We start from the raw sequence: 41,603 nt of genomic DNA, 5'->3' as shown, positions 1-41,603 counted from the left end.
AGGTTCCGGCTCCGTTCGGCCTACGGCCTCTCTACGCCAGAACCTTAACAACCCAACCAACCCAGTAAACAACAACCCGACTAGAATCTTCTCATAACAAGTGGACCCAAAAGGGGGACTCAGCCAGCATGGCAACAAGGACAAGGAGCTGGAGGCCCCCAAGGGATATGGCGTGATTGAGTATGCCTACCACCTAATGGCCACGGCGGCCCGCGTCCAGATGAGTGAATGCCGGCTGCTGGAGGAAAATGGTCGCCGCCACTTTATCACGAAGCGCTTCGACCGCCACAACGACGAGAAGCTCCAAATGCAATCGCTCTGCGCCCTGCAGCACTACGACTTCAACAACGCGGGCGCCTATGCCTATGAGCAGGCGTTTCTCGCGATCCGCCAGTTGGGCTTGGGCACGGGAGCCGTGGAGGCGCAATACCGCCGGATGCTGTTCAATGTCGTCGCGCGCAATCAGGACGACCACGTGAAGAACATTGCCTTTCTCATGAACAAGGCGGGCCAGTGGTCGCTCTCGCCCGCCTTTGACGTGATCTACAGTTACAACCCATCCGGTGCCTGGACGAGCGCCCACCAAATGAGCATCAACGGCAAGCGCGACGACTTCACCCTGGCCGACTTCGAAGCCTGCGCAAAACCGCCGACCTCAAGCAAGGCCGCTGAAAAACCATTCTGGAAGAAGTCGTGGACGCAGTCCGGCACTGGCCGGAGTTTGCCGCCGCAGCAGGCGTCCACGAAAAGCAGATTAGGCCCATCGGCCAAGCGCATCGCGTGAGGTTCGCCCGCGCGTGACATCTCGCATCGGCAATTGACTTTGTGGGCTGGCTGAATGTCCTGTAGGGCCATGAGCGAACCACAGCCGCACCCTTTTCTCGACCCGTCCTTTCACGTTGCCTGGAGCAGCCTCGACCCTGAGCTGATTGAGGAGGACATTACGCTGGCCCTCACCAAGGCCCAGAAGAATATCGACGCCATTGCCGGGCAGGACCCCGACGCCGCGACCTACGAGTCCACCATCCTCGCGCTTGAGGACGCCGCGGAAGAGTTCTCCCGCGCCTGGGGCTACACCGACCACCTTTCCAGCGTTTGCGAAGGGCCCGAGATCCGCAAGGCCTACAACGCCATGCTGCCCAAGGTGTCCGAATTTTCGACCCGCATCTACCTCAACGAAAAGCTGTGGCAGGTCATCAAGACCGTTGCCGAAAAGCCGGAAACCAAGGCGCTTGGCGGTGTGCATGCGCGCCTCGTCGAGGACACGCTGCGCAGCTTTAAGGACCACGGCGCCGATCTCCACAACGACCGCCGCGAGGAGTTTGAAAAGCTGGCCACCGAGCTCTCCCAGCTCACGCAGAAGTATTCCGAAAACGTCCTCGACTCCACCAACGCGTGGGAGCTGATTGTGGACGACGAGGCCGAGCTGGCCGGCATCCCCGAAAGCGCCAAGGAAGCGATGAAGGAAGACGCCGCCGCCAAGGGCCATGGCGACGAAGCCACGCCGAAGTGGCGCATCACCCTGCACATGCCGTCTTACCTGCCCGTCATGCAATACTGCGAGAACGGAGCTTTGCGTCGCAAAGTATGGGAGGCCAGCAGCCAGATCGGCAAGACCGCCGAGCACGACAACACGCCGCTGATCGGCAAGATTTTAAAGCTCCGCCAGCGCAAGGCCGAGCTACTCGACCGCAAGGACTTTGCCGAGCTGACGCTGGGCCCGCGCATGGTCAAGAACGGCAAGGCCGCCCTGGGCTTTGTGGAAACTTTGCATGACAAAGTGGAGGACGCCTTCCGCGACGAGATGGCCGAGCTACGTGTCTTTAAGTCCGGCCAGACGGGCGACGCGCCCGATGCGCTCATGGAGCCGTGGGACACGACTTACTGGGCCGAGAAGCGCCGCCAGGCCGAGTTCTCTTTTGACGAAGAGGAGCTGCGCCCGTTCTTCCCGCTGCACCACGTGATCGATGGCCTCTTTGCGCTGACCGAGCGCCTCTTTGGCGTAAGCATTGTGAAGCGCAGCACCTTCTACCGCGACGCGAAGACCGGCGACGAGAAGCATGCTGACGAGCCCGGCGACAACGAGCCCGTGGAAGTCTGGCACCCGGAAGTCCGCTTCTATGACTTGCTCGACGACGACGGCACGCACCTCGGCTCGTTTTACGCCGACTGGTTCCCGCGCGAAAGCAAGCGCGCCGGCGCCTGGATGAACGCCCTGCGCACGGGCGGCCCGCGCAAGAAGGGCTTTGCCCCGCACCTCGGCCTGATGGCGGGCAACATGACCAAGCCCACCGCCGCCAAGCCCGCGCTGATGACGCACCGCGAAGTCGAAACGATTTTCCACGAGTTCGGCCACCTGCTCCACCACCTCCTGGGCACGGTGGAGATCCGCTCGCTCAACGGCACCAACGTCGCCTGGGACTTTGTGGAGCTGCCCTCGCAGATCATGGAAAACTGGTGCTGGGAGCGCAGCGCGCTGGACCTCTTTGCCCGCCACTACGTGACCGGCGAAGTCATCCCCGACGATCTGTTTAACAAGATGATGGCCGCGCGTAACTACATGCAGGGCACGGCCACGATGCGCCAGCTGTCCTTCGGCAAGCTCGACCTGGACCTGCACATCAACCACGCCAACGACGCGGCCGACCGCGACCTCGACGAGCTGATCGACGAAATCCTCGACGGCTACACCGCCGAATACGCGACCAAGCCGCCCTCGATCGTGCGCCGCTTTGGCCACCTGTTTTCCGGCCCTACCGGCTACGCCTGCGGCTACTACTCCTACAAGTGGGCCGAGGTGCTGGAGGCCGATTGCTTTACGCGCTTCCAGAAAGAAGGCGTGCTCAACCAGGAAACCGGCCGCGCCTTCCGCGAGTGCATTCTCTCCAAGGGCGACAGCGAGCCGCCGGAAAAACTCTTCCGCGACTTCATGGGCCGCGAGCCGGATTCCGACGCCCTGCTCCGCCGCGCAGGCCTGCTCGAAAAAGCTTAACGCCACTCTAAAGTGCTCAAAATCTACAACCCGAAATTGGCAAAAGGCGGAGCCCGGTGTCCCAACCGGGCTCCGCCTGTTAGAACAGACACTTGCACATGCGGCATCGCGCGAGCGCGAGCCCTACAGCACAACGCTGAATTCTTAAAACACTCTCCCAAGCCATGACTGACGCCATCTCCCACCTCCGTGAATTCATCTCCTCCCAGGGGCGCAACCTGGGCAATGGCATCCTGAAGGTCGATGCGCTGATTAACCACCAGATCCAGCCGGAAATCATGCAGGCCTTTGGGCAGATCTTTGCCGAACGCTTTGCATCGCAAAGTCCGACGCGCATCCTGACCGCCGAAGTCTCTGGCATCGCACCGGCGGTCTTCACGGCGCTGGAGCTTGGCGTGCCGGTGGTTTTCGCGCGCAAGAAAAAGCCGGTCACGATGTCGGGCCGCGTTTACATGGCTGTCGCTGAAAGCCGCACCAAGGGCGGCAACAACGAACTGGTCGTCTCGGCGGAGTTTCTCCACACCGACGACCGCGTGCTCGTGATCGACGATTTCCTGGCGCGCGGCAAGACGTCTGCCGCCCTGCTCCAGTTGATCCGTGAAGCCGGCGCCACGCCCGTCGGCTACGGCTGCCTCGTGGAAAAGCAGTTCGAAGGCGGCCGCCAGTATTTACGGGATAATGGCTTCGCCGACATCCCCATCGAGGCCCTCGCGAGCATCGTGAGCATGGACGACGTAAAGATCACGCTAGCGGATTAGGTGGGGATAAGATTTGGATGCAGCGCAAAGCGTAGCTGATTGAGCGGGCTGGAAGCCTGCGATTGTAATGCCAACGCAGCGAACTTCCAATCTGGCCCCAAGCCTCGGACCGCTCAAATCACAGGACGGTCAGCTTACTGCCCGAAAAAAAACTCAGCGTGCGCCGAAGCACACGCTGAGTCACTTTTCAACTTACCTGAGACAGGCTAATCCGTCAGAGTTGTTGCCCGACGAGTGCGCTTTGCGCCATCACCCGCACTGTTATACGCCCAAGCGCGGTAGCTATACTCCGTTCCTGGCAGTAAGCTCGTGTGCGTGAAGCTGGTCGTTGCTTCGGGCAAGTCTGCAATGAGCGAGTAGCTGCCATCTGGATTTTCCACTTCGATGCGGAAGCCGTCGACAGTTCCCAAGCTATACTCAACGTCGATGACGATCTCACTCGATGAGATGGCGACAGCAGTCATGCTCGTCAGCTTTTCCGGGACCGTATCCGGATCGGGCTCAGGCTCGGGGTCTGGATCAGGATCAGGATCGGGGTCCGGATCTGAACCACTCAGCGTGGTGGCGCGACGCGTGCGCTTGTCGCCATCCCCAGAGCCATTGTAAGCCCAGGCGCGGTAGGTGTATTCCGTTTCCGGCTGCAAGCCGGTGTGGATAAAGCTGGTCGTCGTAGCCGGCAAGTCCGCGATAAGCGTATAACTGCCGTCCGCATTTTTCACTTCGATGCGGAAGCCGTCAAAGGCACCCAACGTGTAAGCCACGTCAATCGACACTTCAGTCGATCCGGTCGCCACGACATCGAAGTCGGTGAGTTTTTCGGGCACTGGGTCCGGCTCCGTGTCCGGGTTAAGCGTATTGCCTACCAGGTTTGCCGCCAGATTGGCGTCGGAAGCATCGATTACGCCGTCCAGGTTCAGGTCGTAGAGCGCATTGCTTGCCGATAGCGCCATCCCGATCTCGGCGGTGATCTCATCCACATCTGCCTGAGAAACGGTCAGATCCCCATTAACGTCTCCTTCCAAAATACGCAGGTCAACTTGCGCCGACACCAGACTGCTGCCATCTGCCGCTACGATGTTACTCAAGCCGATTGTCAGGCTTTGGATGTCGATAACATTGCTGAGGGAAACCGTCAGATCATTACCTGAGGCAGTGGGGGGCGCGCTGATCGCGGCAACGCCTCCCATCACACTGGCGTCAGCAGAGGCAATGGGGCGGTCAAAAGCAATGACCAGGTCGACCGTATCCGAGGGCAATATGCGGCACTCAACTCCCACCGGCGTTGTCGACGGCGTATCGCCGTAGCTAACCGCAGTGGGCATTTCAAAGTCGCCAATTGAGCCATGCAGCAGAACCGAGCCGGCAATCAACGGTATTGGCGTATCCGCGCCATCGTTGGTGGAAGTCAGTTGAATGCTGTCGAAGGTTGCGGTCACCTCGTTTTTCCGATGGTTGCCAAGCGCCATGACGCCAGCAACGGACTGGGTGGCGGTATCGAGCATGATATCCGGACCAATCGATTTCCAGCGGTTGCCATTGTCCTCCGAATAGTGCCCTGACACGACAGCGCCAATTTTGGTTAAACGCAGCAACACTGGTGGTCCGGCAATCGCAGAGTTGCGCTCATTAGCAATGACCGGATCGCCCTCCACCTGGCGCGCCATGCTGCTGATGTAATACAGGCCATCATCATTTTCCTTGCGAACAGCGATCGCCAGAGAGGCGCTACTGGCGTCCAGCCCATCTCTCATCACAATGCCGGCGCTGCCTTCGTAGCTGCCCGTGTTGACGATGTCGGCAACATTGACGATCAATTGGCTATCGCCGGAAAAGGCTTGGCCGAGAACGTAGAAAATGTCGTAGCCATCATCTGACTCGTTGCTGATGTTGCCTCCCGTTGAGGTAATCGCCAGCTCGCCCGTAGCGGCGTCATAACTGAAACTGCCTTTGCTCTCCGCGAGCTGAACGAAAGCTGGAACCCACGCACTGGCCGAAGCTTGCTCGATCTTGAACTTCACCGTTCCATACTGCAGGCTATCAGAGCCATCAACGGCGATCTGATAGGTTTCACCGGCAGTTGCCGCAAGGAGCAATTGGCTTTCCAAGGTCTGCCCTGCATAGATGTCGTCGCTGTAAACGATCTTCGCCAATGAGTCCAGGGCATCGCCTTGGTAAACCGCCAAGACGGTATCAAAGCTCGATCCATCAGTGCTGATCAGGTAGCTGCCGTTCGCTGGCGCAGTCCAGCTATACCAGATGGATCGACTCGCAGCGCCATAATGCGATGGTTCGTCCGCTTCGGCGCTGGCCGCATTGTTGTAGCCAACTTCCTGAATGCTCGCACCCGAGAGAACGAGGCGATCCGCAAAATCATCGTTTGCGGGCGGCTGGCCGACTTCGAGTCTGAACGCGCCGCTCTCGCTGTTATTTGCGTCGATGGCGATGTAGTAAGTTTCGTTGGCCGACGCGATGAACGAAAGCGCGCTGGTCAGATCACTCCCACTGGCATTGTCGTTCGAGGCAACGAGCGTCAAGGCTCCCAGAGTATCGCCCACATACAGGCTGACTGTGGTGTCAATGCTGCTGCCAGCCGTATTCAAAAACGTTGCAGCCGAGGCAGGGGATTTCCAGGTATACCAAACTGAACGGCCAGAGGCTTGCCCCAAATGGGCCGGCTCATTAGCTTCCCGTGACGCGCCAGAGGTGATGCCTCTTAATGCAAATCCAGGCGTCTTCCCGATGGCGATGGCGTTTTCAAAATCATCATTGCGGGGACCCGTTTCCGTTGTGGTCAGGGCGTTGTATAAATTGAGACGGCCTTCCCGGTCGCAGTATGGAGCAAACTCAGCAACGTATTCCACACTGTTCAGCACCCGGTTCGCGGCGGTAAACGTGTCCTCATCCGGATAGTGCGCCTTTACGAGCGCGATGGCTCCCGTTACGTGAGGCGTCGCCATCGACGTGCCATTGAGGTATTCATACGCAGTCGCGCCTCCCTTGCTGGTCGAAAGGATGCTTTTCCCCGGCGCAAAAAGATCGACCGCGCTCTTCCCGTAGGACGAGAAAGACGCCTTCAAGCCATCGTTTGTGCCCGCGGCGACAGAAATGACATTGGGCAGATCGTAGGAGGCCGGATACTGTTTATTGCTCCCGCTATCGTTATTCGCATCGTCATTGCCTGCAGCCGCAACGAATACAATGCCCGCATCATTGCACTTGGCGATCGCATCGTAAAGTGCGGCGGAAGGCGCCCCGACATAACCCCAACTGGCATTGATAACATGAGCGCCCATTTCACGTGCGTAGTCGATGGCTTCGATCGCTCCGGAGATTGTGCCGCCGCCGCCCGCATTCAACATCTTGGGGGCCATGAGCTGAACTTCCCAGGCGACACCGAGGACGCCGACCCCATTGTCGCCAGAAGCGCCAATGGTGCCCGACACGTGTGATCCATGCCTATTCTCGTCCCAAGGATCGCCGCCCTTCGACGTCGCGGAGTCTTCAAAAATATCAATGCCGTGCACATCATCGATGTAGCCGTTGCCATCATCGTCTATGCCGTTGCCAGCGATCTCACCTGGATTAACCCACAAGTTATTCAGCAGATCGAGGTGGTTGTAGTTAATCCCGCTATCGGTGACTGCGACAATCACGCTGGCTGCGGAGGTCCGGATATCCCAAGCCTCGGGCGCATCAATGTCTGCATCGAGTACGCCAACACTACCTTCGATGGTCTGACCCGCATTGTGCAGCCCCCAGAGTTCGCCAGAAGCAAAAAAGGGGTCTGCAGGTGTAGCCAGACTCTGGATATAGTAATCAGGCTCAGCGTATTCAACATCCGGGTCTTCATTGAGTCGGGCGAGGCATTCACCGCGAGTCATGCCCGCCGGAATTGCCACCAACTCGATGCCCAGTCGATGCGATAGCTCTTTCGAGGCATGCGAGCCAACGCGAGTTCGAACGTTTTTGGCCTTCGTTTTGGACTCAGCCTTATATTTAACAATGACATTATGGCTACAAGCCTCAGGCTCTTCCATCTGCTGGGCGTTGACTGAGGTAACCGACAGTAAGCTTACAAGTAAGCTGCATAGACCTAATCGAGTAGGAATAGTATACTTCATGGCTTTGATGATTATTGGGGGACAGCAATCAACCTGACAATCCAGCCGCCCAACAACTGCGGACAGGGCGCCGATTGAATTTATGATATACTGGGGATTTAGGGGATTTTTTAAGAACCAGCAATGGGCTCTGCGTGTATGACACGTTGCTCTTGCCACATATATTTTGGACCGACAAACAACTAAGCGCTTAACATAAAGCGCATGACTGGCGGAATGCGCGTTCGCTGTGTCAGCTCAATCACTCCTGTATGCCAGTGGAACAATTTGGCGCACTGGTGGGTCATTTTGAAACCAATGACCCGGCTGCGCCAGCGCGCACAGCGGCGCCGAAAATCGGCCGAAGTCGCTTGCAATCAAGCCTTAGGCGGCAATGGTGCCCCTACCGAATAGCTGGAACCATCCCTGCTAATACCTTTCCAAACCAACAACACACCATGGGACTCTTTATACTTCTAATCGTACCGACCATGATCCTGGGCTTTTGGGCCCAGCACAAAGTCAGCAGCGCCTACAACCAATGGAAGCGCGTGCCAACACGCAGCCGCATATCCGGACGCGAAGCGGCGGACGCCGTCATGCGCAATGCCGGCATTTACGACGTGGAAATCGTCGAAGTCCCCGGCCACCTGACCGACCATTACGATCCGACCAACAAGCGCCTGGCCCTCTCCCGCGAAAACTATCGCGGCTACAGCCTCGCCGCCGTCGGCGTTGCCGCGCACGAAGCTGGCCACGCGATCCAGCACAAGGTCGGCTACAAGCCGCTTCAAACTCGGATGAGTCTTATCCCGATGACTATGCTGGCCTCGCAGCTTTTGCCTTTTGTCATGATCGGCGGCCTTTTCTTCGGAGCATTCGGCATGACCTTAATTAAGATCGGCGTTCTATGCTACGCGATCCTCACCGTCTTCCAGCTCGTGACGCTGCCCGTGGAATTCGACGCCAGCAAACGCGCCCGCGTGCAGCTCGGCCAGCTCGGCATAGTGGGTCAAGATGAAATGCCCGGCGTGGTCAAGACGCTCAACGCCGCTGGCCTCACCTACGTCGCCGCCTTCGTCAGCAGCCTCGCCAACCTACTTTACCTCTTCGCCCTCTCTCGCGAGTAACCAACACCGGCGTCACTGGTCAGGACTCTCTGTTGAATCGATGAAATCTGAGAAATCTGCTGGCTTCAAGTAACTGAGCTATTCAATTTATCGCCCCTCGTAGGAGCGAGAATACCACCCTTGATGATCTCCTTTCCCACCGCCCTCAGTATTCCCATCTGTATGAGCCAAGCAGACATACACGGTGGCAACTGAGTAAATCCTGGCATTCCAGACTGAATTTCAGGTGAAACTCCGCAAGCGCTCCACTTCACGCTTTTTTCCGCAGAAGCAAAAAAGTCCTTTGATTTATGGGGTTTTCGGTTAAATTAGGCGGTTTTCCAATTTTCCAGCCATGAGCAGCGAGACCGAAAGACCAGTCAACGAAGAAGAACCCGTCAACTCCGAGGAAACAACGGCCGAAGCCAGCGAGGCCGCCGAACCCACGGAAGACGACGGCGTAAGCGCCCTGCTTGTCCAAATCGAGCAACTGCAGGCCGACCTTCAGGCGCAGAAGGACAAGACCCTGCGCGCCGTGGCCGACCTCGACAACTACCGTCGCCGCGTCGCCCGCGAAAAGGACGATCTGCGCAAGAATGTCGAGTCTGGCGTCATCGAAGACCTACTGCCCGCATTGGACAATTTCCAAATTGGCCTCGACCACGCGGCCAAGGCACAGAGCGGCGCCGACGTCGCCAAGGGCTTCGAGTTCATCGTCACCCAGATCAACCAGATTCTGGAGCAGCGCGGCCTCACTCAGGTGGCGCCCAAGCCCGGCGACGAGTTTGACCACCACCAGCACGAGGCTGTGGGCCACGAGGCGAGCGACACGATTGCCGATCACCACATCATCAAAGTGATGCGCAGCGGCTATCAGCTTAACGACCGCCTGCTGCGCCCGGCGTCAGTAGTGGTGTCCTCCGGCCCAGCCGAGGCGTCCACCGAAACCCAGGAAGACGCCTAAGCAATGCCAGCCGATTATTACGAATTGCTCGGCGTCAGCCGGGATGCGGACGCCGCGGAGATCAAGAAGGCCTATCGCAAGATGGCCGTGAAGTATCACCCGGACAAAAACCCCGACAATCCCGAGGCTGAAGAAAAGTTTAAGGAGGTCTCCGAGGCCTACGAGGCGCTCAAAGACCCGGACAAGCGCGCCGCCTACGACCGTTATGGCCACGCCGCCTTTCAAGGCGCAGGAGCCGGTGGCGGCGGCGGCGGATTCCACGATCCGTTTGACGTATTCCGTGAGTTCTTTGGCCAGCAAGGCGGCGGCGGTGGCGGCGGCATCTTCGAAGAATTTTTCGGCGGTGGCGGCGGTCAGCGTGGCGGCCCCAGCCAAGGGGAGAACCTCGGCGATGACCTCGAAATCACGCTTGAGGAAGCAGCCGAAGGCTGCACCAAGGAAATTTCCTACCGACGCCACGAGACTTGTAACCCCTGCCAAGGCTCTGGCGCAGCGGCCGGCAGCCAACGCGTCAAATGCTCAACTTGCGGCGGCGTTGGCCAAGTGATCAGCTCACGCGGCTTTTTCCAAGTTCGCCAACCCTGCCCCACCTGTCATGGGGAAGGCACAACCGTCGACAAGCCTTGCGAGGAGTGCCGTGGGCACGGCGTCCAGGTCGCCACGCACAAGGTGAAGCTCAACATCCCCCCCGGCGTCGACACTGGTTCGCGCTTGCGTTCGCGCGGCAATGGCAATGCTGGCGCCCAGGGTGGGCCTTACGGCGACCTTTACGTGACCCTGCATATCAAGGAGCACGAGATTTTCGAGCGCCAGGGCGACGACTTATATTGCGTCATCCCCATCAAGTTTACGCTGGCGGCGCTGGGCGGCTCCATCGAAGTGCCCACCCTTTCCGGACGCGCCTCGCTGAAGATTCCGTCCGGCACGCAAGGGGGAACCAAGTTCCGCCTGCGCGGCAAGGGCATGCCCGCCCTACGTGGCAACCACACGGGCGACCAAATTGTCCGCGTGGAAATCGAGGTGCCCAAGAAGTTGTCCGGCGACGAAAAGGAGGCGCTCGAGAACTTTGCCGAAGTCTGCGGCGACGCCGACGAGCCAGTAGAAAAGTCCTTCTTCGACAAAGCCAAAAAGTGGTTTGAATGAACGTCAACGACCTGCCCAACCCCCGATTGCTCAGCCTAAGTGATGCGGTCTCCCGCCGCGAAACGCTGCGCGCCGAGGGCAAACGGGTCGTCCTGACCAACGGTTGCTTCGACCTGCTGCACACGGGCCATGTTTACTTCCTCAGCGAGGCCGCCAAGCTCGGCGACGCACTGTTCATTGCGATCAACTCTGACATCAGTGTGAAGGCGCTCAAGGGCGAAACCCGCCCCGTTCAAAGCGAGCTCGAGCGTGCTTACTTGCTCGGCCGCTTGGACTTTATCGACACGCTGGTCACCTTCGGCACGCCACGCCTGACTGCCGAGATCGAAGCGCTGAAACCCGACGTTTACGCCAAGGCTGGCGACTACACGTTGGAGACGCTCAATCCGGAAGAACGCGGCGCACTGGAGGCCTGCGGCGCAGACATCCAGTTCATGCCATTTCTCCAAGGCTACAGTACGACGTCTTTGATTGCCAAGATCAGCGCAGCGGCTAAGACTTTCTAGCTCTTACTTTTATTTCTTATGTATCGCGTTGCCATTTTAGGTTCTGGTCGCGGCAGTAATGCCGAGGCGATTCTACGCGCCCAGGAGGAAGGACGCCTGGGGCCGTCTCACGTGCTCGGGATCTTTTCCGACCAGCCGCATGCGCGCATCCTCAAGCTGGGGCCTCAGTTCGACACCCCCAGCATTTACCTCGACCCTGGTCCCTACAAAACGAAATTTACGCCCGAAGCCGAGGAACACTGGGCGCACGCCATCGACAGCATCTCGCCGGACCTCGTGGTCCTGGCCGGCTTCATGCGCGTGTTGAAGACACCGCTGCTCAAGGCGTTCGAAGGCCGCATTATTAACCTGCACCCCAGCCTGCTGCCCGCATTCCCCGGTTTGAACTCCATCAAACAGGCCTACGAGGCAGGCGTCAGCGAAACCGGCTGCACCGTTCATTGGGTGAACGACGAGGTCGACGGCGGCGAAATCATCCAGCAGGCCAAGGTGCCGATTTATCCGGAAGACAAACTGGCGGACGTCGAACAGCGCGTCCACCAAGCCGAACACGCGCTACTACCTGCCGTGATCCGCAAACTCTCCGAAGAAGCCGCGCTCAGCGGCCGCATTTAACTTTGTCCCGCAAAGTAACTTTCTACCGCAAAGCATTTACCCACCGCACGCCATGCACGAAGTCTCCTGTGTCGTCTCCAACGAGCTAGTCGAAGAACTAGAAGCCTACCTGTGCGAATATGTTCGCTCCAACTGGTCGCTACTGCAGATCAAAGATAATGATCCAATGAAGCTTCAGGGCTTCTTCGAAGACCGCGTCCAGGCCGAACAGGAATACACGGAAATGCGTGAAGCCTTCCCACAGCTCCCCACCGAACCCAACTGGCGAGAGTTTGACGATCAGGAGTGGCAGGACGCTTACAAGGCGTTCATCGACCCGTGGTCTTACGGCGACCTTCACTGGGTGCCCGTTTGGATGCGCGATGAATACACTGTGCCCGCCGGCGAAACCGCAGTCTTCCTCGACGCTGGCATGGCCTTTGGCACCGGCAGCCACGAGACCACGCGCCTCATTGCCAAGCGTCTGCTCGACTACCGCGACGCGCACGGCGACTTTGCAGGCAAGTTCCTAATCGACGCCGGCTGTGGTAGCGGCATCCTCGCAATGTCCGGGGCCAAGCTCGGCTTTGAAAAAGTTTACGCCTTCGATCGTGACCCGGAAGCCGTCCGCGTCTCCATCGAGAACCGCGCGTTCAATGAGCTACCCAATGACAGCGTGGAATTCGTTGCCGCTGGACTCGAAGACGGGCTTGCTGCTAAGCAGGCCGACATCATTCTCGCGAACATCCAGGCCGACGTCCTGAAAATCTATGCCGAACAGCTCATCGAAGCCACCGCCCCTGGCGGTGTGCTCGCCCTGAGCGGCATCCTCGCCATCGAAGTCGACGACGTCCGTGCAAAATTTGCCCCGCTCGCCGAAGCGAAGTTTGGGCAGGTCACGATCGACTCCCGCGTCGACGGCGAATGGTGCGACCTGACGATTTTTACGGCGTAAGTTAAGATTAGATAGGCATTCAGTTGCCCATCAAACTTGCCTTACGTCTGAAGAAGGCAAAGGCATGGAAATCGCCATCTCGATCTTGGCAGCGTAGTTAGCGGATTCTACGATGAATTGGTCGTGGCGGAAAAAGGCGGCGTATTGAGAGTCACCACTCCGCGAGGCTTACAAGTAATGTTCACGTATTAGCGAGAGAATCTCCTTGTCGTTCCGTCACTTTGCCGCGACAATCCTGCCACGCGATTAGGGCAAGGCTATGGAACTGAAAGACTTTAAGCATTACTTGATCAAAAAGGGGCAGAACGACAACTTGTCGAAAGTCTCTCCTGACCCATGGGACGACCTCCCAACGGATAAAAACGAGGGCAAAGAAGAGCTCGCCGAGCTCAACGCCAAGCTTGCCGATTTACAGCAGCGGTTTTTCGTCGACAAGTCCAAGAAGCTGCTCTTCGTCCTGCAGGGCATGGACACCAGTGGCAAAAACGGCACGATTCGCAACGTCTTCCGCGGCGTTAATCCGCAGGGTGTCGACGTGGCCAGCTTTGACAAGCCAACCAGCAATGAGCTCTCCCACGACTACCTGTGGCGCGTGCACCGCAATACGCCCGCCAACGGCGAAATCGTCATTTTTGACCGCAGCCATTACGAAGATGTCCTCGCCGTGCGTGTGAACAACCTGCGCCCAAAGGAAATCTGGAGCAAGCGCTACCGACACATCAATGACTTTGAGCAACTGCTCGTCGACGAAGGCTGCATCATCATCAAGTTTTTCCTGCACATCGACCGCGTCGCTCAAAAGGAACGCCTCCAGGCGCGCCTCGACCGTCCAGAGAAAAATTGGAAATTTGACCCGTCCGATCTAGTGGCGCGCAGCCGCTGGGGCGAATATGAAAAGGCCTACGAAGATGTCTTCGAAAAGACCAGCCACCCACATGCGCCCTGGTATCTGATCCCGGCCAATAAGAAATGGGCGCGCAATCTCCTCGTCGCACGCATCGTCGTCGCTTGCCTGGAAGACCTCCACCTGAGCTACCCCAAAGTCAGCTACGACCCGGCCAAGATTGAAATTGAGTAGTCTGTAGAAACGGCTTCCCGCCGCTTCTAATTTTAACGATCAGTAAAGTCGTCGTAGGCGACACCGGTTAAAGGAAAGATCGGGTGCTTCAGACGCTTGGAGCTGATGTCCTCAAACTGCAGCCCCACCAGAAAATCCTTGCCGATAAATTGTAGGAAATCGCGCCGCTGCACCACTAGGCAATGGCTGTCCGTAAGCGCCACGATATCCGCCGTAGCCGTGCTGTTTTGCAGCAGACTGATTTCCCCAAAAAACTCACCCGTCGCCAGCTTGGCCACCCGCTTTTTGTCAGCCACGACTTCCAACAGCCCGTCGTAAATCAGGTAAAAAAACTGGTTGCGCATGCCGCGCTTGATCACGACTTCACCAGCAGCAAATTGCGCGATACTCGCCAAACGAGAAAACGCCGTCAGCGCCTGCGGGTGCCAGTTGCGACACAGCTCAATACGATGCAAGAACGACTGCTTGCGCACGATGTCTTCGACGTCGCGCACACCCAAGTGCTTGACAATGAGTTGTTGGAAATGATCCCGGGACAAGGCCAGGAGAAGGCTCTTGCGGACGGCTCGAATGGAGCGCGTACGCGGCACATGATGGAGGAGCGCAATTTCCCCAAAAACGTCGCCTTGCCCTAACTCAGTGATCTTCAGTGGTCGGCCCGACTTGAGCTCCATCAAGACCTCCACCGCGCCATCGAATACAAAATACAAATGCTCCCCGTCCTCTCCCTCTTTGCAAACGTATTGCCTGGGGTCGACAATCACACCCTCGACGCACTCCGATATTTCCTCCAACACTGGCCGCTCCACCTCTCTCAATAACAGGGTGTCGCTGAAGAATTTGACTACATCTTCGCCCAACACTTCCTGATTGTCCATGAGGCGTGGCTTCTGTCTACGTGCGTGTATCTGCTCGAACACATGGACAACATTCTTCGCCAAAATCCAGGAAATCATCGCCGCACTCCCCAGCACAGTAGCCGCCAATTGAGTCAACACGATGATCACCGTTAGCGCTGCCCCGCCACTCAGCACATAACGATCCGTCAGGTTGCGCACATTGAGGTCGAATGAATTGATATTCGCTACACAGATGGTAAAGAGCCAAATGAGTGTGTAGGCGCTGTAAATGAGCAGGTATGTTTTGTCGGTAAATTTAATGCGCGCGTTAATCAGCGTCCACAGCACTTTATTTTGTACAAAGACAAAGTCATGAGTCGTCGAAAGCGGGTAGCGGCGGTAAAGACTCCTCAACAAAAGGCTGGCCGGGCTTTGAGTGCTGGGAAGCGTCACGTAAAAGACGCCAAGCAACAGCACAAACACCAAATGCGGATACCACAGCCTAGCAATTCCCAGCATGAAAAACATGGGGGCGAGCTGCATCAGCGCGACGCTCATTTCGCAACGACGCCCCGCCATCCGGCCATCTTCCACATTACAATGAAAGTGAGGAAACGCATGCTTCCACCGAAAGCGGCAATCATAGATCTCGCGCTCAAAACCTACAAGCAAACAGGCTGATAAGAAGTAACCCACAGTCAGACAACCGCAGATCAAAAGCCAGCCAATCAGGATATCGACTAAATCCGTCGCTGTGCCCAAGGGCCGAAAAAGAACGGTGAAAAACCCAAACAGGATCGCCGCAACGCCAAACCAATGCGCCATGCCAAAGCGCAAACTGTGACGCCACTCAGCGGCGCGATTACGCTTGGCCTCTGGTGCGAGGATTTTCCCGTCCGCCGTCAGGATGCCTGTGACCACAGCCTTCATCACGAGTTCGTACAGGCTGCGCAGCGGCGGGCTGCGTCGCTCCGTAATCAGCTTCGGCAACAGTTCTTGCAATGAAACACCTTGGCGGAAGTTACGCAGTAGCCGCCACTGCTCTTCCTCGACGACCAAATACGTTTTTAAGGGCACATTTTTCAGGATGAGTATGCCGCGCTCCGGCTTGCTCGCTTCGATATCAGCGGTCAGTTTCAACTGCGCCTGGGTAAGAATGTGAGCCTGATCCATCCAGTAGAAAAAATAGAACTGCATACTAACCCATTCAAAAACGGGGTCAATTCCCTAAGTTCGCAACCTCTCACAAATCATACTTCGCAATGAGCCTGCGCGCAGGGCTGGCCAGCCTCCCGCAAATTGCCTTGCCACGACTGGGCTGCTGCGCGATAACTCGTCCAAGTCTACCGCTACGATGTCTAAAGAAAAAGTATCACTCGAAGGGCGCTACATTAATACGCGCCAAGCCTTTTTTGTTCGCTACTTCTGCTTGGTGATGACCGACATTGTCGTGCTGAACCTATTTGCCGAATATTGGCACAAGGTCCACGTTTCCTCATTTACCGACTCGATTCTCGCCGCGTTGATCCTGCAAGTAATGGTTAAAGCCACCCTGAAGTTCGAGCATATGGTGTCCGATTCATTCAAGGGTAAAACCGGCATCGCACATTCTTTGCTCAAAAAATTCTGCCTCTGGCTAGTGCTGTTCGGCTCGAAGTTTGCCATCCTGTGGGCGCTCGGAACATTTGTTGGTGAGGAAGTTCATTTCGAAGGCAAGATGCATGGCATTGTGCCACTCATTGTAATCATCGTTGTGATGATGGGCGCCGAGTTCCTTGTCAGTTGGCTGACGGACGTGCTGGGCGATGCACCCAAAGATAAGACACGGAAACACGACGAAACGACGGCGGAAGCCTAATCCATTTCCACTGCTTCAGGCGATTCCTCAGCAGGCAGCTCCACGAAGTCCTCTGCCTCGCCAGCTGTCTGTTGATCTGCTTCGACCAGCCGCTCCCAAATGCCAGTGCGCTCCTGCATCGCCTCCACGGTTGACTCTGGCAAGTATTCCACCGGGTCGACGCCTTCGCGAATTTCCCAGCCGCCACCGAGCGCAAGATAAAGCTGCACAAGATTCGTCGCCACTGAGCCCTGACTGGTCACGAGCAGATCCTGCTGCGCGAGGTTGGACTGGAGCGTGCTGATGACAGTGTTAAACGGAATGCTGCCCTGCTCATACTGAATCTGCGACAAGTCTACTGCACGCTGCGAGGCCGCCGATGAAAGCGTGTAGGACTGAAGTTGCTGGTGCGCTTTTAAATAGGCCACGAGGGCGTTCTCCACCTCAGCCTGAGCGTTGAGAACCGTTTGCCGGTAATCAGAAACAAGCTGCTGAAAAGTCGCGTCCTGCAAGCGCACGTTACTCATCAGTCGGCCGTAGTTAAGCACGTTCCACTCGAAGAGCCCGTAGAGCTGCCAAGTTTGGTTACTGTTGGCAAAGAGCTTATTAAAGTCTGTCGCCGCCGTGCCCAGACCGCCACCGATCGTGATTGAGGGTAAGAGCTCGGAAAACGCCACGCCGATAAGTTCACTTTGAGCAGCCATGCTGCGCTCTGCGACGCGGATGTCCGGCCGACGACGAATCAAATCCTGCGGCATGCCGAGCCCAACTTCAATTGGCGGCAAGGGCACCGCCGCTGGCTCTTCCAGCAAGTAATCGAACGCGCCCGGCGGTTTCCCCAACAAGATAGCAATATTGTTTTTCAACTGCTGCAACGACACCTCATAGCCACTGATGAGGGCCTCAGTGTTGTAATAAATCGCTTCGGCCTGATCGACGTCGAGCTCAGTCACCGCACCAATGTCGGCCTTCACGCGCGCAATACGTAAGCTCTCGGCCTGGTACTCCAGGTTGCGCCGCGTTACGATGAGTCGCTGCTGAAAAATCCGGACCAGCAGGTAATTTTGTGCGACCTGCGAGGCCACAGAAATCAGCACACCGTCATACGCGGCGATGCTCGCATCAACATTGGCCTGGGCGCTCTGGACAAGTCGACGGAACTGCCCCCAGAGATCGAGTTCCCATCCAACGTTGAAGCCAACATTGAAGTTGTTAAATGTTGTCCCTTGGGACTTCTGCCGCGAGACGCCGCCACTGACCTGCTGAAACTGCGGAAACTCATTGCCAATCGCAATGGCCAGACGCTGCTGGGCCTGCAGCACGCGCAAAGCAGCGCTTTCCAACTGATAATTGTTATCCAGCGCCTGCTCCACGAGATCATCCAAAATAGGATCGTGGTAAGCAGCGCTCCACCACTTGATGGTTGGCGGGACAACTGGCTCGATGATATCCGCCTCCGCCGGCACTTCGTCATTCCATACCGGCTCGATAGGCGCTGACGGCTGCTTGTAGTCCGGACCAACCATGCAACCGCCCAAGGCGAGCAAGGCGCCACTGACAGTCGCGTGAGAAATGCGGCGAACAAAAATGGACGGCAACATAGCGACTACTCAACCGGTTGAAGGGGCACGATGCCGGGCGTGTCCTCAGGCACAAAATCGCCCGTTTCCACGCGAACCGAAGCGGTGGTGCCCACGCGAAGCGGAAGATCGGCGGGCGGATCAAGCAAGCGCACATGCACGGGCACGCGCTGAGCAAGGCGGATCCACTCGAAGGTTGGGCTCACTTGTGGCAGCATGTCAGCGCCCGCACTGCCGTCTGCCTGAAAGATGCCCCAGCCCACACTTTCGACGTAGGCCTTGAGAGGACGGTCCGGGTAACTCATCAACGTGACGGTGGCTTGATTGCCCGGGTGGACGTTGTTCAAATCTGTTTCCTGGAAGTAGGCGTTAATTCGAAACGAGCCTTCGTCGATAATCGCGAGCACAGGCTTGCCCGCGCCCACATCGTTCCCCAGCCGCAAGGATAGATTCGTTACGTGGCCAGCAACCGGCGCCCGCACTTCGGTGAACTCCAGATTCAGCTTCGCTATGGCGAGCGCCGCCCTCGCTTGGCGCAGCATTGCGTTTTTATCGCCCTCCTGGCCCAACTGCGCCCGTGCACTGCCGAGGTTAGCCTTCGCCTGCTCCAAACCAGCTTTCGCCTGCTCAATGGCGTCTGCGGCGCTAGCCTTGCCAAGCACCGTAATGTCGTAAGACGCCTGTGCATGCTCAACAGACTTTTGCGAAGTGGCGCGCTGTTCCAGCATCGCCTTTTGTCGTTCGAGCTCGGCCTTGTCTTTGGCTATTTTCGCTTCGGCCTGTTCGTAGGCATTTTGCGCCTGCGTGATGTTGCGCTCAGCCACGACAACTTGCGCCTTAGCAACTTCGACTTGCTGGATGCGCGTTTCGTAATTGTCGAGCGCGATGGCGTAGTTCGCCGTTGCCTGCTCCAAGTTCGCCTCGAAAGTGCGCGGGTCGATGCAGAACAGCAAATCACCCTTGCGGACGTATTGGTTGTCCGCCACCGCGAGTTCCACGACAGGCCCCGAAACGCGCGCCGCGATCTGCACAATGTCTGCGCTCACCCGCGCATCACGCGTCCAGGGGTTTCGCATGAAATTCAGGTAGAACGCCAATCCCGAGACAACTGCCACCCCGACGACCACTCCACTTGCAATGAGTTTTCCAGCTTTCATTTAGATGCCAATAAAGAGAACGCCGATCACCAGCGTGTAGAGGACCAACATAGCCAGGTAAACAACCGGCGGATAAAAAAAGAAACGCGCAAGGCGAAAGCGGTTGAGGATCTTCGCCGTAATAATGCTTGCAATGAGACCAAGCCAAGCCGCCACGAATAACGGCGGCATAAACACGCCACCAATGGAAAATTCATGTGGAGAAGGAAGCATCTCAGGAAAAACGCTCCTCCCGCCACTGGCTCCAGTTAATGTCCCGCGCTGCTTGTGCGTAGCCTTGCGCAGAGTGCAACACCCCGCTGAAGGGTGCGCCTTCATTCGTGGGCAATAACTCGACCGGCAAATCCGGCTCACCCGACCAAGCTAGCAAGGCCTCAGTTACTTTGCATTGCAAAGTTTCGACATGAGCTTGAGGCAGTTGTGAGCGATCAGCAATGGTCAGCAATTGCGGGCTCAGGACAGCCAACGATTTGAGCAGCGGCTCAGTCTTTTCAGCGGTGTTATCCGGACAACACTTCAGCGGAATGCTCTTCACCCAAGGCATGATCTTGCGCGGAATGGTTTGCGTCTCTCGCACGCAATAAAGATCGTCCAAATAGTGCAGCAAGCCCGAACGCCCGTAGTCAGCGCTAGTGATGTGCGCCGCAGCTTTGAAGAACCGACGCAGCTTTCTCAACACCTGCTTTTCCGGTCTCGCCGACCCCATCATGTAGGACAACACATAGACAAACAAAAATGTAAGCAGGATGAAGACGTAGGTGTTGGCCATTGCCGGAAAGTTGTAAACCTGCTCATTGCGAATGGAAAGCTCCAACACAATCGCCATAGCGCCCAGGATGCGTGGCACGCCCTTAAGGAAATAGCTGTTGCAAAAAATCAGCACAAAAATCAGCGCCCCGAGTTGATAAAAGCTTTCTAAGCGCGGCAGGACAAAAACATAGAGCAGCAAAGCCAAGCCCAGAAATACGCCCAGCGGAACCACCAACATACTAGCGCGAATGAAGGGCATCGGCGCAATGATCATCCCCAGCGCGCCCATGACCATAAACCAGCCCACATGGCCTGCGGGATCAAAATACACCCACACCAGAAAACCGGCAAAGGGACAGAGCGCCGCAAACAAAGAGCGCACCAGCAAATCACGGTCAATTAGGATCAGTTGCCAAGTAGGGAAACGCTTTGATTGCGGAGGCGGCGGAGGTGCGGACGCCGCCTGTTCCTCCGAATCACTCAGTGGCCAGACGTAGATCGCGACCAGGCTGTAAACCACGACGCCCATTCCCGTTTCCAGGGTGCGATAAATCGCCACCGAAAAATACGCCGTTGAGGAAGTGCTGCTGGCCAAAATAAGCAGCGCCGTAAAGCCAGCGATTTGCCAAAAGATGTCACGTGAGCGATCGAGCTGCTTCAGGTATGTGGTGAAGAAAATCCATATGCAAGCGAGCGTCACAAACAGCCAGCGATCCTGCGCCGCAAAGTGAATGATGACTAGGGCGACAATGCAGGCAGGGAAGATGCCAAACAAACGATGAAGCCCCATGCGGACCGTTTCCTTAACCGTAGGCAGCGCAATCATCGCCACGGTCAACGCGGCCCAGTGCGGATTCAGCCAGCTCGCCGAAAGCGCAATCCAATACGTCAGCACGATGGCGAGCGCGGCTTTGATGGCTTCTTTAATACGGGTATTGAACATGGCGCTAAGGCATTTCAGGTTCAATCGATTGCTTAACTGGTTCTATGATTAAATGGTTAAACACTGCATAAAGCAGACTGGTAGTCATCCCAAGCATCATCACGCCATTCACCGCCTCAATCGCGCCCAGGATGCGCCACTCATCAGTCAGCACGATATCGCCGTAACCCAGCGTCGCGAAATTAACCAACGAGAAATAAAATGCGGCCGACCAACTCGTAAACTCATTGAGGTAGACAAAGAGCGCTGCCCATATCCCCGCCTGAAAGAAAATGCAAAACAGCAGACCCGCCATCGCGCCAAGCAATACCAGAAAATTATGCCGATGCGTCGAACCCAAGGGATGGCGCTTTTTTAAAAATTGAATAATCCGGATCATGCCGATCACTACAGCACCTTGCGCGATGAGGCAAAGCGACATGCAAATGCAACCAATGAGCAATATTTTAACCATAGTCCGCAGCGTTTGAGGTAGACTCCTTTTTGATTCGCAATCACTGAGAGGCAAGGCTATTCAAAGGCGACACAACGAACTGACTCTAATCTACTATCGCAATTTCCTGACATGGAGGAACTAATCGTTCTGGCCGCCTGCCTGTTATTTGGCTATGGCTTAATCTCACGCAAGGCCAGCACTTGGCCAATATCTGGCCCCATGCTCTTTGCAGCAGCAGGTCTACTAGCCAGCCCGCTTGCCCTGGATCTCTTTGATTTGGAGATGAGCTCGGAGATCGTAACGCTGGTTGCAGAGATCACGCTAATTGTCATTTTATTCTGTGATGCTTCGACGCTCAACCTTGGTGCGCTGAAAAAGGAATACCGGATCCCGGCGCGCCTACTGGGCATTGGCCTGCCGTTGACAATGGCCCTGGGCGCCGTGATTGCGTATTTCATGTTTCCCAGCCAAGGCGTTTGGCTGGCCGCCATCCTGGCGTTTATCCTATCGCCGACAGATGCCGCACTGGGCCAAGCCGTTGTGACCAATAAAGCCGTGCCGCAAAAGATACGCGACTCAATCGGCGTAGAAAGCGGCCTCAACGACGGCATCGCCCTACCCGCCATCATGGCCTGTATGGCGGCGGTTGCGGCAACGGGTGAATCGCTGGACCTCAGCTACTGGCTAAGCTTCGCGACAAAGCAGGTGTTGTTTGGGCCGGTTGTCGGCGCTGCAATAGGCTTTGTCGGCGGGTGGCTTATCGAGTTTGCCGATCGCAAGGGCTGGGCCGACGCTATTTTTGAGCGCCTGGGTTCCATCGCACTGGCCATCATCTGCTACAGCCTGGCTGAGCTCCTGGGCGGCAACGGATTCATTGCCGCTTTCTTTGGAGGGCTATTTCTGGGTGCGCGAGCGCCAAAAATCCGTGAGCGGATGCAGGAGTTTGGTGAGGCCGAAGCTCAACAACTTTCGCTGCTGGTGTTTTTAATATTTGGCGTATCGATGGTTCCAGCTTCAGTAGAATACTGGTCTTGGACGGCGCTGATTTACGCCATCCTCAGCTTAACGATCATTCGGCTTCTACCAGTGTTGATCAGTTTGATAGGAACTGGCATGGACTGGTCGACGAAGCTTTTTATTGGCTGGTTTGGTCCACGAGGAATTGCTTCGGTACTGTATTTACTTATTTTCATCGAAGAGTTGGGGCACGAAGATTACCGCGAAATGCTGGCAGTAATCGTGCTAACGGTCCTACTGAGCATTGTGCTGCACGGTATTTCGGCGGTGCCGCTGGTGAAGCGCTATTCACGAACTCATACGGCGGCAAAACCCGCCCATACAGCATGACTCACAGGCAGCCGTAGCCTTTCCTTCACGAGGGTACAATAAAGACAAAGATATTCGTTTTTGGACAAGCTTACTGACTTTAAGGTGATGACTGGCAATCCATTATGAGAACAGAAGGATGAGCCTGACATGCCTAAGCTAATTTCAGAAAATACATTTTACCCCGGCAGGATTTGGCCAGATAACCGAGGTCAGCACATACAAGCGCACGGCGGAGGAGTTATTCGGCATAACAATGCCTGGTTTTGGTTTGGAGAAGACCGATCAGCAAGCAATGATCCCCTAAAACGCTATGTCTCCTGCTATTCCTCAACCGATCTAGCAAACTGGACTTTTCGCAATCAGGTGCTGGCGATCACAGCGCCCGAACCATTAGGCAAGAAGTGGGTGCTAGAACGGCCGAAAGTATACCCAAACGCCAGAACAGGGAAATACGTCATGTATTTTCACCTAGACGGGGAGGAATATCCCGGAGCGTCTGACTACAGCGCAGCTCGGATCGGCGTCGCAATCTCCGATACCATTAATGGCGAGTATACATTCGTTAAAAGCTTTCGCCCCTTCGACATGGAAAGCCGAGACATCGGACAGTTTATTGATGATGATGGCTCCCCCTACTTGATATTTGAAAGTCGCCCAACTGGTAGTTTCTCAATAGCCAGCCTGACCGAGGACTACCTGAACGTCGACAAAGAGATTTGCCGCATCACGGCGCCACTGGAGGGTGGTGCAATAGTCCGCCACGACGGTCTTTACTATTGCATTGGCTCCCAGCTAACCGGCTGGTTCCCCAACGCCAATAAATATGCAACCGCACCAAAGCTCGAAGGGCCTTGGACCGAATTTAAAGACTTCGCCCCCGCTCAATCACTTACCTGGATGTCGCAGTCAACCAACTTAATCAAGGTCGTCGGCAGTGAAACAACTACGGTCATCTACGTTGGCGACCGCTGGCGACCAGAAGAACACTGGGATGGGCGCTACTTATGGATGCCGCTCGAGATTGGCGAAGGAAACCTGCGCCTACCGCCACCCACCACATGGACGCTAGACGCAGCCACTGGTCGAGCTGCGATTATTGGGCCCAGCTATTACTAGAGACCGCTTCAACGCTTAATCCCCCTTCAATCGTTATCCACCTTAAACCCAACTATTCCCATGAAGATACAACAAGTAGCCCTAATCACCTACACCATTCGCGACTTCATTCAAACGCCGCAGGACTTCAGCAAAAGCATGCGCAAGCTGGCCGACATTGGATTCCAGGCAGTGCAGATATCTGGCATGGCCCACGACATTATGCCACCGGAGGACATTGCTAGCATTTGTTCAGATAACGGACTTACGATCTGTGCAACCCACGAACCCTCACAGATGATTCTATCGGAGCCCGAAAAAGTCGCGGAGCGCCTGAAACAATTGGGCACGCAATACACCGCTTATCCATTCCCAACCGGCTATGATTTCACCCAGCCAGGCGCTGTTGCCGATCTAACAAAGAAACTCGACCACGCTGGACAAGTGCTTCGCGAAGCTGGCTTAGTGCTCACCTATCACAACCACGCCAACGAGTTCTATAAAGTCGGCGGCAAAACTGTCCTACAGCACATATTTGACGATACTGATCCTCAAAATCTTCAAGCTGAAATTGACACCTACTGGGTCCAACTCGGCGGTGGTTGCCCAACCAAATGGTGTGAAGGACTCAAGGGACGCTTACCACTCTTACACTTAAAAGACGTTGGCATACATGAAGTGAACAAACCGATCATGCATGAAATCGGATACGGCAATTTAGACTTCAAATCCATCATTGCAGCAGCAGAAAATTCTGGCTGCGAGTGGTATATCATCGAGCAGGACACTTGTCCAGGAGACCCCTTCGACTCGCTCAAAATGAGTTTTGATTACATCAAGGACAACCTTATTTCCTGATTCAATCCATTACTTTGCATCAAACTATAGCGGACTCAAGAAAACGGCAAAACAGTCGATCGCCTATCAGATAAGTATAGGCGCAGCAGCGCCTGCCTACGATTTCATGAGCGCAGTCAACTGCCCAAGGGCAATCATAGCCAGAAGATCCAGCCCTCCACGCACGATTAAACTTTGCGGAGCAAAGTAACGTACCCACGAAAGTTATTTCCGGCGGAAAACAATAAACGAGTTTCCTTCAATTCAGGATCTGCCGTTGTTCCATCTGAAAGCGATTTGGTAATTTCCCAGACGCCATCTAAGGGTAGCGAAATCTCTAAATCGCCTTCAGTTGCTCTCTCGTATTCATGCACGACAACCAACGCCTGCATCCCATCCCGACTAATCCGGCAAACACCGGTCCAACCCACTGGATCTCTCCAGCTTTTCGGCGTGCTGCCAAGATAGTGAGTTTTCCCGTCTTTGATGACTGGCGCGGCCTCACCGTATAGCGCCACTGCCTTGCGCACGACGGCCATTTGAGCTTCGCTTAAATCGTGAATCGGCCCCGACAGGCACATCCGCCCATAAAAAGTCGCCGTCAGGGAGTAGTTAAGACGCTCCGGGCTATCATCCGAGTAAAGCACTGCCCAGATTTGTGATTGACGAGGCGGTAAAAGGTAATGCAGCTGTCGAGCAATGATCGGTATGTTCGTTGCTTCGTGTGCATCCGAAAACGAGCTCATCGCGGTCAGCGCCATCATCGACGGCTCAAGGCGGTGTCCCCCCGAGGCACAGTTCTCAATGACTAGATCGTCAACGGCATCGCGGATTCGCCTGAAGCTTTTATATATCCCTTCGACTTGTTGACGACAGCCCTCACCGATGGAGTCCGAATGGTCACAACCGATCCCAATGCTGTCATTGTAGTCCACCTTCAAATAGCCGAAGCCATTTTCGCTCAAAAATCTTATCAGCTTTTGGTCGAGAAAATCGATTACCCATGGATCGTTCAGATTCCAAAAACGACGTGACCCGACGGTAAGCACGCGCCCATTTCGATGTAGCTGATGTGACGTCTGCGCAAAGGCATCGGAACCGGGATTACAAACTTCGAACTCAAACCAAACACCAGGAATAAATCCAAGCTCTCGAATCGCATCGCAAGTAACTTTGATGCCGTGAGGAAACTTTTCCGTATCCAGTATCCAGTCGCCATTAGATTGCATTGTCGCCTCCGGTGGTCGCTTCGCCCAACCATCATCGATAACAATGTATTTCACCCCGGAGCCCTGCAAACGCTTGGCCAAGGCAATGGTTTTATCATGGCTGGGCGCGCCCCAATTCGTGCACCACTCATTGAAGATGACTGGGAGCGCTTTCTCAGCATCCGAAGGTTCAGGCAGCAATGACTCCTGAAGCTGCACCAACCGATCCGTCAAATCAGTCAATTCTCCGGCGACACAGGCAACGTGCGCCTTAGGACTCACCAAACTATCACCTGGCCGCAACACTTTCATCCAGTGCCCGAACTCGTAATCTGCCAAGCCTCCCGAGATCGAGACTTTATCCGCTCGGCGGGTGACCTCCATTTGCCAAGACCCTGCCCAAGCCAATTGAGCCCCCCAAAGCACACCCGCAGTAGCATCCTCCAGCGCAACAAAGGGAAAATATTTACGAACCGGTTGCGTGCCGACTTGGCCGAAGCGCTCGTTGATCAGCATATTTCCCTGCCAGTTTCGGATCAGGTGAATGTCCTCCAGAAGCTCATCTGTATGCAAAGCCTCATTACTCCACCACGAACGAAACCGGTGTAAACGAAGCCTACCGGGAGCATCGTCTTGAGCAAATGGGGAAAGGTCCGAAATGACAAAACTAGTCAGATGCTCTAATTCAATTGGCTCACTCCCACAGTTTTTGACAGACGTCCACAAGCGCAGCGTTCCCTCTACCTTAGTTGACTCTATGTGCTGACAAACGCGCAGTCCGGATTCTGGGTTTTCCAACACGACGGTTAAACTTTCTCTGCTGGAATCGCTCGCAACAGTTTCGACTACCTCAAGGAGCTTTAAGCCATGTGTCGTTTTGCTATCCTGCATCGTGATCCCGGATAGAAATCCAAAATCCATAGCGTCCTGGGCAAGCTTTACCTGCACCACGCTATCCGGCTTTACCACGCCAGCATTGCTGCTTTTGCATTCAGGACGTCCGGTGATCTGAGTCCGCGACACGACGCGCTCCTCAAGCTTGCTCACTGGACAGAGCCTCAACTCACATCCACCAAAACCATTTGCGACCAACTCTAGCTGTAAGCCGTTCAATATTGAGACATAATCCTCCATAGCGATTGAGCGCATTAATTACTGGGACGCGGACCAAACATTTCGGCGAGACTTACGCGATTGGCGCTAAAGACTTTTCTTACTGCTTTCACCGAATGCTTTCTTATCCACCAAAGATACGTGCCCATCGACCATGCCATTATCCAGCGGGTTATCAATGCGAGCATCCAGATCTCGAAAGAGCTTGCGTATGTCGATGACGCCGCCGATTAAAAACCAAATCGTCGAAATCACGCCCAGTACGGCCGTGACAACCAAACTGGTTACGAAGAAATAATGGCTCCACCACTCCAACGGCCAAGGTGAGATAGCATTCCAAATCAGCACCCCGATAAAGCAGAATCCGAATTTATAAACGATGGCATAGCCAAAGACCGACCACGCAATGATCCGGTCGCCCAACGTATATTCTGGCGTAATCCCGATTAGTTTCTTAAGAGCGTTCCGCACGCTCCATTGAAACGGCTCCTTATATTCGTGCGCCACGTCGTACTCACCACGATGAAGTAAGCGATCTAGATTGAATGGTTCACGCTGGGTTAGCAATGAACCAACGACATAAGCTGCAATGCCTGAAATCATCGCCATAAAATACAGCTCATAAGAATTGATCGGAAACTTCACCGCGTCCATCTCCCAAACGATATATGGGTTTAATGGAGCAGAAACGGTTTCCAGAAAACTGCCAATGGGCATATGCCACTCATGCGACTCTAGCCAGGGATAGATAGTTTCAGCCCAATTACGCTGCAACACCAAACCAACTGCAGAGAAGCCAGATCCAAATATCAATGCGCCAAAGGCACCCACTGTATTGCCAAAACGACTATAAAGACCAAAGATCATGATAGGGCCAGCCCCTCCGAGCCATAGCGCCGTCATGATAACGGTGAACATCAGGATGTAATCAATCTGAACGAAGAAGATTGAAACTACGAAAAAGAATAGGGCTACCAATGCCGAGGTAACGCGAAGCACAAGCAAGTGTTGCTTCGGTGTGAATGGCGTCTTTCTGAAAGGCAGAATCACATCCTGCACAATGGTTGATGAGGCGTTAAACACACGTGAGTCGTCTGTTGAAATCAACAGCATCAACATGAGCAGGCAAAAAAGCCCCATCAGCCCAACCGGGAATATATTCCGCAGTGCAACCGGCAACATCATTTGATGGTAAAGCGTGCGAAATTTCTGAAATTCTAGATTCCCCTCTGGCGTGCCTCCTAGCGTCTTTTCCGCAATCTCGATGTAAGGGGTGTCTATATTGCGATCACGGGAGAGAGGCGCATCGTTACCAATGGCGTGGGTCGGAAGCGGGATTGCTGATAGCTCAACATTCAGTTGATTTCTTAATATTGGATCACTGACCGCCTCCATCGCTACTTTTTGAGTAAGCTCATTGCGTATCTCATGAGCTTCAGTGGCGAACTTCTGGTGTGTCATCACCGTGATAATCATCACTACAACCAACATCATCATGAGCCAGGCGTAGAGACTTCGCCATGTGCCAAGGATACCCGCCATCTTTTGCTCATGTGGCGTTCGACCACTGCCTGTGTTGTCATTGCCAATCCAGCTAGCCCGGTTAATGATGCTGCCCATGATCGTCACGAACAACGCAAAAATGTTAAAGTCACGGAGCTTTTCGATATCGAAAGGATTGATAAAACTCTCACCTTGTGCTCGATCCATCATGACTGGCCCAATCGTGTCATACCAACCAAAATGCAAAAATACATAGCCCGCAATAACGACAAAGATCGGATAACAGAGCAGACCTTGTATCGCATCCGATATCAGCAATGAAATTCGCCCTCCTGGCCAAATAACGATCATGCAAACGCACAGCGAAAGCCCAACCAGTAAACCAAAAGTAGGTAGGGCAATGCCGAAGATCGTAACACTGTGCGGCAAACCCAGAAAATAAATAAAGAAGTTAGCTGCTACCGCCGGACCAATTGCATTGGTCACCATTTCCGAAAGCGTTCGCAAGGTCGCAGCGACGATGCGTAGCGAGCGACTGTAGCGCATCTCCAAGAACTGGCCAATCGACAAAGATCTCGTTTCTCGAAAGCGATATACACAGTACCCAGTCAACCCCATGATGATTCCAACCGGAACAGTGAGGTACTCCCAGAAGGACAGCGCGTAGCCGACTTGGTATTTAGATTCAACCAGTGCGACAAGGGTGATTACACTGAGGCCTGCAGTGAGGTCGCCAGCTGACAGCACATAGCGGCCAGCCACACGACCAGCCGCTAAAAAGTCCACCACTCCGCGCACATACTTTCGGCTGTAAACGGCTAGACACAGCACCAGCAATACGGGGACAATCGCAATGATCCAATCTATCCAATGCATCGAAAATCAATCTCCTGAGACAACGAACAGCTATCTCTCCAGCCAGCCTCGGGCGGTAGAAAAGCTATCCAGCAATCATTGCTATCGACTTAAGCGGATTAACACCACATGCGCCGGAACAGCAAAGTGCGGCAAAAATATTTGCCCATCCTTTTCTTCGGTATGCGGCGAATATTTCTCACCCGTGTATAAATCGGTAACCTCGACTTTGATGCCCTCATAAGGAACCGCAATGTGCACGTTTGCGGCTCTCGCCGAACGGTCACCTACACGCTCCATAGACCATAGGGCAATAACTCGACTACCATCAGAATCCTTAAATTGATAAGAGCGAATACGATCTGGCGCTTCCAGAGTAGAACCCGACCACCAATGAATCGGCGCACCATCCAATCGAGGCTTTCCGATTTCGATGTCGTACTCCAAATCATCCGTAGCCGTGAATCCCGCAGTGGCTTTAGCCACACTTTGTATCGCAAAGTAAACAGGCTTCTTCTCCCCATCAGCAGTGATCATGCCGAAGTGATTTTCAGAGTTGGATTCCGCCTTCAACGGATCATCCTGGCCATAAAGATCATCCAAGAGCTCATAGTAGACGCTTACCGTCACGCCAACACCCATTCCTTCTAGAAAACGACGCTGTGCGTATATCGCCACTGCCTTGTCATTGAAGCCCCAGTAATTGCCACCCCAACGATTCGGGTCACCGTCCCAACGTTCGCGAAAGCTGCTGTAGCCCCATTCAGTGAGCCACATTTCATCCGGCCCATCGTGCTCCGCAGAAAACTCCATCTGCATCTCTACGAAAGAAGCAAACGATCCGTCTTCATCCGTTACACGCCGATTTCCGTTCTTAATAATCGTTTTCTCATTATCTTTATAAGGCACAATTTCAGGTACGACTCGGTAGCTGTATGGGTGAGCGGTAATGCCATCTACATTTTTAGACAGCCCAGCCTCCAACTGCCGGTAATTGATCGCAGGAAACGAACCTAACCCAATAACCTTTGCCTCAGGATTCACCGCCTTAATGGCGTCGGCTGCGGAATTGAGCATGACGCGATAACGTTCGACCCAAGTCTGAACCTCCAAAGTTCCATTCTTTAGCCCGTACCAATCGCCCCCTTTGGCCGTGCCTTCGCCATAATGTGACGCGTAATGGTGAAACGGTTCGTTTTGGACTTCAAACACGTCCACCTTCCCCTTCAATTCTTCTGCTAAGTAGGCGCAAAGCTTGGCATAACCTTCTGGATCAAAATGATCGCTGCCGTAGAAGTTGCTTCCACCTGCCACAGTCAGGATTATCTTGATGTCATTTTCATGCGCAAGGTTGATCCACTCCATGTCTTTCTCGCGCATTTGGTACTCGCCCTTTTTGCGTTCAATGTGAGACCAAAGCACCTCATCGCGGATCCACCCCACGCCGAGTTCGGCGACAAGCGGCATGTATTTTTCAGGATCCCAATGCTCCATCCCGCGCTTTCGAACAAAGTGCGTGCAGACACCCATGTGCTCATTTCTGATCTCGGGAACGGGACCAGACACTTCGGTTGCGGAGTTTACTGGAGAGCCCCCAAACGACAGCAGGGCGAAGAACGTAGTTACAAGATAAACAGGGGTTTTCATGCCCTTAGCCAAGCTTGGCTTTCTGTCTGCCGCAACCCGTAACAGCGTCAATAAAGGCGCCTAAGCTTGTCTGATTTGGTATCATCCCTTCCAAATCAAAGAGCAAATAAGCCACCCAATAAAACCCGATAAAATTCATCATTCGCAAGCTTGCTTCCGGTACTCCCCAGGCGTCATTCCTGTCACTTGCTTAAACCTGCGCGAGAAATAAAACAGACTGCCAAATCCGAGGTCATAACCAATCTCTTTAATCGATTTGTGACTCGACATTAGCTCATGACATGCCGCCTCAATCTGCTGACGAGACCGAAACGCAAACGGACTGACACCACATAATTTCTTAAATTTTTTTCGGTAAGCCTGCTCGCCCAATCCAAACGTGCGCGCCAAGGCCACGTAGTCAGGCTTCTGCTCGAGAGGCGCCTCCAGAAGTTGCTTTCTTGCCTGGTTAGCCCACTCAACTTCCTCATTCATTACGTTGGATTGCCAAGTCGCGCACATCGCGGCAATCAGGTTAATCATGCGTCCAGCATCAGCCAAATTAGGCTCCGACACAGTCCGCGAAGCTAACGGAAAAAGGACGTCATAGAATCGCTCCAACCACTGGGAAATTTCCGCGTCGCTTCCTGATGAAACCAAATGCCTCACTGGCTCATTTGGATCCAGTAAACCAACGCCTACCCACGCATCAAATACTGGCCCCACGAACTCCACATTGATCTCATTCCACGACTTACCCTTCAGCGGCTCATAAGCATGTGGCCGCCCAGGAAACAAACAGAGCAAATCACCTTTTTGAACCGGCATCTCTCGCTTGGTGGACTCATCGACAAACGTGCCGCCACCTTCCGTGATGAACACCAACGAATAGCACTGTAAGTCCCGCCGGACACCAGCCTCAACCTGGCCTCGCATCGCCCAACTATTGTGGATCTGCGCCGCCCGCCCTACGTAGCCGGATGGAATAACGTCGAAGGTCTCGAAAATCAGCCAATAGTCCCGCGGCGGCAACCCCCACATACCAGATTGTGCGGTATATTTACCACCATGTTTAAGGCTGAGTTCTTTCAGTATACTCACAATTAGACGATCCTTATACCAAGCGCTATACACATGCTGATGCTTTAAGCATGAAGTGCAATTTAAAACTCCTTTCGCTCTATGCTTAGTCCATTCAAGAAGGCCCAAGAAGCCGAGTCCCCATCAACAGAGATCGCCCCGCCCCCAGGTCGCATCATTGACCACGCCTATGTAAAGGAGGGACAATACATCGGTTCGCCCAGCATCGCGAAACTAGATAACAACGTGTATATCGCGAGCCATGATTTTTTCGGACCACAAACGAAGGAGCACGAAGCAGCGACGACTGTAATTTTTCGCAGCGAGGACGCCGGCGTCAATTGGTCAAAAATCGCAACCATTACACCCGCATTTTGGTCCAGCTTACTCCTGCATAATGGCGCACTATACCTGTTTGGCCCAACGCATCATCACGGCCATTTAGTCATTCGACGCAGTGACGATGGCGGTTATACATGGACTAATCCGACGAACACCACCAATGGCCTGCTCACTCCCTTTGGACAATATCACACCGCTCCTACCGCATTCGCGATTAGCAATGGCCGGATCTGGCGCGCTGTTGAAGACGCAACTGGCAGTACGCGCTGGGGTGAGCGCTACAACCCGATCATGATGTCCGCTCCCCTCGGCTCAAACCTGCTCCGCCGAGACAGCTGGCACTTCACACCAGTGCTCAGACACTCGCCTCATTGGCTCGACGGAAACTTCGGAGGATGGCTTGAAGGCAACGCCGTCGTGATGCCCAACGACAACATCGGCAATGTATTGCGCGTAGACTATAACAATGCTGGAAAAGCCGCCATCGTAACACTCGATGCCGATGGAAATGCCTTACAGTTCAATCCAGAAGAAGACCTCATCGACCTCCCAGGCGGCGCCACGAAATTCACTATTCGCCATGATGCCCAAAGCAATAAGTACTGGACACTATGCAATGCCGTTCCACCAATACACAGCGACTGCGAAAAGCAAACGTTCCGTCGCAACACACTGGCTCTGGCTTGCTCTAAGGATGTCCGCAAATGGGAAATCCGCTACGTTGCACTTTATCACCCGGACCCATCCCGCCACGGGTTCCAATACGTAGATTGGCTGTTTGAAGACGACGATATCATCGCCGTCAGTCGAACAGCGTGGGACGACGATCAGGGCGGCGCGCAAAACCAACACGACGCCAACTACCTGACTTTTCATCGCATCGAAAACTTTCGATCATTGAAGCTCACCGATTCAGAACAGAATCCTTTCCAATAACACGGCCTACAATGTTAGAGCAGTTTCAGTTTTAATTGCCTCCTCAAGTGGGGTGAGAATGAATTCAACACAAGGCGGAGGCAATTGAGCGGGCAGGCAGTCCGTAACTGAGTCTCCAACACTGCGGCCTCATCGGCCAAGTTAGATGAAATGTGTTTAGCCGCCTCGCGCAACCAAGCGCGAGGCGGCTATAAAGAGAGTGCCTTTGCCCTCTACATCGGGCTTATCAGGTGAAGGATTGATTCGATTCAACTCATCTGAGCTAGATTAAGCTTTGCGATGCAAAGTTTAATCTTCTTCGACCGTAATCATATAGAACGCAGCTCCCGTGTCGTCGATGGAGAACGTGGCGCGGTAAGTCACAATCTCAAACTCGCCGTCCACCATCGATGAAACTTGCTGCACGTTCGATCCTCCATTGGCTAGACCAGCGAGGTCGGGGGCCGCCTTGGGCGAAACGTTGAGACCGGTATCGCCACGACGACGCCGCACTTGAAAGGTCAAGTATTCTTTGTCGTTGCCAAGTCCAAGTTGACTGCCTGTTTGCATGGAGCTCGTCGGACGCACGCCAGAGCCGAAGACGAAATCCAAGCCGTCTGGCTGACCATTGCCATTAAGGTCGCCGCCAAGGGTGAAATCGCTGCCTGGGGGCAAGTTGTACTCAGCCCAATCGGCAAAGCTGCTCGATGGCACAGGCGCATCAGGGATCGTCACGCTGACTTCACTACTCTCCACAAAGTTGCCGTCCTTGTCGTAGACAACGACCTTGTAGAGACCCGAGTCACCCGCTCCGAGGGCGTCTGTTTCGAGTTGGTTAGAAAACTCCCCATCGACGAGGACGCCATCGTGATACCACTCATAAGACAGGCCCGATCCAGTCGCAGCAACGACCAAACGACCAGGCTGGCCAAGGCGCTCCACCACGCTTTGCGGCTGCTTGACAATGGTCAATGGCAGCGACGGCCCGGTATCCTCCGGAATCTGATAGTAGGCGATGCCGTTGGTGCTTTGACCATCGAACAAGGTAAATTGTCCACCGATCACAAAACCATCGGACAGTCGCTGAATCCCCTGTATCGAGCCCAGGTAGTAAGTGCCATTCGAACCGGCGCCGAAGTTAACGGGCAACACACTGCCATCTTCTGTACTCAGAGCCACGGCGCCAGTGCCCCCAACGACCAAGGTGCGGTCACCCACATAGGCCATATGGGCAAAGGTATCACTACCCGGAGCCCAGGAGCCAGCAAAGGTGGTGTCGATCACGCCATTGGCGTCAAACTTCAGGATCACGCCATTTGCAACGTCTACGCCATTAACCTGCGTTACGCCATAGCACAACGCGAAGATATTGTCATCATCATCGGTTACAAGTTCATAACAACGAACAGAGGAAGGTCCAGCCATGATCGGCTCAGCGAAGTTCGCATTGTCACGCGAGCCGTCGGCATTAATCCGGATCAGCTTCAAGTTGCCCCCATGGATCCCAGCCAAGATGACTTTACCATTGCTAAGCATCGCGCCGCAATGAGGCGTCATATTGCCGATCTGGGAATTGGTTCTGCTGGTAAAGCTAGTATTGTGCGTGAGCGTGTCGGTATTGATTTCTGCGATGCCGGCACGCGCAAAGTAACCATTGAATTGATACATGTTGCCGATCACCACCATGCGTGAACCGTAGGGAAGCAATGTGTACTCCAGCTGGCGGTAGTAGCTGCTGAAGGTTTGCACGAGATTTCCATTGGCGTCGTAAACCGCGACACCAGGAGTTGGGAACTGATAATCGCCGCCCGTGTAGATACGGCCCTCGTTGTCGAAAGCCACTTCCTCCACGGTGGCAGCCCCACGCGGGCTGTATTCAATCTGTCTGCCCACATAAGTATCGTCCAGGGTGCCGTCGGCATTTAGGCGCATGAGGCTAGACGTGCGTGGAAACTCCGTGATCGAGAATCTGCCCCCAACGATCAACTTGTCGCCCTGCTCGGCAAAGGCGTACATGGTGTCCGACCCGGGCGCAAACGGCGAAGCGCTGGGCGTGTTCGCCATAAAGCTGGTGTTCAACGTCGGCCCCACGGCAGCGCTGATGCTCAAGGCGGCGGGCAAGCTTTCCCGTGGGCCAATGGCGTTCGTCGCCACCACTGTGTAGATCCCAGCACTGGCCGTGGACAGTTCACTTAAAGAAAGCGCACTATCTGTTTCGCCGGGCAAAATAACACCGTCTTTATACCACTGGAAGGTCGCTGTCTCGTCGTCGACCTCCGAAATGAAGGTATAGCTCCCGCCGTCAGACGCGGTGGCGGACTGCGGCTGCATGGTGAAGACTGCCAAGGGCTCTACAGTGACAGTGGCCACATCAGATATAGCCCCACCATCTGAACCAATGACGATCAAACGGTAATCACCAGCCTGATCGGCGCGAATTCCGTTAAAGGATATCGAAGCCGTGTCTGCTCTAGACACATTCAGGATGTTAGCCACCGGCACGCCGTCTTTTATCCAGACATATGCCGCATTGGCGCCGTTGCTCACCGTCGCCGTCAACGTTACTTGATCGAGCTCGTCCGCAGCTACGCCTGCGGGTTCCGCTGTGATGACCGGCAGAGCATAAGAGCCACCCAAATCGACGGTAAACACCGAGGCGTCATCGCCTGTAAGAATGCCCAGCGGGCCAGACTGAGCGGCGCTCACTAAGCGAACATTCGGCCCAAAAGCCTTCGGAACCCAGCTATGACCGTCGGTCGACAAGATCACGCGATTATCTTCCAGAGAACCATAAAAAATATCGCCGAGGAAATTCATGGTCCGAATGTCTGGAGACACGACTCCCTCGGTGTAGCGAGCAGAGGTCAGTGAATCCAGCGACTCACCGTATGCGTAGTAGCCACTACTAAAGCCCATAACCCAGAGGCCATTGCCATAGTCAGCGGCGTGAGCCTGCTGATTGCTCAGATTACGCCCCTGAAAGGTTTCACCATTATCCAGCGAGATGTTGTAAGTCGGGCCATTGCCGTAGCTGATCAGCTCACCACCGCCGCCACGCTTGGCTTCTCCACCGAAGGTTGAGAGCCCCTCGGCCCAGTCCCAATGAATGCCATCAGTAGAAACGAGGCCATTTTTATAAAAGACCTCTCCGTTGTAAACCACTGCGCCGTAAGAAACAAATAACGGGTCGACCGCCACAATGGCGTCAAACCAATCAATGCCGTCCACGGAGTAAATTAGCTTATCGTTAGCGCGGTCATAGGCGGCGAAAATGCCATTGCCGTACCCAATGCCATCCAACATCAATCCAGTATCCGTGAAGCTTTCCCCATCGGTTGAAAGATAGGTGTTGTAGCCGGTCGACTGAAAAAGGAAGACGCCATTGCCAGCAACGACCTCGTAGCTTTGTGTGCTGCCCAGTGAATTCGTTGAAGTGTAATCCCAAGTAGCGCCGCCATCAGTGGAATGAAAAGGCTCTTCGCCCACGGCCACGACCGTGGAACCATTAACGGCCATCGCACTGATGTCGCCCCCTGGGCCCGTGCTGGCAGTCCACGCGACGCCATCCGTCGACGTGTGAAAGCTGTTGTACCAACTCGCTACGAACTTTGAGCCGTCAAACACCATCGCACGCGGGTAGGACGCTGGTAGCGATGAAGTGATTCGCGAAAAAGTCACCCCATCGGTTGAAATAGCCAAGCCCCCAGAAGACGCCGCCAACACAACGCCATTACCAGCAACCATTGAAACCGGTGTGCCGCCAATGTTGACGCCCGCAGTTGGGCCAGTGAAATCACGGCCATTGGTGGACGAATAGTAAACCGTGTTGGCGGAGTTCCCAGCCTGCGTCGTAGCCACGACCAGCTTACCGTTGATCACCTCCATTCTGGAATACCCCCCATAATAGGTGTGAAAAGGAGTTTCCTGAGTCCAACTAACGCCATCAGCCGAGCTGATGTACGCGTATTGAAGGTTGACCGCCCAAAATCGACCATTGAAGAAAACAACCTCCACAATGTTCTGCTGTGCCAGCCCCGGAATGCCCGAGCTGCGTAGCGTCCAAGTTTCCAGATCCGACGAAGTAGCCACCACATTACCGTCGCCGACGATAACATACACACCGTTGCCATAAGCAATACGGGTAAACTCACCCGAGAGGCCGATAGCGCGTGACTCCCAATTCTGACCATCCGTGGACACTGCAATGGATTGGTTCGTCAACGCGACAAACTGAGAACCATCGTAGATCAGGTCTGAGGCGTCGGCAAAATAGTTCAGCGGGTTGGTCTGCGTCAGCACGTCATCCAGTGATTCGCTGGAAAAAACTGCGGCCGACTTCTCGCCTTCCAGGCGATAGCTCAGCGTGTTGTCCGAGCCAGTCGCGACAAAGGAAAAGTTTCCATCGATCGAGGCCGTGGTGAACCCAAAATCATTTGCGTCGAACGTGATGTCGCCCGTTTCGCTGACCATACCCGTCAAGTCACCGGACAAGTCCGAGAAGTTGCCATCGCTATCAATGGAAAGGAAAATCCGCCCGACGGCGGTTTCATTTATATAGAGCAATCCGAGTAAATCAGCGGCATACGGATGCGCGGCGTTAAGGGTTAGGATAGAAAAGAAAAGAGGCAAAAGTAGTGACTTAAGCCCCGCAAGCAGATGGAAACGCATAGCTTAAGACCCTAGCATATAAACACTAGTTATCAAGACTATAACATCATAAACATAGGGTATGAGCCCCTCAGCTAGCACCATAGCACTCATACACCGGAGCAACAGGCCATTGACTAAAGCTCCTCTAATACACGGTTTGAAAAGGCGTTAGCTGAGTGATCTTTAAGCATTGGCCGCAAATGATCGCAACAAGCGGCTGTGAATTCGGTAGCGCCGCTTAGGGCATTTTTACTGCATAAAAAGTTCGCCCATATTTAACTCGTTGGTAGAAAGGGCCGTAGTATTTTCTGCTCATGCGCATCGGCCTAGTCAACGACATGAATCTCGCCTTGGAGTGTTTACGCCGGGTGGTGGAATCCAACGGTGACCACACCGTGGCGTGGACTGCTGAAAACGGACAGCAGGCCGTGGACTACTGCGAAGCAGATACACCCGACCTAGTGCTGATGGACCTCGTGATGCCGGTAATGAACGGCGCCGAGGCGACACGAGAAATCATGGCCCGCAGTCCAGTGCCCATTTTAGTCGTGACTGCCTCCATGGGCGCCAACGGTGAGTTAGTCTACGAGGCCATGGGGCATGGCGCACTCGACGCCACGGTCACCCCCACCCTAGGAGCTGGAGGCAACCTGGATGGGGCACAGCCCTTGCTGGAGAAAATCCAACGCATCGGCCTCATTGCCGGCAAAACACAACCCAACTACTGCACTGGCCTCACTCGTCCAGCCTTCCCGATGCCCAGCGTAACCGGGCTGGAAAAACCGCCATTTCTGGCCATTGGCTCCTCCACAGGGGGGCCACAAGCGTTGGCCACCGTGCTGGCCAACCTCGACGAGGACTTTCCAGGCATCGTGGGCATTGTGCAGCACGTAGACCCACAATTTGCGCCTGGTATGGCCGAATGGCTCAACGCCCGCTGCAAGCTGCCCGTCCAGCTCGCCCAACATGGGATGCGCCCTCAACCTGGCAACGTCTACATGGCCGGACACGACGCCCACATGCGCGTTCGGACCGGAGGCGTATTCGAATTTACAATCGAGCCCACGCACCTCGTTAACCGTCCATCAGTGGATGTCTTCTTCAAGAGCCTGGCTTCTCATTGGCCCAAGCCTGGCGTGGCGATGATCCTCACTGGCATGGGTCGTGACGGCGCCGAAGGCCTGAAAACACTGCGTGAACGTGGTTGGCGCACCATCGCCCAGAATCAGGAATCCTGTGTTGTCTACGGTATGCCCAAAGCCGCCGTCGAGTTAGGCGCCGCTCATGAAACGCTATCCATCGAGATGATCGGTCCCGCCGCTCTCAGCCGCTTGTCGCAAATGGCGGGCGGCGAATAGTCAGAAAATCTCATTCGAGCAGCTCCCCCCTAAGGAGCGCTCTCCGTTACGTCCACGCGGACGAATTGTGGCTCTTCCTCGTCCATTTCTGGCAGTTGGTAGGTGACCCATTCGAGATCAGCATTAATCGACTCGCGCGGGGGCACTTCAGTCACTCCATCTGAAGACCAGGAACCAGCCAGAAGCGTGGCGGAAATTTCCACCGCATAATTCAAATAAGGATCACTGCTCGCCTTACGCTGACGCAGACGCAGTTGCAGACCTGCGGGCATGTCGCTCAATTCAGTTGGGTTGATCATCATTTCCCCCTCTGTAGGATCGAGGCCAAAAGCGTATTCGAGCAGGTTGATAAACTGGTCGCCATCGGGGTTGGCATTCTCGCCCCACACGATGTCTTCAGTGGCCGGATCCAGGTCGCCAAACGCTTCCCACGCCCAGTCATCGATCAGTGAAGGAGCAAGGGGCGCGGCCTGGTAATCCGAAAGCACCACGGTGGAGCCATTCAGCGCCACCGCAAACGAGCCGACGCCATCTGCCGTTAACACACGACCGGTCGGAAGTATATTGGTGAAAGACCCCGTGTAGGTGGAGCTGTCGCCCGCTTCAACGATGGTAAACGTGTCGGTGGACAGAATCGTCGACTCAAAGCCGTCAATCAGCGTAATACTCAATTCCCCATCCAAGGTTAGGTCGCCGTCGGAGTAATCCAGCACATCATACTCGGAGCCGCTCACTGTGCCCGCGAGCTCGATCGCCAACTCCGCAGTATCGGTAAATTCCATACCACCTAAGACAGATAATAATCCCGGCGAAGCGCCAGGCGCCAGAATACCCTCGTTAACCAGGACCAAATCCTCGCCGCCCAGGTAGCCGGTTCCGCCAATGGTGTGGCCCTCCGCATTAGTCAATGAGCTGACCACCCCGGAAGCCCCCTGCAATTGCCCATCGGACAACAATAAGGCCCCACTGCCTTGCAAGGAAACCACACCGCTTGCAGTCGCATAATAGGGATATGCGCCGAGGTCCTCAACAGTCAGCGTGCCATAGTTGGTAATATCGCCTTTGATTTGTGGTGAAAAACCGAAATCGATCTCGTCACTAGAAGATTGCAAACGGACATCGCCATGAACGGTGACGCCATTGATCGCAGCTCCAGTCACGATGATTTGGCCGCTAAAATCAGCACTTAATCCACCGCCAAGCACTTCCCCATACGAGATGTAAGTCTGGCTACCAGAATCGATTGCATTAATCCAGCCGCCCGTGTTGTCCAATACTCCGGAAGCCTGAATATACAACGCGCTGCCATTGGTCGAACTGATGCTACCGGTGTTCGTCGAACCTGCTGCCATTAGATCCAAATACAGCTCACCAAATTGATTTGAAAGGATTAAGCCAGCGTTGTGCAAAACAAAGTTTGAACTGCCACCGCCCAAGCCGCCGCTGCCCATGATGATGTGGCCGCTGGCGTTCGTCAGCGTGTTCGACCCCGAGTCCACCGCGCTGGAGAGCACCGCGCCGAGTAGCTCCAGCGTCCCGCTCCCAGTCAACGTCGCGCTGCCGTCAACCCCGGCCTTGCCAAAATAGCTGCTAGTCTGCTCCACGTAGATAAAAGCGTTGTTCGTGATCGTGTTGCTCAGCTTCGGCGTCGTGACGCTATACTCGTCTTCGCCCCGGATACGCAGCAACGTCTCGCCGTCGTTCGTCACGTTGCTCAGCGTGCCGTTCGTCACGACCACTCTGCCGCTGTCGCTCGTGCTCAGGCTGCCACCGTCGACGATCCCGTATTCCACGATCGTCTCGCTGCCTCCGCCACTCGAGGCAAGCATGCCGCCGGTGTTGTCCAGGATCCCATCGCCATAAAGCGACGCTACCCCGCCGTTGCTCGACTGGAGCGTGCCGCTGTTGACCCAACCGTCCTGAAAAGACAGGTAAAGCCCCTCGCTGCTAA

Annotated in this window: 29 protein-coding genes; 16 read left to right on the top strand and 13 right to left on the bottom strand. The window is 54.8% G+C overall.

Annotated features, from left to right (window positions below; all coding sequences use genetic code 11):
• The first annotated feature begins 100 nt into the window (after nucleotides 1-100).
• The 3 genes from RBB63_RS12650 (at nucleotide 101) to xpt (ending at nucleotide 3,750) form a co-directional block, all read left to right on the top strand.
• A complete protein-coding gene (locus RBB63_RS12650) occupies nucleotides 101-784 on the top strand; it encodes a type II toxin-antitoxin system HipA family toxin (RefSeq protein ID WP_309384763.1) in 684 nt (227 codons plus the stop codon).
• Between the two features lie 54 nt (nucleotides 785-838).
• Nucleotides 839-2,992, top strand: coding sequence for a M3 family metallopeptidase (locus tag RBB63_RS12645; RefSeq protein WP_309384761.1), 2,154 nt, complete (start codon nucleotides 839-841; stop codon nucleotides 2,990-2,992).
• Nucleotides 2,993-3,156: 164 nt separating this feature from the next.
• Nucleotides 3,157-3,750 (top strand): xanthine phosphoribosyltransferase, encoded by a 594-nt coding sequence (gene xpt, locus RBB63_RS12640; RefSeq protein ID WP_309384759.1) that lies wholly within the window; start codon nucleotides 3,157-3,159, stop codon nucleotides 3,748-3,750.
• A 206-nt stretch (nucleotides 3,751-3,956) separates the two neighbouring features.
• Here xpt and RBB63_RS12635 read toward each other — a convergent pair whose 3' ends face one another.
• The gene (locus RBB63_RS12635) at nucleotides 3,957-7,871 is read right to left on the bottom strand and encodes a S8 family serine peptidase (RefSeq protein WP_309384755.1); all 3,915 of its coding nucleotides are present in this window, start codon (nucleotides 7,869-7,871) and stop codon (nucleotides 3,957-3,959) included.
• Nucleotides 7,872-8,308: 437 nt separating this feature from the next.
• Here RBB63_RS12635 and RBB63_RS12630 point away from each other — a divergent pair, with 437 nt between their 5' ends.
• From RBB63_RS12630 to RBB63_RS12600, 7 genes are all read left to right on the top strand, one after another.
• Entirely contained in the window at nucleotides 8,309-8,980 is a 672-nt protein-coding gene (locus RBB63_RS12630) for a zinc metallopeptidase (RefSeq protein WP_309384753.1), read from the top strand.
• A 334-nt stretch (nucleotides 8,981-9,314) separates the two neighbouring features.
• Nucleotides 9,315-9,923: a nucleotide exchange factor GrpE gene (locus RBB63_RS12625; RefSeq protein WP_309384751.1), complete on the top strand. Its 609-nt coding sequence runs from the start codon at nucleotides 9,315-9,317 to the stop codon at nucleotides 9,921-9,923.
• Between the two features lie 3 nt (nucleotides 9,924-9,926).
• The gene (gene dnaJ / locus RBB63_RS12620) at nucleotides 9,927-11,066 is read left to right on the top strand and encodes a molecular chaperone DnaJ (RefSeq protein WP_309384749.1); all 1,140 of its coding nucleotides are present in this window, start codon (nucleotides 9,927-9,929) and stop codon (nucleotides 11,064-11,066) included.
• Nucleotides 11,063-11,572, top strand: coding sequence for an adenylyltransferase/cytidyltransferase family protein (locus RBB63_RS12615; RefSeq protein ID WP_309384747.1), 510 nt, complete (start codon nucleotides 11,063-11,065; stop codon nucleotides 11,570-11,572). Before dnaJ ends, RBB63_RS12615 begins: the two co-directional genes overlap by 4 nt.
• An 18-nt stretch (nucleotides 11,573-11,590) precedes the next feature.
• Nucleotides 11,591-12,187 (top strand): phosphoribosylglycinamide formyltransferase, encoded by a 597-nt coding sequence (gene purN / locus RBB63_RS12610; RefSeq protein ID WP_309384745.1) that lies wholly within the window; start codon nucleotides 11,591-11,593, stop codon nucleotides 12,185-12,187.
• Nucleotides 12,188-12,239: 52 nt separating this feature from the next.
• Complete coding sequence (locus RBB63_RS12605) at nucleotides 12,240-13,121, top strand: 50S ribosomal protein L11 methyltransferase (protein ID WP_309384743.1); 882 nt, start codon at nucleotides 12,240-12,242, stop codon at nucleotides 13,119-13,121.
• A gap of 259 nt (nucleotides 13,122-13,380) precedes the next feature.
• On the top strand, nucleotides 13,381-14,199 hold the full coding sequence (locus RBB63_RS12600; RefSeq protein ID WP_309384742.1) for a PPK2 family polyphosphate kinase: 819 nt from the start codon (nucleotides 13,381-13,383) through the stop codon (nucleotides 14,197-14,199).
• Between the two features lie 32 nt (nucleotides 14,200-14,231).
• On the opposite strand, the gene RBB63_RS12595 is transcribed toward RBB63_RS12600, so the two are convergent.
• The gene (locus RBB63_RS12595; RefSeq protein ID WP_309384741.1) at nucleotides 14,232-16,235 is read right to left on the bottom strand and encodes a cyclic nucleotide-binding domain-containing protein; all 2,004 of its coding nucleotides are present in this window, start codon (nucleotides 16,233-16,235) and stop codon (nucleotides 14,232-14,234) included.
• 157 nt (nucleotides 16,236-16,392) lie between these two features.
• Here RBB63_RS12595 and RBB63_RS12590 point away from each other — a divergent pair, with 157 nt between their 5' ends.
• Nucleotides 16,393-16,896: a hypothetical protein gene (locus tag RBB63_RS12590; RefSeq protein ID WP_309384739.1), complete on the top strand. Its 504-nt coding sequence runs from the start codon at nucleotides 16,393-16,395 to the stop codon at nucleotides 16,894-16,896.
• Here the strand turns inward: RBB63_RS12590 and RBB63_RS12585 are convergent.
• The 5 genes from RBB63_RS12585 to RBB63_RS12565 are packed head-to-tail and all read right to left on the bottom strand — an operon-like array spanning nucleotide 16,893 to nucleotide 21,726.
• On the bottom strand, nucleotides 16,893-18,476 hold the full coding sequence (locus RBB63_RS12585) for an efflux transporter outer membrane subunit (RefSeq protein WP_309384737.1): 1,584 nt from the start codon (nucleotides 18,474-18,476) through the stop codon (nucleotides 16,893-16,895). The genes RBB63_RS12590 and RBB63_RS12585 overlap by 4 nt on opposite strands.
• Before the next feature lie 5 nt (nucleotides 18,477-18,481).
• Nucleotides 18,482-19,612, bottom strand: coding sequence for an HlyD family secretion protein (locus RBB63_RS12580; protein ID WP_309384736.1), 1,131 nt, complete (start codon nucleotides 19,610-19,612; stop codon nucleotides 18,482-18,484).
• Nucleotides 19,613-19,825 (bottom strand): DUF1656 domain-containing protein, encoded by a 213-nt coding sequence (locus RBB63_RS12575; protein WP_309384734.1) that lies wholly within the window; start codon nucleotides 19,823-19,825, stop codon nucleotides 19,613-19,615. It abuts the gene before it with no gap.
• 1 nt (nucleotide 19,826) lies between these two features.
• The gene (locus tag RBB63_RS12570; protein WP_309384733.1) at nucleotides 19,827-21,305 is read right to left on the bottom strand and encodes an FUSC family protein; all 1,479 of its coding nucleotides are present in this window, start codon (nucleotides 21,303-21,305) and stop codon (nucleotides 19,827-19,829) included.
• A 4-nt stretch (nucleotides 21,306-21,309) separates the two neighbouring features.
• Complete coding sequence (locus RBB63_RS12565) at nucleotides 21,310-21,726, bottom strand: potassium channel family protein (protein ID WP_309384731.1); 417 nt, start codon at nucleotides 21,724-21,726, stop codon at nucleotides 21,310-21,312.
• 144 nt (nucleotides 21,727-21,870) lie between these two features.
• Between RBB63_RS12565 and RBB63_RS12560 the strand changes: the two genes are divergently transcribed.
• The 3 genes from RBB63_RS12560 (at nucleotide 21,871) to RBB63_RS12550 (ending at nucleotide 25,023) form a co-directional block, all read left to right on the top strand.
• Entirely contained in the window at nucleotides 21,871-23,088 is a 1,218-nt protein-coding gene (locus tag RBB63_RS12560) for a cation:proton antiporter (RefSeq protein ID WP_309384729.1), read from the top strand.
• A gap of 129 nt (nucleotides 23,089-23,217) precedes the next feature.
• A complete protein-coding gene (locus RBB63_RS12555; protein ID WP_309384727.1) occupies nucleotides 23,218-24,186 on the top strand; it encodes a family 43 glycosylhydrolase in 969 nt (322 codons plus the stop codon).
• A gap of 60 nt (nucleotides 24,187-24,246) precedes the next feature.
• Nucleotides 24,247-25,023 (top strand): sugar phosphate isomerase/epimerase family protein, encoded by a 777-nt coding sequence (locus tag RBB63_RS12550; protein ID WP_309384725.1) that lies wholly within the window; start codon nucleotides 24,247-24,249, stop codon nucleotides 25,021-25,023.
• Between the two features lie 167 nt (nucleotides 25,024-25,190).
• Here the strand turns inward: RBB63_RS12550 and RBB63_RS12545 are convergent, their stop codons facing one another.
• From RBB63_RS12545 to RBB63_RS12530, 4 genes are all read right to left on the bottom strand, one after another.
• Nucleotides 25,191-27,257: an alpha-galactosidase gene (locus RBB63_RS12545; protein WP_309384723.1), complete on the bottom strand. Its 2,067-nt coding sequence runs from the start codon at nucleotides 27,255-27,257 to the stop codon at nucleotides 25,191-25,193.
• A 153-nt stretch (nucleotides 27,258-27,410) separates the two neighbouring features.
• Nucleotides 27,411-29,702: a sodium:solute symporter family transporter gene (locus RBB63_RS12540; protein WP_309384722.1), complete on the bottom strand. Its 2,292-nt coding sequence runs from the start codon at nucleotides 29,700-29,702 to the stop codon at nucleotides 27,411-27,413.
• A gap of 81 nt (nucleotides 29,703-29,783) precedes the next feature.
• A complete protein-coding gene (locus RBB63_RS12535; RefSeq protein ID WP_309384720.1) occupies nucleotides 29,784-31,328 on the bottom strand; it encodes a glycoside hydrolase family 5 protein in 1,545 nt (514 codons plus the stop codon).
• A gap of 138 nt (nucleotides 31,329-31,466) precedes the next feature.
• A complete protein-coding gene (locus RBB63_RS12530; protein ID WP_309384718.1) occupies nucleotides 31,467-32,408 on the bottom strand; it encodes an AraC family transcriptional regulator in 942 nt (313 codons plus the stop codon).
• Nucleotides 32,409-32,489: 81 nt separating this feature from the next.
• Between RBB63_RS12530 and RBB63_RS12525 the strand changes: the two genes are divergently transcribed.
• Nucleotides 32,490-33,665, top strand: coding sequence for a beta propeller repeat protein (locus RBB63_RS12525; protein WP_309384716.1), 1,176 nt, complete (start codon nucleotides 32,490-32,492; stop codon nucleotides 33,663-33,665).
• A 288-nt stretch (nucleotides 33,666-33,953) separates the two neighbouring features.
• On the opposite strand, the gene RBB63_RS12520 is transcribed toward RBB63_RS12525, so the two are convergent.
• Nucleotides 33,954-38,207, bottom strand: coding sequence for a hypothetical protein (locus tag RBB63_RS12520; RefSeq protein ID WP_309384714.1), 4,254 nt, complete (start codon nucleotides 38,205-38,207; stop codon nucleotides 33,954-33,956).
• 401 nt (nucleotides 38,208-38,608) lie between these two features.
• Between RBB63_RS12520 and cheB the strand changes: the two genes are divergently transcribed.
• Nucleotides 38,609-39,652, top strand: a complete 1,044-nt coding sequence (gene cheB / locus RBB63_RS12515) for a chemotaxis response regulator protein-glutamate methylesterase (RefSeq protein ID WP_309384712.1) — start codon at nucleotides 38,609-38,611, stop codon at nucleotides 39,650-39,652.
• 29 nt (nucleotides 39,653-39,681) lie between these two features.
• Here cheB and RBB63_RS12510 read toward each other — a convergent pair.
• Nucleotides 39,682-41,603: autotransporter outer membrane beta-barrel domain-containing protein (locus tag RBB63_RS12510; RefSeq protein ID WP_309384710.1), on the bottom strand; the 1,922-nt coding region annotated here is incomplete at its 5' end.

The organism is Cerasicoccus frondis (assembly GCA_031296915.1).
Classification (GTDB): Bacteria; Verrucomicrobiota; Verrucomicrobiia; order Opitutales; family Cerasicoccaceae; genus Cerasicoccus; species Cerasicoccus frondis.
This window is presented reverse-complemented; position numbering and strand designations above follow the sequence as displayed.

Excerpts from the sequence above, each read along its gene's own strand:
- RBB63_RS12590 (WP_309384739.1), top strand. The coding sequence starts at position 16,393 with ATGTCTAAAGAAAAAGTATCACTCGAAGGGCGCTACATTAATACGCGC.
- RBB63_RS12645 (WP_309384761.1), top strand. The coding sequence starts at position 839 with ATGTCCTGTAGGGCCATGAGCGAACCACAGCCGCACCCTTTTCTCGAC.
- dnaJ (WP_309384749.1), top strand. The coding sequence starts at position 9,927 with ATGCCAGCCGATTATTACGAATTGCTCGGCGTCAGCCGGGATGCGGAC.
- RBB63_RS12585 (WP_309384737.1), bottom strand. The coding sequence starts at position 18,476 with ATGTTGCCGTCCATTTTTGTTCGCCGCATTTCTCACGCGACTGTCAGT.
- RBB63_RS12635 (WP_309384755.1), bottom strand. The coding sequence starts at position 7,871 with ATGAAGTATACTATTCCTACTCGATTAGGTCTATGCAGCTTACTTGTA.
- RBB63_RS12605 (WP_309384743.1), top strand. The coding sequence starts at position 12,240 with ATGCACGAAGTCTCCTGTGTCGTCTCCAACGAGCTAGTCGAAGAACTA.
- purN (WP_309384745.1), top strand. The coding sequence starts at position 11,591 with ATGTATCGCGTTGCCATTTTAGGTTCTGGTCGCGGCAGTAATGCCGAG.
- RBB63_RS12560 (WP_309384729.1), top strand. The coding sequence starts at position 21,871 with ATGGAGGAACTAATCGTTCTGGCCGCCTGCCTGTTATTTGGCTATGGC.
- RBB63_RS12580 (WP_309384736.1), bottom strand. The coding sequence starts at position 19,612 with ATGAAAGCTGGAAAACTCATTGCAAGTGGAGTGGTCGTCGGGGTGGCA.
- RBB63_RS12570 (WP_309384733.1), bottom strand. The coding sequence starts at position 21,305 with ATGTTCAATACCCGTATTAAAGAAGCCATCAAAGCCGCGCTCGCCATC.
- xpt (WP_309384759.1), top strand. The coding sequence starts at position 3,157 with ATGACTGACGCCATCTCCCACCTCCGTGAATTCATCTCCTCCCAGGGG.
- RBB63_RS12550 (WP_309384725.1), top strand. The coding sequence starts at position 24,247 with ATGAAGATACAACAAGTAGCCCTAATCACCTACACCATTCGCGACTTC.
- RBB63_RS12600 (WP_309384742.1), top strand. The coding sequence starts at position 13,381 with ATGGAACTGAAAGACTTTAAGCATTACTTGATCAAAAAGGGGCAGAAC.
- RBB63_RS12555 (WP_309384727.1), top strand. The coding sequence starts at position 23,218 with ATGCCTAAGCTAATTTCAGAAAATACATTTTACCCCGGCAGGATTTGG.
- RBB63_RS12630 (WP_309384753.1), top strand. The coding sequence starts at position 8,309 with ATGGGACTCTTTATACTTCTAATCGTACCGACCATGATCCTGGGCTTT.
- RBB63_RS12595 (WP_309384741.1), bottom strand. The coding sequence starts at position 16,235 with ATGCAGTTCTATTTTTTCTACTGGATGGATCAGGCTCACATTCTTACC.
- cheB (WP_309384712.1), top strand. The coding sequence starts at position 38,609 with ATGCGCATCGGCCTAGTCAACGACATGAATCTCGCCTTGGAGTGTTTA.
- RBB63_RS12525 (WP_309384716.1), top strand. The coding sequence starts at position 32,490 with ATGCTTAGTCCATTCAAGAAGGCCCAAGAAGCCGAGTCCCCATCAACA.
- RBB63_RS12540 (WP_309384722.1), bottom strand. The coding sequence starts at position 29,702 with ATGCATTGGATAGATTGGATCATTGCGATTGTCCCCGTATTGCTGGTG.
- RBB63_RS12575 (WP_309384734.1), bottom strand. The coding sequence starts at position 19,825 with ATGCTTCCTTCTCCACATGAATTTTCCATTGGTGGCGTGTTTATGCCG.
- RBB63_RS12625 (WP_309384751.1), top strand. The coding sequence starts at position 9,315 with ATGAGCAGCGAGACCGAAAGACCAGTCAACGAAGAAGAACCCGTCAAC.
- RBB63_RS12535 (WP_309384720.1), bottom strand. The coding sequence starts at position 31,328 with ATGAAAACCCCTGTTTATCTTGTAACTACGTTCTTCGCCCTGCTGTCG.
- RBB63_RS12565 (WP_309384731.1), bottom strand. The coding sequence starts at position 21,726 with ATGTCGCTTTGCCTCATCGCGCAAGGTGCTGTAGTGATCGGCATGATC.
- RBB63_RS12615 (WP_309384747.1), top strand. The coding sequence starts at position 11,063 with ATGAACGTCAACGACCTGCCCAACCCCCGATTGCTCAGCCTAAGTGAT.